The following is a 57,671-nucleotide window of genomic DNA, read 5'->3' on the forward strand; positions in this document are numbered from 1 at the left end:
TTCAGTTTCGCCCATGAGGTATTTTGCAAGTAATCTTGCTTGCAGTTCAAAGGATTCTTGATAGGTGTATTGCTTTTGCATGACGGGATGTTTAAATTTTGTTTGTTTCTTTTCTTGATAGAGACGCAAAAATTTATGTAAGCCTTCTTTGGTGAGAGAAACAGCGTTACTGACTGGTTCGGTAATAAAGTCTGTAGGTACGAGAATCCGACGATTGATTGCTGTTAAGACTACTGCATCGACAATGATAGGACGAAATTCTTCCATTAAATCTAGTGCTAATGATGGTCTGCCATAACGCTCTGTATGTAAATATCCTAAATAGGGATCGAAGCCAACAATATTAATTGCACCCTGCACATCATGACGTAATAATGCATAACCCAAACTCAACAAAGAGTTGACTGGATCAGTCGGGGGACGACGGTTGCGAGTGTGGAATTGAAAGTTATCAACGCGAATCAGTTGATTAAAACAACTAAAATACGCGGCACTACCTGCACCTTCTAAACCTCGGATAGAATCAATAGATGTGGCTTGATCAAGATTTGCGATCGCGCTTCCTAACTGAGAAATACCAGCGCTCAAATTCAGTTCTGTATATCGGCGTTGTGCTTGTAATAAACTTTGGCGATAGTTTTTTAACTTTCCTCTCACAAAACCTTTGCTAGCATGAATCGCTTGTGGTGATTCTCCCCTAGCTTTCCACTGGGCAGAACGTAAGAAAATATTCTTACTCATTTCTGGTTCTAACCGCGCAATATATTTACCGTTATTTGTCAAGAAAGTTAGAGGAATTTTTTGATTAACTAATTCGGCAATTATAGCAGGGGAAATACTAGCTCTCCCCATAACTACCAAACCATCAATTTTGATTAAAGGCACATCCAAAATAGTTTTTTTCTCATATTTAACGTTGAGCCTTTCATCAACTTTACCGATAAAAGCATCTTCTTGTGTAATGTATACTGTACCCATGATTGATTTTGAAATTATGTGAAGGAATTAGAATTGGATCGATGGGGAGGTGGGGAGAAGAAAATAACAACTAACTACTAACCAATGTAGAGACGTGCCATGGCACGTCTCTACAACCACTAACTACTAACTTAAATTTCTTCTTGATACCGCCTGACTTTTTCCGATACTTGCGGTAAACATTGGTTGTAAAAACTGCATCCTTGGCAACGTTTGCTATAGGTTGCTATTGGCATGATGCCAGTTTCCAGGAGATTTTTTACTAATTTAATTGTGGCGATCGCACTGTGTCTTAATTCCTCGGAAATCTCGACTAATTGACGTTGATGAGATTGAGCATAATAGATATATCCTGTAGTGACTGGTTTTCCTGTCATCTCTTCTAAACACAATGCTTGGGCGCATACTTGCAACTCATCGTTATCCCATTCACCTTTACGTCCTCGCTTATATTCGATGGGATACCATTCACCATTTTCTAATTCAATTAAGTCTGATTTGCCAATCAGTTGATATTTTTCGGATTTCAAATAAATTGCTCGAATTTGCCAAGTGTCTTCCCGATTGCCATCACTCAAAGTATGTACACGTTCATGTAAACTTGTACCCTCAATTGTGTATTGATTATCAATAAATTCATCTGCACAAAACATGCGCCAGCAGCGATGCGGACAGTAGGAATATTGGTTTAATGCCGCAATCGGTATATATTCTGTATTATTCATAGTGGTGATAAAGCACTTAGACTTAGCGATTAGAAATCGCAGCTATACAAACCTAGTCCGCGTCAGCGGACTAATAACCAACAACAATCAACCATCAACCAATAACTAAACTCTACGTGTCATACCCATACCCATCGTTGTTTTTCGTCCAACTCCGGCATATAAAGCAAAGTCAGCTAAAGTATTAATTTGTTTAATTTGGATAGGTTCAGCTTCTCCCAAAATCCGATAATCAACTTCCCCAACAATGCCAATAAATTTACTGCGAGAGTCTGCTAAGATTTCTGTATGAATGTTGATGAAACTGGGAAAGATAGCATCAAGAAAAAGATTTTCAAACTCAATACCACTATATTTATTCCAACGCGCTAGTAAAGAATTAAATACGCATTCTCTAGTCGGGAGAGTGGTATCATACTTTCCTTGGCGGAAGGCAGTGGGTGTAGTGAAGGTAAGGGAAATTGTGCGATCGCTTTCACTTGCTTGCTCATATAATTGCTTATAGGTACAAGCATTAGCCCAAGGTTGAGTGGATTGGGGAGTACCAAGAATACTTGTGATGTACAAATCCGCGGAACCCAAATGCCAAGGACGTTCGGGATTAATATTCAGCCAAAGCGGTGTAAGTTGGCTAAAAAGAGTGTCATCTAGTAGGGAGATACGCCACCAACAGGGAGTACCTGGGGGAATGGGTTTATCTTGTTGCCATTGCAGGGTGTAACTTTTTTGGTTTACGTATCCTCGCTTGCCACTACCATTACCTGTATAACTTGACTTTACTTGTAAAGGGGAAAGAGTAAAAGCTTTGTCGGCGGTGGAATCATGGAGTAAGTCACCCAAAGTTCTATCTACCGAACTGACAAGATTTAAAAACAGGGCGTGGTAATGTCTGCCAGTCAGATAATTAGGGTAAATGGGGGACTGAGGAATGAGATTGAGAACAAGACTATGTGGCATGAGATGCTTTTAGATTAGGAAAAATCATTCAAGGAGAAGATAAAATCCCCTTGCTGCTGAAGTGCAGAGATACCAACGCCAGCGTACCCGCAAACTAATGCTGGAACATCAAGGAGGTTTTAGTGCAGAGTTGCTGGCGCAAGCATCAGCCAAGAAAAGAAAACGTACTTCTGGTTTTGGGAGGTGATTAACCTCGAAAACGGTATGTCATCCGCACAGGAATTTTTAGTTCTTTGATATCCTCAAAGTAGTAATACTGTCCCCGCATCTGTACATTTTGAATTAGACTAACGGGAGGCATATTTACCACATCGTAACTAATCACTTGATTAGTAAACATGACATCCAAGGGATTTAAAGGATGAGTGCAAATGAATACACCTTCAGTAACTTTGGGTTCTGCTAATTGTTTAACTGTCACCTCAGCTTTACTCATCCATTTCCCCAAGCGAATCCATTTTGGTAATTTGAGTTCTTTTTGAGAAATTACAAAAAACTCAAATTGACTTTCTGGTGCAATTTCCTTTGCTCTCCCAAAACTGGGAATATTCTTTTGGGTTTTTTCCATCTCCACATGGTAGTTATTATTGGCATATTTCCATGTATTGAGAATAGAGGTATGATGAATAGAAGCAGCAGGAGTTACATAAATTCCCTGTTGATTGAGCGGAGTTAAATGCTGCTCATATTTGGGAACTTGTTCGGGACAAAAATAACGGTAGGAATCCTCTTCGGAAACCGTGGTTGCATATTTTTCACTATCTACTAATCCCAGTGCGTAGCAGAGTGCGTAGTTGTGAATTATTGGTTCGGTTTCGTAGAGTCTGCCGATTTCGCGGGTGGCATGATACATACTATCATGCAATTCGATGTGACAACGGTAAATAAAACTCATGATTTTTACTCCGTTGCAGCACCTGCTTTTTTGCCTCTTTTATTTTTCTCGGAATTCTTAATTTCAGAATTCTTAGAAATATATTTCTGTGCATAAGCGGAAGATTCTAGATTGGCTTGAGTCAATAATTTTTGCAGTTCATTTTCGTTACTAGTGATTGATTTGACTTCATCTAATAAAGGGGTAAATTTATCCCCAATATAATCAGTATGGGTGACACATTCTTGAGTCATTAATTCATTAATTGCTTTAATTGCAGCTTTATGAACATCATCTTCGTTGAGTGGATCGGGTGGGTTAATTTTCCCATCAAAATTTAACAAGTCATATATTTTCTGTGTCCAGCGCAGGTTACTGACAATCTCTCCGTCAGCAAAGATAATACCAATTAGCTCATTTCTCAGCCTTCCAGTGCGTGTTGTTTGTGCTCCATAATGACGGGTTCTAATGATATTATTGAATACGTACAAAAATCCTGCTTCTGTTGGATCTTTAAGTGTGACAATACTAGGGAAGAAAACTTGGGGTAAGATATGATCTTGGCTATTAATTCTGCTGGTAACTTCCCCATTTCTACTCATTGTCCCATTCTCAAATGGTGCATTGAGGGTAAAGTTCAAGTGAGAATCTTCAAAGGGAGTGATTGAATAAGCAGTATCTACAACAACTTTAGATTTTTCCGAACCAGCATCCCCAATTGCAAAACCATAGAGAATACAATCAGGAGTTGTTTTGCTGAAATCTACGTTGTAGTCGCATTTTTCCCAATCACCAATTTTGTAATTACGCAGCAATTCTCGTCCGGTTAAACGTTCTGGTGTGGATTGTTTACGTTTAAACATTGCTAAACGACTAATTGCTTCTTGATGTTCAATTCCCGCACGCACTTTGGCTTTATTTAATTCTCCGTCAGTCTGAAACAATGGGTAAGATTCAGTGATGCGAATAGTAATAAAATGTGCGTACTTACCCATTGGTTTTGCAGGGATTTCGTTGTGGAAGAATTTAGCGTCAACGGTTTTTAGAAAGTTCATATTTTTCTCCAAGGTTAAGTTGCAAAAAAGATAGATTTTGTAGAGACTAAATATATCGCGTCTCTACATATTTAGGCTGCATCATCAACATCCAAATCAGGAATATCTTCGGGTTCTGCTTGCGGGAGATTCTTGCGTTCTTCATCGTCTGCGAGGCGATAGAGGTATTCACAGGTATCTCGAATTAAGTTGAGTTGAGTACCTGCTAAACGTGCGCGATCGCATTTGAAACTTACCTCAAAAATCTCTTTGACAAAATAATTGGCGAAGTCATATACTGCTTGACGTTCCTCTTCAGAAGTAAGTGCAGGTTTCCACTTTCCATCAACGAAAGCAAGGGTTGGTTTTCCTTCAGCAGCCCTGCGTCTGACGTTATTCATTAATTTAGCTAAACGTGCAGCCACAACATCTGTTAATGATTCAGTGTCAGCAGCTAATGCTTTATCAATTTTTAAAATCACATCCGCAGCTTCGTCAATAGGTTTAAGGATTGCATTGGCTTTAGCATAAGAACTTTTCGCACGATAAAAACGGCGATAGAGTTCTGTTAATTGACGCAGTTGATTCATTGTTTCTTCTCCTGGTTCAAAGTATTTATACAAATCCATGTAAAGACGAATTTTTGCTACTGGTACAGCATCCAGAGTTTTCTGTTTATCGTCTTTATCTTTCTTGGGTTTACGTAGCCATTTAGTGAGATAATGAAAAACATATAAGGGACTTGTTTCCAAATCTCTGGCTAAATCTGACAATTTACCCCAATCTGGATCACCATCCTTTTTCCGATTAACTTCTAGGTGAATACAGTAAGCAGCAGTTAGTGCATTTAATGGTGAAAATTCACGTTTTTCTGAACTGCTCGGAAGAATACTATCTAAACGATAAGTATCTTTTTTGATCAAAGAACGAATTGCTTGATGCTCTCCATCTAATAACACAGTTTCTTCAAAATCTGCACCACTAATAAATGGTGGTACAGGAGATTCCGATGCGACTACTTTCACATCGAGAACAAGTGGTAAAGTTAATGCTAGCCATGCAGGTGTTACCCAAGATTCGGTGTCTGTTGGTTCTCTTCCTGGGGGTAATCCTAAGAAGAAAAATGTGAGAGTTTCCTTTTCAGGAAAGCTGATTTTAAAAGTGCGATCGTCATCTGGTTGTAAATTCTCTTTAATCAGTAGCGTATCGACTTGCTGATAATTTTGAATGCTGAATTTTGCAATTTGTTTATCAGTGATGAAATGCTTTCGCAACTCAGCATCAAATCTTGTTCTCGCAAATTGATAGTAGGCTAATTGCAAGAATTTGTTAGTTTCAGGAGTAAAGAAGTAGGTAGGATAAAGATAGAGATAGCGATATTTACGACTTTCAAAATCTCCACCCACAGCATTAGTTTGATTCATTAAAATCTGTCTCAACATGATTTCAATTGACCATATTGAGCAGATTTGCCGTTTTGCAGCCTGCGCGTTAAATAAAATCTGACGGTTGCTGTAAACTTGTGGTGCAAATAAAGTTGCTGACTCCATCTGTTCCGTGACAGTGTAAGCAGAACTCGACATTGCACAAACGCTTTCTCTTCCTCTTCCCGTTACTTTTGCGGCGTTGTAACGTTTTAATTCCAGTAAAAATGGTTCGGTTTCTGGTATTACAACTGCTCCTGTTGGTAATGAAATAACTCGTTTGACATAGGTTTTTAAATCCTCCCAACCATCAGGAATATCTTGAAAATCTTTGAGAATTGGCTGAATTATATTTGCTGCATAACTTACCATTCCTCGCATAACTTCCAAGATTTGAGCAAAATCTTTACCGGGATACTTGCGGAAATACTGTGCTGCAAGATAGTACCAATCTAAAGGAACACCACCAGTTTTCTTCAGGGATTGAATTTGCTTAACTGCTGCTATTTCATCAGATAATTCCAAATATTCCGCCAACTTTTGAGTTAAATCCAATTCGGGGGGTATTTTTCTTTTCGCTTTTGGTATATCTTTCTGTGCTGCTTTTACCCTTTCACACCAGCTATCCCAAATTCCCCGACACAAAATATCACCAAATTCAGCTAATCTATCAATACGAATTTCACTGGGAAATTGCAAGTTGAGATTTGGTGGTAACTCACCCTGGGTTTGATAGCTTTGTAAACTTTCACCCCGTTTGCCACTAGAGGCGGTTTTACTATCAGGAAGTAATCGACAAGCTGCATCGATACTGACTTCCATTAATCCGATTGCATCAAAGAATAACCAATAGTAATCTGCAAATTTGAATCCTTTTCCATCCCGATTAAATCCAGTTTGTCTTTCCCTTAATTTGTCAGCACAAAGAGATTTCACCTTATCAACTACTCTTTCAGGAATGCGATCGGTGCTAATTTCCGTTGCATCTTGACTAGCTAAGTAAACAACACCATCAGGTAAGTATAGAAGTGGGGTATAAAATTCTTCGGGGTGCGCTTCAATGATGGCATTATTGAGGATATTCGTGAGAACACCACGATTTTCGCAAAGGGAATGGTATGTGAGTTTTAATTGATGGTTGCTGAGTCTGCTAATTAGATTCTGTAAGCGACCAGTTTCTACATCTCTAGGATGTTTGACGACAGAAGCAAATAAATCAGATAGTGAAACTAAGTCGATTAAAACCTGTCGAATTCTACTATCTATCCTTTCATCATCTAAGGTTTCTAATCCACGAGTAGCAAGACCTAAATCGGAGTCGTGTTTAACACCAGAATTATTACTAACTTCGATGATATCGTCAATAAAATCTTGCCAATCATCACCTAATAAATAATGCAAGCCAAAGTCTCGTATTTTCTTGGTGATGTATTCACGTCCTAAATTGGGTGCATCTTCTTTTTTAGGTGTGTCTAATTCCCAATCCCTTTCAGCTATGTTATTCTCAATCAACCATGCTTTATAATCAGGAAACTTTTCATAATCATGCAGTAGATAGGAAGCAATGAAAATACAAGCTTGTAAATCTTCACAATTTCGCTTGACTGGATTTGTTTCTTTTGCTGTTTGCAGTTTCCTTAAAATCCGATAGGTGGGAAACAAGCCATTGAGTAAATGTGCAACTATCGATTGATCGCCTGCATTTCTGATGCTATCTACAGGAGGTTTACCTTCAGAAGCACGCTTGGCGTTAATTTTGGGAATTGTGACATCAAAAAACTTACCACCCTTAGCAGTTGCACCTGCTAACTGTTGAATGAGATTAGGTAAGACATATTCTGCAAACTTTTCTAAAATTGCATCCCCTTGATTACCTCTCGATTTTTTCACTGCTTCTTTGAACAAGCGTATTGTTAGCAGTTCTTTTTTTATCGGCGATTCATCATCATCTGTGCAATCAAAATCTGGAACTTCTTCCGGTAAATCATCAAAATTATCTTCAAAATCTGTCATGGATCTTTTTCCTCTAATGCAAGTGGTTGATATTCTTGAACTTTTCCTTGCTGGATAATCCACAATTTTCCTGTGACATCTGCTGCTTCTAATCCAGCAATTAATGTCTCAATCGTTTCACGCCAGTCTGCAAACGTGTAACGTGGGGGTAGGCGAATAATTACAATTCCTGAATAGTCTGATGGATTGTATCTCAAACGATTACCAAATCCTCTGTCGCACGTAACTAAACATCTACCCTCACTGCGACAAACTTCAATCAATTCCTCATCCGGTGCTGAACTTAAACCTTGTCCTGGTACTGTTGCAACATCGTGTCCTGCTAACCGCAACAAAGTTACAACACGTATGTCGATATTTTCATCTAGCTTTAACTTCATGCACTCGCTTCTTTTTTTTTGTCTAGAGGAAGTTCTACAAAAGCACCTCGCGCCATTTCTGAACCATAAGCGATACAAGCAAGCACATCTTCGCGTTCGATGCTTGGGTATGCTTCAAGAACTTCCTCAATTGTTGTACCGCTTGCAAGATAATCAAGAATCAGAGAAACCCAAATCCGATGTCCGCGAATGCAAGGTTTACCAAAACAGATATTTGGATCAATGGAAATGCGAGAGAGTAAATCATTTCTTGTCATTTGTGCTTCTCCAAATTTGTCGTAATTCTTCTAAACGAATCCATTGGTCGTTTTTCTTTACTTCGATGTATTCCCACCCATTAGCTGCACCACCAACCTTTGCTGCTAAGGGACTTGGTTTATCAAACTCTTCACCTTTATAGAAAATAGTTCCTTTGGCGGAAATTTCTAGACCATATAGGTAGAAATACTGCGTAATACCTCTTAGGGATTGAAATTCTATTGCCTTCTGATTTCGGGCAAAACCCTTTCTCCACAATCTTCCTAACATATCCATCCTTCATCGTCCTTGGGTTTCCAATCCCAAGTTAGGGTTTCTAACAACAACGCATCCTGTCCAAAGGCTATGGAATACCAGGAACCTCGATTTTCTGGTTCATTGGTGAGGGGGTAAAGTTGAAAGTGCATTGGTAGTCTGAGGGTAGCGCGTAAATAATTTCTGTCTCTGTCCGAAATAAAGCACACTAATTTACGCCGACTGACAGCATCACTTATTTGTTGGATACCGTAACCGTGGGGTTGGCAAATCTCCAAATCTTTAAGAACTTGCACCTTACCGGTTTTCGCCAATTCGCGGATATTTGGTGGATAGTAAAAATGCCAATCTTCCCGCACTTCTCGAAAATCTTTTAACTTCAAATAACACAAAGCTTTTTCAAATCTTTTGGTTGTTACCCTTGTTTTTTTCGCTTTTTCCATAAAGCTTTTCTCATCCCACAACTCAAAAATAAAGTTGCTGAGAATACCAGGAAGGTTATACATTTTAAACCTATCCACTTCTGGATCATCAGGATTAGTTAAATCGTAAATTGCACAATCTAATTGACTACTTCCTCTAAAACTCCTCGCCTCATCAATAATTTCTGTTTTCTCTTCATTTTGACAGCGATAAAACTGTCCGTTCATTTGTTTAATACTAATTCCTAATGCTTTTTGAATATCAGCACCAAACTTTTTCGCCACATCGGGGTATTTGTCTTTCATGTGCGAATTACCTTGCAGCTTAGAGTAAATGTAAGCTGACTGTATCCCACCCCATCGCTTTGGATATCTTTCAAATTCGTTTCTGTCTACCCACGAACTACGAATAGCGTTCGTAAAAGTTATCCGATCATAAGTTTCACTCTGCTGTAATGGATGGGATTGCTCTTCAAATAACCTCGCAACTAAAAAATTCGGAATTAATGCATAAGCTTGATAGGTTTCAAAACCTTCATGTCTGCCAAGTCTACCAAAACGCTGAATAAAATTACCCGCATCCGCAGCTTCAAAAACTAAAAAATTAATCTTAAAATCAACTCCCACATCAATTGTTGAGGTTCCAAGGAGTAAATCAGCTTCTGCAACTGAATCTCTTTTTTCAGTTTCTCCTGTTAACCCCGTATTTTCTCTCACCTGCCATCGCGGTTCAAAAATAGCCTTAAATTTAGGCAATAGTTTTTTCACTGCTGCGATCGAATTGAGAATAATTGCACCTTTACTGTTGGGATAGTTCTGGAAAAATTTCAAAATAACTTTTTCAGCATTTTCTTCTAGCCATTTATAAGTTGAATGCAAATTCGGTTCCAAACCTTGGGGAAAAGTTAAATTTATTGGCTGACTAATCTGTCGCCAACCTTGATTTTCAGCATCAGCATCAAATTTATATGCACCAACATCTACTGGGTTAATAATTTTTGGTGTTATTCCGGCGTTTTCTAGAAAGCCTTGTAATAATTTATTCGGTGTAGCAGACAGAAATAGAAATTTCTTTGGATGGTTCGCTGTATTTTTAATTAGCAGGATAGTATTAATTACACTCGCAATCTGTGGAGAGGAAAAGATGTGAAACTCATCGTAAATAAACAGTTTGTATTTCTCATCAATCCGACGAAATAACCTATCTGGGTTATCTATCTTAGCTCGCAGATAGTAGAAATTATGAATGTAGTGAAATAGATCTGGGTTAGTTAAGAGTATTTCATACAAAGTCGAAATATTATCAAGTCCTTCCAGTTTAGAAGGTAACTTCCCCGTATTCACATAGTCCTCTAAAATCGCTGCTGTCAGGCGGTGTATCTGCGGATCATACTTTGGCTGAAACTGCGCCTTATACCCTTGCACCTGTTTTTCTTGATCGCGCACCAGTTCATTTGTTGGGTACATTGCCAAAGTGTACGTACGATGATTCATTGCTGACAGAAAAGCCGCCAAACTTTTACCATCGCCAGTCATTGCTGTATTGAAGATGACCTCAATATTTGGGTCTTGTAATGCTTTATAAGTTTCGACTTGATGCCAAGAAAGCGACCAATTCTCAGGTAATTTCAAACCTTCAGGCGTTGACACAGTCTGGGAATATACAGGCTTAAGCAAAATGCTGTAATTTGACATATCCTTAAATAGTGTCCGTAACTGGTTGTTAAATCCTATATTGGCACGCAAAATAGAGATTGACAAGATATGTCTTTATAATAAAAGTGTCCGTATAAAATGAGTCGCAAAGGTCAGTCGATAACACTGTCAGTTTCAGAACGCGATAAAGCCGAATTAGAAAACCTGGCGCGGGAATTCGGGATGATGTGGGGCGATCGCCCAAACATCTCTAAACTAGTAGAAGCGATCGCTCGTCATCACCTAACCATCGGTAAAAATCACGATTGGTCACAAACACGCATTAGAGCCTTAGACACAGCGATGCGTGCATTAACCGACATCGGACAAAATGAGCAAGCACAAGAAATTGCTAAACTACTTCTCGAACGCAGCGAACTATCAATACCACTGCGAACTGAAATAGAGCGTTTTTTAGAAAATTTACCTCCACCTTGGCGTTTAGAGATTGACCGCTTTATCCTAGGCGAACAACCCTTTCAGCTTTGCTATCAAGACGCAGCACAGCGAGTATGGAACTTCACTGTCCGTTACGCCAAAGTTACACTCCACGAAAAGCGCCAATATCTTGATTGCTGGTGTGAGGAAATCCAAGGAAATCTGGATATAGAAGAGTTACGCAATAACTGGAGTTTGCGTTTAGATAGAATCCAAGACGCTGCTGTGATCGCAATTGCTGGTGAGTGGCGATCGCACTTAGCACAAATAGAGGTAGAAATGCACTTATTTAATGGTTTAGCCTTTGCTTACCAAACCAAACCAGAAGATATATTCAATGAATGGCTACCAGATACTCCACCAGTGCGGCGAGTTGTTAGGCGTGTATCCAGTACCTTTTGGTTTATGCGAGAAGTCATGCAGTATGCGCCAGATTGCGTAATTGTATCACCAGAAAACGTGCGATCGCTCGTCCGTGAGAAACTCCAAACCCTTTGTCAGCGTTATGATTTGAACCTTAATTCCTAAGAATACAAGCGTAGAACAGTTATCAGTTTTTAACTGTTAACTGTTCACTGTTCACTGATTTGAGAGTATAGGGTTTTTATTCCTCTTTACTCTTGCATTGTTGGCTGAAAACTCAGTAATAATACTGAAAATCACTACTCTAAAATTGTTTTCATTAACTCAAATCCCCAATTATCTGCTCAGTTCAAAACTACCTATGCAATTCTTCTCTTCTTTGCGTTCTTTGCGGTTCGTCATATACTTTCTGGACAAAAAGAGAATAATAAATTCTGAACAGTTGGATTTGGTATTTGTATTATCACCAAATATACTGAAAGATTAAGGTGTCAATAATTTGACAAACAAATGCTACAATAGTTAACAAATGCTGCGGATGTGTAATTTAGGTTAACTATTGAATAGAAATTCTCTCAGAATGAGTAGAATGACAGAACAGTTACAATTACTCAAGGGCTATTCTATGGATTAGCTAACCTAGATATAGACCTTTATTTTAGTCCTCAGATATTTTTAATGTTCCTGAGGCAGATTACACAATACCAAACTCAATTCTTAACAAAGAGCTGCCACAAATCATAATGCCAGTGACTGAGAAAAAAAGAACTCGCGATTTGCCCCAAATTAATGAAAGAATTCGCTTTCCGAAAATTCGGGTCATCGATACCGATGGAGCCCAGTTGGGGATTCTGTCCCCACAGGAAGCGCTGCAACTAGCCGAGGAAAAAGAGCTAGACCTAGTGCTGCTCAGTGACAAGGCCGATCCGCCGGTTTGTCGGATTATGGATTATGGGAAGTACAAATTTGAGCAGGAGAAGAAAGCGCGGGAAGCCAGGAAGAAGCAGCACACAGCTGATGTGAAAGAAGTGAAAATGCGCTACAAAATTGAAGAACACGATTATAACGTCCGTGTGAAGCAGGCAGAACGTTTTCTCAAAGATGGCGATAAAGTCAAAGCCACCGTCATGTTTCGGGGTCGAGAAATACAACACAGCGATCTGGCAGAAGATTTGCTCAAGCGGATGGCGACTGATCTAGAAGCAGTTGCAGAGGTGCAGCAAGCACCCAAAAAAGAAGGACGAAACATGATGATGCTTCTTTCTCCGAAGAAATAATTTAATTTTGTTGTTTGGTGTTTGTTGTTTGATGTTTGGAATCAGTCAACAACCAACGAGCAACAACTAACAAATTCACATAAAATTGATAGTCCTGAGTTCTGAGTGGGAAAAATAATACTCGGTTACTCAGGACTTTTGCTATGTACTCATTTTGAGGTTCCATGGCAAAAAGAACTCATACCTGTCTGGAAAATAAGTGTGGGAGTGTACACCAATTTAATATGAAGACGCATAGAAAGAACCCCACCCGCCTGACGGCGCCCTCCTCTTACTAAGGAGAGAGTTGGGGAGGGGTCGAAATTTATGCAGCTTAGCAAAAAATTGGTGTGAGGGTGTGGGGTGTAGGAGGAGTCAAATTTTCATTCCTTCATTAGTGAGTAACTGTTGTCTGATGTTTGGAATACCAACAATCAACAACTAACCACCAACCATCAACAACCAACTATTTGAAAACTACATGGAACTGAAAAATCACGGGACTGCTGCTAAAAAAGGCATTGTGTCGCAATTACTTAAGTGGGTAAATCTCCGACCAGAGGAAAGCGATCGCACTTGGTTGATGCTCGCTTTTTACACCAGCACATCAATAGGATTACGGTGGTCAGAAGACTCTACAGTAGCACTGTTTCTGGATCAGTACGGGGCTAAATCCTTACCTTGGATTTATATCGCCAGTGCCATTATGGGTGCAGTTTTAGTCATGTTATATTCCTGGTTGCAAAAGATTTTTCCTTTGCGGCGGGTAATTATAGCGATCGCCCCTTGCATGTTCTTACCACTAGTTCTATTTCGTATCGGTTTACACGTTTCCTATGTTTCAGTCTGTATCATATTTCTCCTACGGTTATGGGTGGACGCATTCTACGTCATCAACGATCTCAACACCTCAATTGCAGCTAACCAACTATTTAATATTCGGGAAATTAAACGCGCCTTTCCCCTGATCAGTAGCGGTATTTTAGTAGCTGATGTGATCAGTGGCTTTAGTTTGCCATTTCTATTGCTATTTGTAGGACTAGATAACGTAATTATGCCGATAGCTGGTGTATTCATCGGCTTAGGGGCCTTTATTCTTTTTTATCTCAGTAAAAATTATCCCCAGGCTTTTCCTGATACTCCCCAAATCGAAATAGAAGCAGCACAATACTCTCAAAAACGCCGTCTGTTCGGACCGATAAAGCGTTACGCCTGGTTACTATTTGCATTTTTCGCTCTTTTGCAAGCAATGGGAGTATTGATTGATTTTCAATATCTTACTCAGTTGAATTCAAATTTTCAGGGTAAAGATATTGCTAGCTTTTTGGGTTTGTTGGGTGGAATTACAGGATTATGTGAGTTGGGAATGCAGTTATTTATTTCCAGTCGCGCCCTCGAACGTTTTGGAGTATTTTATACAGCTGCAACTTTGCCAATTACCGTAGGCTTGTTAATGCCTTTAACTATACCCTTGTTAGGTTTATTGCCCCAGGGTAATTCTTATAATCTTTTATGGGGTCTAGTAATTCTGAAATTCCTAGACGAACTTCTGCGTTACACCTTTGTTGTCAGTAGTGGACCTCTACTTTTCCAACCAATCCCAGATAAAATTCGTAGCCATGTTCAGTCATTAGCAGGAGGCGTTGCTGATGCTTTCGGTGCGGGAACAGCAGGTTTTGTAATTTTATTTACCCTGTGGTTAGGCAGAAAACTGCTACCCATACACGCTTCAATTTTGGTCGTAGAAACTGTGCTTGTAGCTTTGTGCTGCTTGGTAGTGATTTGGTTTTTGCGATCGCGTTACGTTAACCTGTTAGTCTTAAGTGCAGGACAAGGACAACTCAGCGCTACGAATGCAGACTTACGTGCATTCAAACAAGCTGTCGTTAAAGCCTTGGGAGAAAAAGGTACTGAAACAGATAAACGCTCTTGTATTGAACTTTTATCTCAAATTGACCCCAAAGGTGTAGGTGAAGTCTTAGCTCCTCTACTAGTTAAGTTACCTCCTAACTTGCAGAAAACCAGTTTGGAAGTCATGCTTGCAGCAGGTGTAAACCCTGCTTATTTACCAGAAATTCGTGCTTTACTGGAACTACCTCAAAATAGTGTTAGTCCCGAAGTATTTGCTCTTTCCCTACGCTACCTTTGGTTGGCTGAGTCAGATCCAGACGTCAATAGACTAGAAAAGTATCTCACAGAAGAACATTCTATCATCCGTGCTACAGCTGCTGCCCTATTGCTGCGCGAGGGAACACCCATACAAAAATTAGCCGCTACCAAGACTTTACGACGGATGCTGACTCATCACCAAGAAAAAGAACGGGTGAATGCAGTCAAAGCCTTGAGAGAAGCAGTTCATTTGCAGGCGCTGCGAATTTATATTCCCAATTTATTGCAAGATGATTCTCTGCGAGTACGTTGTGCAGTCATAGAAATGATAGCTGCAACTCATTTAGAGGAGTACTATCCAGCCTTATTGGGAGGACTTTATTACAAATCAACCCGCAATGCAGCAATGCAGGCTTTGGTAAAACTGGAAAATGAAGCTTTACCAATCTTGGTTGAATTAGCTACTAATATCTATAAGCCAGAAATAGTACGAATTTACGCTTGGCGCACCATTAGTCAAATCCCCAGCTTAGAAGCGATAGATACTTTATGGCAGTTTTTAGAAACCTCACGGGGTAATAGCAGAGATCATATTCTCCGTGCTTTACTCAAAAGGTTACAAAAAGAGGGAATTCTTGGTTCAGTCGAACAGTTTTATCAAACCAAAGTCAAAACATTAATTGAGCAAGAATTATATTTTATTGGCCAACTTTATGCTGCTTACATAGACTTTGAAAATCAATTGGAAATTTATAATCAATATATAGATTTAAAAACCCAAGAAACTATAGATACTTATCATTCTGGTATCAGAATCATTGCTGTCATATCCCTGTTAAATCGTGCCATATTAGACTTAGAAAGTGATATTAAAGAAAGATTACTATTATTACTACAACTACTATATCCCATCGACAAAATCCAAGCAGCAGCTTTTAATTTACGTTCAGCATCAGCAGTAAACTTAGCACGAGGATTAGAAATTTTAGAACATACTATAAATTTGCCGAATAAATCCTTGCTACTTAATATTTTGGATAAGCGATCGCCCGCCGAAAAACTGCAATATCTCATAGCAGCAGAGATGGCAGAATATCAACAAATGGCAGTTAATGAACGTATTCGTAATTTATTAGTGCATAAACAATTACTTTCTGACTGGTGCTTGGCTTGTTGTTTCCATTTTTCTCAAATTGCCCACATCCGTCTCACCACAGAACAAGTTTTAGAAAGCTTAAATCATCCCACAGGTTTTGTTAGAGAAGCAGCGATCGCTTATTTAAGCGTAGTATCACCCCGCATTTTAATCAAAATATTACCCCAGCTACAAAAAGATCCCCATCCGCTTGTCGCTAACCAAGTCAAAGAGTTGATGAAGTTAATAGTTAGTAGTTAGTGGTTAGTGGTTAGTAGTGAAGAGATAAAAATGCAAAAATCGAGTTTTGAGGATTTACAGGTTTTACAATTAGCTGAAAAGCTAGCAGATATGATTTGGGATATTGTTATCAGTTGGAGTTACTTTGAAAAAGATACACTTGGCAAGCAAATTATCCATTCTGTCGATAGTATAGGTGCAAATATCGCAGAAGGAGCAGGACGTCATAATTATCAAAATAATCAACGTTTTGTCAAAATTGCTAGAGGTTCTTTACATGAAACCAAATATTGGTTAAAACGAGCATACTCTCATAAATTAATGACAAATGAGCAATTAAATAGGCTTGAACCTATTATTAATGATCTATCACCAAAGCTAAACGCATATCTAAATTATCTTGATAAAGCTGCAAAAACCCAAAGAAAAAATGACCACTAACCACTAACCACTATCAATTATGCTAACTACCGTTGAACGTTTATTATTTGTCCGCAGAGTACCCATTTTTAAAGAACTACGCGATGATTTCATCGTTCGATTGGCTTCTGTCATGGATGAATTGTCCTTTCCAGCAAATTACACCATTTTTAACGAAGGAGACGAAGGGCGATCGCTTTACATTATCGTCTCCGGTAAAGTCAAAGTTCATATTGGTAAACAACAACTAGCTATTTTTCCCAAAGGTGAATCTTTTGGGGAAATGGCAGTATTTGATGCTCAACCACGCTCCGCTTCCGCCACAACATTAGAAGCTTGTGAATGCTTAGAACTAACCCAAGAACAGCTTTACGAAGCAATTGATGAAACTCCTGAAATCGCCGTCAATATTATTGGTATTCTTTCCCGCCGAATTCGAGAACTTAACGACAAAATGAATACAATATGAATTTCTTTTCTCTCTCTATCATAAAATGCCCTCTTTGCGTACTTTGCGTCTTTGTGGTTCATTACTTCATCCCCATATTGTGCAACACCCAAAGCTGGATTAGCGATCGCAAATAAGTGCTATTTTAACTAAGACAAGAATGAGAGAATAAATAAACTCGTTTGCAATGAATAAGGTGCATTCACAAAGTATGCAATACTCTCCTGAGGTAGAAAATAATAAGAACAATAAAACTTCCTCTGAAGAAAAAAGCTTTATGAAACTAGCCCAAGATCATTATCTTTCGGCAGAAGCCGCTTTGGCAAAAAACAATTGGTATGATGCCAAAAGTCTAGCTGAAACAGCATTAGAATTCTTATATAGTCACCAGAACAGAGAACATTGGCAGCAAAACTCTCTCCCTACTCCTTCTACTCTGACAGGTTACTTATTTCTTAAAATTTCTTGTCTATTTATTCTGGCGCAAGCCCAAGAGCAATTAAACGAAATTCCAGCAGCTATCAGGAATTTAGAAGCTGCTAAACAAATTGGTATTACTGACAATAATCCATATCTTTACATTAGTATTTTAAATAGTTTACAAAGACTATACAAACAGCAAAAACAATATCTGGAAGCATTTTCTACCAAGCTAGAACAGCGTTCTGTTGAACAAAAATATGGCTTGCGGGCGTTTATTGGTGCAGGTAGCTTAGCAGCTACAGAGCAAGCAAACTTTATCACAATAGGCACACAACCTACCCCATCCCCAAAAGAAAATATAGCACCAGAAATTACTGCCTCTAGTCGCCAAAAGGATGTGGAACAGTTACTTGAGCGCATTAGTAGTGAGGGCTACAAATTAATAATTATTTACGGAAAAACTAGAGTTGGTAAAAGTTCGCTATTAAATGCAGGATTAATCCCGGCTTTGAAAAAGAAAGCGATCGCTACTCAAGATAACTTAGTTGTGTCGATACAAGTTTATGATCACTGGATAGAAGAGTTGGCACAGCACTTAGAACAGAAAGTAGGAGAATTAGAAATAACAGAAGACACACACACCCAAGAATTTACAGATACGGAAAATACAGACAATAGAAAAAATAACAATTTGAGTTCAGAACTCGAAACTTCTACTTTAGAATTTGAAATCTCAGCCCTAGAACTTGAAACTTCCACCTCAAAACTCGACACTTCGACTTTAGAGGTTGACACTTTAGCCTTAGAACTTACAACTTTGACTTCTGAACTCGAAATATTGACTTCTGAGTTTGAAACTTTAACCTCAGAACTAGAAATTATTCCAGAACCTCAAACTTTCTGTTTCTCTTCCTCCCCCACTCTGCCAAAATTCCACTTCCTACTAGAGCAACTACACTATAATCACCAGCAAAATCTGCGTACAGTGCTGATTTTTGATCAGTTTGAAGAATTTTTTCTGATTCACACACAGCCAGAGGAAAGGCAACAATTTTTTGAGTTTCTGGGAGAATGCCTAAATATTTCGTCCGTAAAAGTAATTCTGTCGCTGCGGGAAAATTACTTACATCATTTACTGACGTATAATGATTTACCCTGCATGGAGATCATCAACAATGATATTCTGAGTAAAAATATTCTTTATAAATTGGGCAACCTCACACCTGCTGATGCCAAAACTCTGATGGAAAGTTTAACCGCAGGTACTCCTTTTCAACTTGAGCCTGCGTTGATAGAAAAATTGGTACAAGACTTAGCAGGAAAACTGGGTGAGGTGCGCCCAATAGACTTGCAAATAGTCGGCGCACAATTACAAACAGAGAATATTAAAACTTTGGCTGAATATCACCAGTATGGTGAAAAGGCAAAAGAAAAACTGATTCAGAATTATTTAAATGAAGTAATAGAAGACTGCGGCAGAGAAAACCAACAAGTAGCAGAACTTGTACTGTATTTGCTCACAGATACAGAAGGTAATTGTCCCCTCAAAACTCATGTAGAATTAGAACGGGATTTACAGCAACACTTGATCACAGGTGGAGAAAGACAACAATTCTCACTTGATTTAGTCTTGCAGATATTAGTCACATCTGGCATCGTAGTCTTATGGCGAGAAAATCCTGCTGATCGCTATCAACTAGCCTATGATCATTTAGTTCCCTGTATTCGTCAACAACAATCAAAGTTAACACAGCGAATCACACAATTACAAAGAAGAACAGACTTAAAAAAACCTAGTAAAACCGAATTCAATCGTTTTTTCAAACACATACTTGTTGGTTCACTTGCAGCAGGATTTGTGTTAGCTGTCATGGGAGTTGTGGGTTTTAAGGGAATCCGATATCAAAAAAATGTCGAACTGAGCGAAATCTATCTGATGCAAGGTGAAAAGTTAGCCAGAGAAGGCGATTTTGAGAATGCTATTACCAGCTTCCACAAAGCCCAGCAGTGGAATGCTGACTTAAAGTTTGATTCTAAGGCAAAAGCACAAGAATTTGTTAACAAAGGCAAAGCTGAACGCTTGCTTGTGGAAGGACAACAGCGCCTACAAACACGTGAATTAGAAAGGGCAGTCGCTAAGTTCCAAGAAGCATTGAAACTGGATACTCAAATTGGGCAGTTGGCAGCTCCAGTGTTAATGTATGAAGGAAACAAATATATGAAAGAGGGCAAGATTAAGCAAGCAGTGATAGCTTATATCAATGCCCAAAATCTAGAACCGAAAGTAGATATTTCTGCTGATGGGTGGAGAGAACTTTGCTTACAAGGTAGCCTGAAAAAACAAGCAGCAGATGTCATCCCAGCCTGTGAAAAGGCTGTACAACTTGCTGCTAATAATCAAAAGATTCGAGTGGTACGTGGTGTTGCTAGAGCATTAACTCGGAATAAGCAAGGAGCGATTGAAGACTTTGAAGCATACATCGCCGCAACCGACAGTAAAACAGGAAAATCAAAAGTACGACGTTGGATCAAAGATTTACGCACTGGTAGAAATCCGTTTACAGATAAAAAGTTGAAGAGGTTACTGGGGGAAAATTAAAGGCTAGTGATTTATCACAACAAATTGAAGAGTTACATCTAATGTTAATTGAGCAAGCAACATAAGGTTTTTGGCAATTTTTATTTGTTTTTAATTGACTCATATGTTGTGCCTATCCGATTTCCCACCAAAGACTAAATTCTCACCTCTCATAGTGTAAGTCCGTTAAAACGGACTCAAATATTGTTTTAGTCAGATTTATCTGAGTTTAGTTATCAGCTAAGAAATTTATTTCTTGGCGGGATGAAAAGCTGGCGCAGGATATACTAAGTTAACGAACACAGATGCACACCGATAAACACAGATAGATTCTCAGTGTGTATTAAACACAGATAGATTCTCAGTGTGTATCTGTGTCTATCTGTTGACCCTGTACCGTAAGCGTGATAAAAATGAACTCAAACATTAGGGATGCTCCCCTCCAAACAGCGTTTTAAAAACCTCTCGGGAATGTCTGTACACGCCCCCCAGTGCATGTGAATATAAGAGGCGTGAAGGTTGAGATATGGTGAATTATTTCCCCACCCTTCATACCCTGTAGATTCTTCAGTATCAAAGCGGTAAGTTTGAAATAGTGGCTGCTGAAAATTGGACGTTAAATAGGAACGATGGAACTCATGTCCACAAACTGTTGTCCCTGCACTTACTAATAAACTATCTTCTAAAACAACAGCGCGACGATATCCTAAAGTTAAACGCCCACTCATAACTGCGGTTGTGGGTAAAACTCCTACCATCGACCAAGATTTACCTGCAAAGTCGACAATTTGTTCACATAAATACATTAACCCGCCACACTCAGCAATTGTAGGCATTCCTGCCAAAATGGCTGTCTTAATTGCTGCTTTAGTTTTAGTATTTTGCGCAAGTTGTTGAGCAAATACCTCTGGAAACCCGCCACCGAAATACATACCCTGTATTCCTTCTGGTAGCCCGGTATCTTCTAAAGGACTCCAGAAAACCAACTCTGCACCTAGTTGTTGTAACAAATCTAGATTGTCTTGGTAATAGAAATTAAAAGCGCGATCGCGTGCCACAGCAACTCTCACCCTACCCCAACCCCTACCTTTTGTAAGGGGAGGAACAAGGGGTGGCGTTTCCCTAGAGACTTGTAATAAAGGTAACAACCTTTCCCAGTCAAAGCAAAGATCACCCAAATCAGCAAGTCGGTCAATCAAAGCATTGATTTGAGGAATTTCGGCTGTGGGTACTAAGCCAAGATGGCGGTCAGGAATGGTAATGTTATCCTGACGATGCAATACACCAAGAATCGGTAATTTTAGCGATGCGAGAGCATCCTTGAGTAATTGCAAATGGCGATCGCTACCCACACGATTGAAGATTACCCCAGCTATTTTGATTCTGGGGTCAAAGGAACTATAACCGTGAGCGATCGCAGCAACGGAACCAGACAAGCGACTGCAATCAATCACCAATACGACAGGAAGATCCAATAGCCTTGCTATATGAGCAGTGCTGGCATAATCATTTACCCTTTGTAAGGGGAGGGAAGGGGTTACACCATCAAACAATCCCATCACACCTTCCACTAAGGCATATTGCATCCCTTGGCTGTGACGAGCAAAACACTGCTGTACGTAGCTTGGTGAAGTTAATATCGGGTCTAAATTTCGACAAGCACGCCCGGTTACATGCTCATGAAACATGGGATCTATATAATCCGGCCCGACCTTAAAAGATTGTACGTGTTGCGATCGCCGACATAAAGAGGCCAGCAGGGTGAGTGTGACTGTTGTCTTACCCACCCCGCTACGTTCTCCTGCGATAATTAATGACATTGGTAATTGGTAATTGCTAATTGGTAATTGGTAACTGATTTTCTATCCTATTACCTATTACCTATTACCTATTACCCTTTCCCTAATTTGAGAATTTGTGCTATCATTGCTAGGCTTTCTTCAAACAGTGCCTCATGGCCCCAGCGTTGTACCTGTTGACTCAGCAGCACTTCTGCTTTTTGTTCTGAAAGGGAAGTTACCTGCTCGAATAACCCAGTTGACTGAGCGCCACCTTGAGTTTCCATCCGCATACAACCGCCAGTTTCCGTACAGATCAAAGTACCGCAGTTAGCCTGGGGATTGGTAGAACTTAAGCGTAAAGCGATCAAGTCACCTGGAACTTCACCTACATCAGCAACAGGGACTCCTGCTAACTCAGCTTCTATTTGCCGTTGGTTATCAGCGGTAAAACTAACGCGGGTAATATCGTAATCTCCGCTTTCTACTTGATAAGAAACCGGATGCCAACTCAAGCGACTCGCCAACCAACCCAAAAACAGTAAGGCTTGGGCAGAGTTGCCTTTTTCATAATCAATATTAACTCTGTCAATTTCTACAAGAGCAGCACGACGCTGTGGTGGATCGTAAGCTTCTGCTGTTAATTCTTGCCATGCAGACAGGCGACGCCAGTTCAAGTCGGCCAAAGGTAGACCACTTTCCACCAATGCTTGTAAGCTGAGCAAATCTGTTTCTGGCTTGTTGAAATTACAAGAATCTACAATCACATTGTCACACACTGCCGCCAGTCGCTTAAAGAGACTATTGTTGGGGTCTGGTGTTGCTTTCCACCACAGAAACTTAGGTAAACCACCAATTGTTAATGCTGGCACCATACCACCAATTCGTTCTAAGGCAGCGGGGGTTCCGGTAAGAGTTATATATTCACAACAAACCAGAGTACTTGATGAACCTTTTTGGATCGGGCAATAGGCGGAGACTTGTGCCTTCACGCCTTCGTCTTCTCCCACCACTGGTAAGAGAGTAATAATGCGACAGGGGTTACGTAGAGCAATCTCATCAGCAATTCTGGGGCTTGTTGCATCTAAACCATGGGATGCAGTTGCACTATTTTCTGTCGCCCCACCCTTGTGACGTTTGGCAACTTCTTCTCGTAAGAGAGTTAAGGTTTCCTTTGTAGCTGTTCCAGTCTCTGTTAATCCATATTTTTTCTGTACTTCCCGCAGTGCTGCTTGTGTTTGCGGGCCAGGAATACCATCAATTGGGCCGTTGTAAAATCCCAAAGCTGCTAATAGATATTGAGTTTCCTCTGGTTCATAAACCACCAAAGTAAATGTAGCTGCCCGTGTCGCCGCCGGCAATGTACCATCCTCGCCGACGATACCGTAACTTTGCCAAATTTGACTTAGTTCCGCTTCAATATCTGTTAGGGAAACATCTTTGGGAGCCTGTAGTGAAAAAATAGTAGGAGCTTGGGGAGTCATAGAGGTTGAATGATGAATTATGAAGTATGAATAATGAAGTAGGGTAAGGGTTCAAGGGTAAAGGGTAAAGGTGTTTTTCCTTTCCCCATTCTCCTTTAACCTTTTCACTTCCTTTACAGTCTGCGCCAACGGCGACCATCTCTGTTGATTAATAATTCCGCTTCCACGGGTTCCCAGGTTCCGGCTTCATACTGGGGAATGGTTGTTGGATCTGTAGGTGCATCCCAAACAGAAAGGGCTGGTGTTACCACCTGCCAAGCTGCTTCTACTTCGTCTCCCCGTGTGAACAATGTTTGATCACCCATCATGCAATCCAAAAATAGGCGATCGTAAGCATCAGAAGTTGCTTCAATGCCAAAGGAACCATAACTAAAGTCCATATCAACCGAACGAGTACGGAAATCTGCCCCAGGCATTTTGACTTCAAACCGCAGAGAAATACCTTCGTTTGGTTGAATCCGCATTGCCAAAATATTAGCATTCATCTGTTGGGCTGCGGATTGAAACATCCGAGAAGGAACTTCGCGGAAGTGGATAGAAATTTCACTAACTTTTTTCGGCATTCGTTTACCAGTACGCAGGTAGAAGGGAACTCCTTGCCAGCGCCAGTTGTCCACAAGAAATTTCATCGCAACATAAGTAGGCGTGGTCGAGTTAGGATTGACTCCTGGTTCTTGTCGATACCCAGGCACTGGCTTTCCTTTCATCCAACCAGCGCTGTATTGTCCACGTACTGCTGAAAGGCTTAAATTGTTGATATCTGCTAAACGTGTAGCCTGAAGCACTTTTACTTTTTCAGTACGGACACTGTCGGCATCCATCGAGTTAGGAGGCTCCATTGCTGTCAGACAGAAAAGTTGCATTAGGTGGTTTTGCAACATATCCCGCAGTGCGCCTGAGGTTTCATAATAGCCAGCCCTGTCTTCTACTCCTACGGTTTCGGCGACAGTGATTTGGACGTGGTCAACAAAACGGCGATTCCACAACGGTTCAAAAATCGCATTAGCAAAGCGAAATACTAGCAAATTTTGAACTGTGTCTTTGCCTAAGTAGTGGTCAATACGGTATACCTGCTGCTCTTTGCAATATTTCTGCACTACTAAGTTAAGGCTCTTAGCAGAAGCTAAATCGCGACCAAAGGGTTTTTCGATGACCAGACGATGTTTGTAGGGATCATCCAGCATTCCCCCGGTTCCGAGTTGTTTGATTGCTTCTGCAAAGAAGTTGGGTGCAACCGAAAGGTAGAACATCCGATTTCCTCGGGTTCCTCGTTTTTCATCCAACTCCTGCAAAAAAGTCTTCAGCTTTTGGTAACTTTCAGGATTGTCTATATTACCTGAGCAGTAGAATAATCCTTGAGAAAAGTTCTGCCAGAGTTCCTCTGGACCAACACCGCCATGAACCTGTTCCATACCTTTTCGCATTTGTTCACGGAAGTATTCATGGGTCCAGTCTCGACGTGCTACGCCAACGATGGTTGTCTCTGGTGGAATGCGTCTCTCGCGTCTTAATTTATATAGTGATGGCACAAGTTTGCGCCAAGTAAGGTCTCCAGAAGCACCAAAGATGACTATAATCTGGGGTTCGGCCATCCCTTGTTGTTGCAGACCGACCCGCAAAGGATTTTCTAGCAGACTGACCATATGAATTTTAGATTTTAGGTTTGAGATGTTGGGATTTGTTAGTTGTTAGTAGTTAGTAGTTAGTGGTTGATTATTGACTACTAACCAATAACCACTAACTATTTCTTACACTGGTGACAACTGCTTGACTTTTTTTTCTAAAGAATTCATTAAGGATTGGAAGGGCTTGACAAATTTGTCAATTCCTTCTGTCAGCAGTTCATCCATCACTGTGTTGATGTCGATGTTCACGTCTGGATCTTTGAGGCTTTCCATCAGGTTGTAAGCCTCCTCTAGATTGGTTTCCAGCCGATTAGCAACATTGCAGTGATCGGCACAAGCCTCGATGGTTGCTGGTGGTAGGGTGTTAACGGTGTCCGGGCCAATTAACTCATCAACATACATGACGTCGCTGTAGTTGGGGTCTTTGGTGCTGGTACTAGCCCACAGCAGGCGCTGTACTTTTGCACCTTTGACCACCAAAGCTTGCCAACGATCGCTTTGCACAATCTTTTTATATTCTTGATAAGCAATCTTTGCGTTAGCGATCGCTACTTTTCCTTTAATTGCTTTTAGCTTGGCTTCAACATTGGGATCATCAACGCCTTTGGCTAGTTTGGCATCAATTTTACCGTCAATGTTGCTGTCAATTCGGCTCAGGAAGAAGCTAGCTACAGAAGCAATTTTGCTGATATCCTGGCCTTGGGCTGCCCGTTTTTCTAAGCCGCGAATATAAGCCCAAGCAGTGTTGATATAGCTTTGTACGGAGAACAGCAGCGTAATATTAACATTGATTCCCTCGGATATTACTTGCTCAACTGCTGGTAAACCTGGTTCTGTACCAGGTATTTTAATCATGACATTTTCCCGACCAATTTCTTGGAAGTAGCGGCGAGCCTCAACAATTGTGGCTTCTGTATCGTGAGCAATTGTTGGTGGTACTTCGATGCTGACGTAACCATCCAACCCATTCGAGGCTTCATAAACTGGGCGCAAAATATCACAGGCATCGCGGATATCTTTGAAAACCAGTGATTCGTAGATTTTGTAAGTTGGCAATCCAGCCCGAACTCCGGCTTCGATATCGCGATCATACATGGCATTATTAGCGATCGCTTTTTCAAAAATAGTAGGATTAGAAGTAATCCCACAAATACCTTTATTTTCCACCAAGTCTTTCAATTCACCAGACTTAATAATGTCACGGCTCAAATTATCCATCCAGATACTCTGACCGTAATTTTTTATCTCTAATAAATGATTTGTCGTCATTATTTTTCCCTCCTGCTTGTTCTCTTTTTTAGAGAAATTTGTCATACCGAGTTAGTTCTTGGTTGTTAGTTGTTAGTTGTTCGGTTGTACTTGCCAAACAACAAACATCAAACAACAACCAACAATTACTAATGCCCGTTCTGAATAAAAGACTCTACTTTCGCAACATCCTCTCTACTACCAATAATCAGAGGTGTACGTTGATGCAGTTTCTTTGGTATTACGTCCAAAATGTTCTCATGTCCGGTTGTTGCTCGACCACCTGCTTGCTCAATCACATAAGCAAGGGGAGCTGTTTCATAAAGTAAGCGTAGTTTACCTTCTGGTTTTTGAACAGTTCCAGGATAAAGAAATACACCACCTTGGATTAGCACCCTGTGGATATCGCTAACCATTGCTCCGCTGTAACGAGCCGTATATCCTTCTGTACGATGAACGTAGCGGATATATTCGCGAATCGATTCATCCCATTGCCAGAAGTTCCCCTCGTTGACGCTATATACTGGGCCGTGGCTAGGAATTTGGATATTCTCTTCTGTGAGAATAAACTCTCCTAAACTAGGGTCAAGGGTAAAAGAATGAACGCCTCTTCCTATAGTATAGACCAGCATTGTACTGGGGCCATACAGGATGTATCCAGCAGCAATTTGCTTACGTCCTGATGCTAGTAAATCTTTTGCCGAACCATCAAGATCTTCCCCTTCCTGTTGACGAATCGAGAAGATAGAACCCAAACTTAAATTTATGTCAGTATTGGATGAGCCATCAATGGGGTCATACAAAAGAGTGTAGCGACCAATCGGACAGTTTTCGGGGATATAGTATGGATTTTCCATTTCTTCGGAAGCCAAGCGGCATACTAACCCGCTTTGCTTGAATACCGCGATAAACACATTATTAGCGTAGACATCCATTTTTTTCACGGATTCACCTTGGACATTAGTCTCACCTGTAAATCCGAGAACGCCTTCCATTAAACCAGCGCGACTGAGGTGACGGGCAATGAGTTTGCCAGCCAAGGCAATCCGATTCATCAACGCACTTAAATCCTGAGCCTGTGGCGAAAAAGTCTGGAGTTGTTGCAGGACGTGACGGGATAAAGTAGTACAATCACGATCTAAGCTGCGCTCTGCTGTAGCGTCTTTGATAGACTGCTCTAAAGATTCTGCCGCTTTAGTCATTATTTTTATCCTCCATAGCAAATAGCTATTTATTGGGTTGCTCCCGTGCCTTGCAACTTGTGGTTGCTGCCTCTATCTTAGAAAGGTAATTTGACAATTCAGATGTGACTTTAGACAAACTAAAGAAATCAACATTTTATGGCTCTCAACTAAGGTTATTTGCTTATTTGAAATGATGTTGCCAGGAAAAATTACCTAGTCTTACAAGTAATCTAAATTTATTGACAATACACCAGTCATTAGTCATTCTGACTAATGACTATTCACAAAAAATAAAATAACTGACTGGTCGCGATCTTTATCAGAAGTCACAACTAGTCAGCTATTTTGCTACTATTGGCTTTGAGTCGATTTATTGCTTTTTAGTTACTTGCCGTAACTTATACCTTGCCTAAAAAGTAAGCAATTTGCTATTATGATTTCTCATCGATTTAAAAAAATTACCTTTTTGCCCAACTGCTACCTCGTCGGTTATCCTCCCTTGGTCTTGCTTTGTTGACTTTGAGTTGACGACCCATCCACTCAGCGCCATCCAATTCTGTAATCGCTGCTTCTTCTTGGGCGTCTTCATTCATTTCCACAAACGCAAACCCGCGCAGTCTACCTGTATCGCGGTCAGTTGGTAACACAACTCTTTTAACCTGGCCGTATTCGGCAAAAACAGCTTTCAAGTCTTCTTCGGTAGCGCTGTAGGAGAGATTGCCAACGTAAATAGTCATTTGGATCACGTAAGTCTCAATCGGAGGCGGCAAATTCAGCTCAAAAGATAGTTAATAGGGACGAAAAGAATTTCGTTGGGTCTGATTAACAATGGCGGATACCATTGCTGGTAACCAGCCAATCATTCAGGCTAAACTTTCGCGTACGCTCATATGATAACCGATCTTGACATTTTTTAAAGTATGGGATTTTACAAACCCCTTTAATTTCAAATCAGTCTCTCTTATATGTGGAGTTTGGCTTATGGAAAAGTGGGTTTAGTTTGATAATTATTCATGCTTATTGAATTAAATATACCTATTTGTGTAGATGCGGGATTTGCCTATTTCTGAATGAGCTAAAATGCGAAAAAATAACACCTGTGGGCTAATTGTTGTCTAGACTACAATTTATCTGAGATCGCACTTAGCCTACAAAGTATATTTAGATATTAACTATCATTAGTTATTTGTCATTTGTCGTGATGCAAAACTTTAGAGTAGAATGACCAATAACTAATGACTGTTTTTTTATTCAATCGCGATCGATTGAGGGCCACTAGGCTTACCGTTGTTTTGTTCAACTGTAGAAGTTGTATGAATATTTGAGCCAGTCTGTTGATTCAGCCAGCTTTTAACAGGATCATCAGCAAGATTGAGTCGCAGCACCCCTGAGAAGAAGCCTCCCATAAATGATATTGGATGCTGGGCTAATTGTTGAAAAATAGGTGTCAGTTCATCAACAAACATATTTATAGTCTCCTAAATTGCCTGAATTATTCTCATACAATGTGACTTTTACTTAATCGTAGCGCGTAAGATCAAACTTGTTAGGAAGGAGAAAAAAGTATAAATGCTGACCTTTATTATTATAGTAAATTTGACTTGATAGAAATGCGATCGCATTCATACCAATTTTAATTTGAGATTGAAAGCATTTGCTGAAAGACTGTTCCTTTGAAAACCAAGTAAAATTAATAATCTCTCAAAATTACAAAAATAGGAAGAAGGCAAGCAATCTAAATTCTTCCTTCTTCCTAGTAACCAGGTGAACTAATTAATTAGGATTTTCCTCAGGCAACATACACTTATCAGAATCACAGCCAGCGGGTCCAACTTCCATTAATTCACCAAAATCATAACGACTCAATGCGGTGTGAAAATCATGCGTTTGACGACGCATTTTTACTTCTTGCATTAGCTCCTCATACCGCTCTTTTGTAATTGGTTCAAAAGGCAAACGTGGAAAAGTTTGATGATCGTCAAACCGTGCTAAAAGAGCAGCACTGATGTATCCTTCATCGTCACGAATAGTTTCGTATATACGAGTTCCCAAAGCTTCTATTTCTTGCTCTCGCAACTCAATCGTAGCAGAGGTGTTATGTGTCACATAAAATTTCTGCACTTGCATGTAGAAATCCATTTGAGATAAGGCGCTAAATTTACTAATGTCAACTTCATCAGCACCTGGTAAATCCGCCCAAGGTACGGCGACAGGAATTTCCACCAACCATTCACTTACCCTAGAATCAAAGGGATCATTTAACAAATTACCCTGTTCATCCTTATCAGATTGAGAAGGTATGACATTATAACCATAGTCAATACATGCTAAGGCTACAGGGTCATTTTTGCGGAAAGTGATTCTACGAATAAATCTTTGGGCTTTGGGAGGATGCCATCCTGGAGAAGCACCAGTCAACAAAGATTTAGTGCCACTAGGTTGGACTGTGGTGCAACGATTTGGACGCTTAAGATTGTGCTTTGCACAATAATCCCAAACAACTCGATGCACAATATCTTTCCACGTACTCAAATATTTTTCTTCTTGACGCTTAAATGCCAATCCTTGAGCAGTATTTGGTCTTCCTTGGGCCCACCAATGTAACCAATCAACCCCAAAAGCATGAACAAAGAAATCAAATAAACCAGTGAAAGAAACGCCGACAATCGGGTCAAGTTCACGGGCTTCTTGATAGCGTGGTTCTTGGAATTTGTGATGCAAAAGAGCAGCTACAAATAATGCACCCGCAGTAAAAGCTTCTTCCTGTTCTTTATAGTTATGTGGGTCAATTTGATTGAGATGTACCTCTGACAAATTACAGTGGAAGTTACTACCAATAATTTCACCACACGGATTCAAACCAAATCTAGCCAAACGATGTTCCAGTTCACGCTCATCAAGGTTAGGATAGTGTTCCTGCAACCACTGTTTGGCAGTACCTTGTTGATAAGCTTGTAAAAATTCAGTTTTCAAGCTGGGGGTAGACAGTAAATCACAGTTAGCTCTGGCTACAGCTTCACCAGCCCATTGAATTGCACCTTCACCACTGTAGTACTGTTTACGAACAGCATCAACACATTCTTCTAATGTTGGTTTGGAGTGAAAAACTCTGGTATGGTTCGCCATGCGCAGTGAATCCCGTTCTGGATCAATACGCCAGTTACCGTTTTCATCCTGCTGCCAGAGGTTTGCTTTGGCATCGGCAAACAAATTATCATCACTGTTGCCTTGACGCATCCCAGCGCTGTTATGTGTCAGATAACCATCACAGTAGAAACAATGAGCTTCTTCGACTTCAATGTCGTAAGTTTGGACATAATCGTAACTGCCTAGTCCTTTGACTGTAACGGGAATATCTAGTGAAGTATCCGCCTCAGCAACGTAGCGTTCATAGTTGGCATCAACAGAACAAGAACCCTGAAATCCCATTTCCCGCATTTCACTGTAAGTGTCAGCTTCCCGCATAATTGTTCCTGGCACGGTGCAGCCATACATTTTCAGTCCTTGTTTGATTTCTCCTTTGACGCTGTGGGGAGCTATCAAAGCGTTGTAACGCTCTTTTAATGCTGGAATTGTGAGGTTGTATTTAGCCTGCCATCTCTTTTGTTGAGGATAAACAATGTTAATTCTACCGGCAATTCCTAGACTGGATAAAACTGCTGCAACTTGCCTAATAAATGAGCGGTAAACTGTAGTGATGAGGTGAGGTGGGCGGTTATTAACAGCACCGTCACTATCCATCAATCCTGCTAGGTAGGCAGATCTAATATCTACTGAACCCTGCAAGATAAAATTAGGGACTTGCAAAGGAATATTAGGCTGCTTAATGTAGCGATAAAAATATTCTGCGAAGCGAATAGAGGAACAGACAGATTTAGCAGTATTTTCGCCTTTGACACAGGTGTGAGTTGCACTTAGTCCAAATAAAGCCAATGCTGCATCTATTTTTGTTTGAATTCTAGGTAGAAGTTCCCCATACTCGCCGTTCATTGCCCATTCTACGCGACCATAGGGCTTTCCATACTTGTTACGACCAAGAGCAATATAGCCCTGGGCGTGGGTAAATCCAATCAACCAAGCGATTTCCGGTGTTAGATCAGGAATAATAAATGATTTGACATTTCGACTTTGAGTTGGTCTTTCTTGTGTAAAGTCAGGGGGTAGGTGAGTTACTGTACCAGGTAAGACTTGTGTATTGTGTAATAGGCGATCGCCTTCTACAAGACTTGCTATTGGCTTCCAAGTAATTCCCCCTTTAGCATCTGTAAGAACTGCTTGTCTGTGGTTTAAAGTCCCTCTGGGATAAGTGGCATTGGTTTCTATCTCATAAACTTCCTGAAAGCCTTGGTCAAATTTATCAACCACTCGTCTGAATCCCAAGGGGGTTTGTACTAAGTCACCTACTTGGATATCACGTATGGGAACCAGACCTTGGAAAGTATGAACCAAGGCATCTTCAGGTAAACAGCGTCTGATATTACCTGCAACAATTGTTACAGCAGCTTCGTCAATTAACAGACAACACTCTACAGAATTTAATTGACGCCCTACTGCTTTATTGAGGATAGAAGCGCAGCGCTGATACAGTCCAGGTAATTTTACGGGATTAGCAACTCCTCCAAAGCCATTGAGAACTTCTCCAGCTTGGCGTACATCGCTGATATCAACAATTACTTGTACTTCTTGTGTAAATCTTTCATCAGTGGAGAGTTCCAGTAAACTCTGATATGATTGCACCCAGCCTTGGCGGCTGTCTCCTACATAGATGGTAACGCGGTGAGAATCTGTATCTATTTTGACTTCTGTAAATTCACGCCGTTCTAAACGGGGAGTAAAACCAATTTCTCCCTGTATAGTTACATTTAAACGATTACGAATAGGGGGCAATTGGTTGATGTATTTTGGTTCTAAAACTGCTCCAGTACCGCAGCCCATCATCGCCAAGTCCATAATTAAACCGAAAGCACTCCAGTTCTGGAGGTTGGTAGAAGTGCAGTTGTAAGCACCAGAAAAATTCTGTGGCTTGGCTATCCAGTCTGTGCCACCAACCCACAACCAGCGCCCACTGGGTAAAGCTTTCAAGTTACGCTGCATCCGCTCGAGAATTTCAACCTCTTGTGGTTGCAGTTTTCCTAAGTTAATTAAACCCCCTAAAGTGCGATCGCATACCTGCTCCCATGTCTCCCTTGTTTGTGCCTCTCTACGGCGGCTGTAAGTTCTAAAAAACACTGGGTAGGCCGCTGGGGCTGTTTCTGGAAAGTTTGCCAAAAGGCGTTTTCGTTCAAGCTCTCGAACCATAAATCAAGCCTTGTTGCTCTCTAGTCAGATTAAGACTATACGTCAACTAGTCGCGGGGGTCAAAGGTTGAAAAAAGGATCAATTTGCGCTAAGTTTATCTCCACGAGTAATTCTCAATCTTGATAAGCTTAATTGTGTGTAATATCCCCAATATAAAATAATTAATATTTTCAATTTTAACAGCAAATTTAAGTCTTTAGACATATTTTTTTCTGCTTGTAAAAGCTAGAATAGACGCGGTTTTCATCCTTCTGTTGTTCGCAGTCAATTACAACAGCCTGAAACCGTAACATGAAATATTTTAAGTTTATTGACAAATTATAAAATAATTGTTTTCAAAGTAAAAACCTTTGTTTTCTTAAAAAAGATTTTTTAAGATATTGAGGACTTACGCAAAAACCCTCTGAAAGCCTCTTTCCTTTGCGTTCTTTGCGTCCTTTGCGGTTCATTTTACCGTGACCACTGCATAAGTCCTAATATTAATATTTGGAAATTTTAGATCTTTCAAAAAATATTAAAAAAATAAGAGAATTGATTGCCAAAATATGTTAATTGAAATATATTCATTTTTTATTAGATTTTCAATACAAAATCTGAAATAACCCGAGAAGTAATAATACTGAGTAACTAAAATTAAATATCTACTGTAGTATAGATATGTTCAAGATGAATGATAGATGTAGCAGTATTTTGCCTACTTTCAGCAAAAATTCGGTTTTCCTCAAAATATTTTTTTTATAAATTGAAATTAATTATATGTAATTCTAGTCTATGAATAATGGAACATATAGAAAAGGAGATTATGTAATTTTTCTTCTGCCACGAGTGAGAAAACAAAGTGTGTACAGACTCTGACAATAGGTGTTTGTCAGATGCCATTGGTTAGACATATACTTATGATTGAAAATACTTTACTATCTTATAGCACTAGTATTTTTGCACTTGCATAAATCAGAGTGCGATCGCAAACAGTTTGTGAAACAAATATATTTTCGCAACTTGTTTAGTGAGATAATTAGATTGTGAGGAAAAGAGCGGAAATACGTTAATTGTAAAGGGGGAAATATGAAAACCAAAATTTTGGCTGCTCTAACTTTAGTAGCTCCCCTGTTCTTCACTGGCGCAGTTAGTGCCAATAATCCGCAGCACATACAAAAGCTGTTATCAACTGGGGAATGTCAAGGGTGTAATCTATCAGGAGCAGACCTCAGGGGCGCTCACCTAATTGGTGCTGATCTCAGAGGCGCAAATCTCCAAGGTGCTAACCTGGAAGGAGCAAATCTTGAGGGTGCTGACCTGACGGGTGCAAATTTGGCAGGTGCTAACTTAAAGTCAGCTTTTGCGACCAATGTTAATTTCAAAAATGCCAATCTCAACGGTGTCAACTTTACTAGTGCCACAATTTTAGATTCCAATGTACATGGCGCTTCAATGAATGACCTTAATATCACCAATGCTGAAATCTACAATACTGGAATAGGTATTGGTGGTGACAGTTCTCATATTCCTGATTGGGACTAAATTAGGTGTATATCCATGCACATCAGGTAAGAAAGTTTTAACCGATAATTAATGCGGCGCAAGTCCCTGAGTTCAGGCATGGGGCTTGCGCCGCGTTTGCGTTTTAATCAATACTTATTACTAACGGAAATGCGATCGCCAAATTCTTCGTTATAACCTTCTTCACCGTGTTCGCTGATATCCATACCTTGCATTTCTGCTACTTCTTTCACACGTAGACCAACTGTAGCATCAATCAGCTTCAGAATGACGAAGGTTCCCACACCAGCAACAACATAGGCGATCGCAATTGCTGCTAGTTCAACTAGTAGTTCTCCTGGATTACCGTAAAGTAAACCATTTTTTCCGGCCGAGTTCACTGCCGTGGTAGCAAAAACTGCTGTCAAAATTGCACCTACCGTTCCACCCACGCCATGTACAGGATAAGTATCTAGGGCGTCATCAATTTGTATTTTGTGCTTAAAGCTAACAGCATAAAAGCAAACAAAAGTCGTGATACTGCCAATTAAAATTGCTGCAACTGGTGTGACAAAGCCAGCGGCGGGAGTAATACCTACTAAACCAGCAACTGCTCCTGTAGCTGCACCAACTGCGGTTGGTTTACCACGTAGAACTTTTTCTAAAATCAACCAAGTTAATGCTGCTGCTGCTGCCGAAGTATTAGTGTTAACAAAGGCTATTGTCGCTAAGCTACCTGAAGCAAGAGCGCTACCAGCATTAAAGCCAAACCAGCCAAACCATAACAACCCAGCACCTAACAAAATGAAGGGAACATTGTGAGGAGGGCTGAGACGATCAGGAAAGGTTTTGCGAGGGCCAAGAACGATCGCAGCCACTAGGGCAGAAACTCCAGAACTAATGTGAACAACTGTACCACCTGCAAAGTCGAGGGCGCCTAAGCCGCCTGCTAAGCCAATTAATCCACCTTTCCCCCACACCATATGGGCCAGAGGAGAATAAACGAAAGTAGACCACAGCAGTACAAATAAACTATAAGCAGTGAAACTCATTCGTTCAGCGATCGCCCCAGAGATCAACGCTGGGGTGATAATGGCAAACATGGCTTGGTAAATCATGAATGCCAGGTGTGGAATTGTTGGTGCATAAGAAACGAAATCAGCGGGATTCGACCCTTTGAGATAATCTGTGATTTCTGTGCCAACACCATTTAAACCCAGCCACTGTAAACCACCAATAAACGGATTTCCAGGCGCAAAGGCAAGGCTATAGCCCCATAAAATCCAAGTTACTCCCACAATTCCCATAAGTACGAAGCTCATCATCAACGTATTGAGAACGTTGCGAGAACGTACGAACCCACCATAAAAAAAGGCAAGTCCAGGAGTCATTAGCAACACTAAAGCTGCCGATATCAGCATAAATGCTGTGTCCGCAGCAGTTTGAGCATTAGAAATTGCTGTATTCACATCTATGGGTGCAGCTAAAGCGTTGCCTATAAGCGGTCCTGCTAGAAGCACTAGAGCGATCGCCCCAATCATCACAACTTTCTTCAACACTTGTTTTTTGTCCCTTTCCGCCAATATTTTGAGACTATTACGTACATTCATTTGAGTAATTTTTAATACGATTTTCTGTATTAAAATTGACTCAAATTTAGTAAGTTTTAAGACATTCCTCAAAATATACTTCTTTTAGTAGTTGGCAGGGCTTCAAATTTTATGCATTTATGCATTTTTTGCATAGTTTTTATATAAGACGAAAAAAACTCTGACTTTTCGCTGTTTCAATACTACGATATGGCGCGTAGGTTCCTTCTTCCTCTACTCTCTAGCTTCTAGCTTGAAAATAAAAGTTTGGTAAAAACGCAAAATGACGAGTATGTGGCTGAAGTCTTTCAATGGCGACAGTCTAAAGTTGAAAGTTGATGGATATTCTAAACAGCGATCATAACAGCCTCGACAGGAACTTGATAACCAAGCTTCTCCTAATGTTTAATCAAGCCTTTTTTGACACTTTCAGGTCGTTGTTTGTCAAAATAGTCAGCGCCTAAATCTTTGTTTATATCCACTTTTAAACAGCTAGTTTTAAATATGTGGCAATTTTAAAATGGTAAAAAAGGAATCAATTTCTTCTTCTTCGACAACTTGATATCAGAATAAATTCGACTTACAGTTCTAGAATCGGGAGGATTGGGTTGTTTAAAATCACTGCCAAGCATTTCGTACAAAGCTTGGGAAGCATTAACCTTTGGATTGAGAGAAAATAATACTTGAGCGCTATAATGACTGCAACCAATACCCCTGCGTTCCACAGCACAAATTACAGGTTGAGCATTTAATTTGTCATTGGTTAAGTAATTAGCACGACCATCCGTATAAAGTTTTTGCAAAGTTTTAGCAGCATTTTCACAGTTTTTTAAAGCTTCTTGGGATGAGAAATACTGAGACGGAAAACTTAGAATTGTCAAATCTCTTGCATTTGCTTGATCAGCAAAATTAACAATGACTGCTGGTACACTAGTATTTGTTCGACAAGTGATGTTCGTATTAGACGTGACTTGATTGGGTTGAGCAACAGCTTCTACAACTGGAGATGAAAAGACAGAAGCCATCCCTAACATAGTGACCCAACGTAGGGTTTTGTTCATAAAGTTACTTCCTTTAGTTGACTAAATTTTAAGTCTTAATATACTACTTTTTAGTTAAATTTACTTAAGCTTTACATAAAAAGAGAGCTTAAGTAAGTTTCAATAAAGTTCATCTGTATAATTTTATTTATTTTTCAAGATGAAACAGATTGCTCAGCAAATTTTTGTTATTAGCAGTACTGTTATTTGCTGTATTTTTGCAAGCAGTATTAGTCAGGCACAAATTTCCCCGGATGGAACGCTGCCAACAAATGTAAATCAAATTAATAATGTTTTTGAAATTACTGGAGGAACACAAGCTGGTAGTAATTTATTCCATAGCTTTAGACAATTTTCTGTTCCTAATGGCAGTGAAGCTTTTTTTAAAAATAGCGGGAACATAAATATTGTCAATATTATCAATCGCGTTACTGGTGGCTCAGTTTCTAAGATTGATGGATTAATTAAAGAAAATTACGGTGCAAATTTAATTTTGATTAATCCGAGTGGGATTAATTTTGGTTCTAATGCTCAATTGAGTATAGGCGGCTCTTTTTTAGGAAGTACAGCTAGTAGCCTTAAGTTTGCTGATGGCACAGAATTTAGTGCTACGGATATTCAAAATTCTCCCTTATTAACAATTAGTGTTCCAGTTGGTTTGCAATTTGGACAAAATCCAGCAGCAATCAATGTCCAAGGGCAAGGTCATAATTTATCTGTTGAAAGTCAAATTTTCTCACCTTTTACGAGGGGGAAAACTGCTGGTTTGCAAGTACAGCCTGGTCAAACTTTAGCGTTAGTAGGGGGGGATATCGTCTTAGATGGCGGTGTTCTCACAGCCGAAGGAGGACGTCTAGAGTTAGGCAGTGTGGGTGGGAATTCTTTAGTTAGTCTGCTTGCTAATCCTGGTCAGGCTTGGAGTTTGGGCTATCAAGGAGTGCCTAGTTTTAAAGATATTGAAATGCGATCGCGCGCAATCTTAGATACGAGTGGTACTGGTAGCGGTTCCATCCAATTACAAGGCAGAAACATCACGCTTCAAGATGGATCAGCTGTATTAATTCAAACCCAGGGAACAGAATCAGCAGGAAACATCGACATCAATGCATCCGAGTCTTTGCAACTGGTTGGTACCACAGCAGATGGGCAGATTTCTACTAACATCTTCGCCGAAACAATTGGGGGCGGCAAAAGTGGGAATATTAACATAACCACTCCACGCTTAGTTGTTCGAGATGGAGCTGTTATATCTGCTGCTACCTACACTTCTGCACCAAGTGGTAATGTCACCATCAATGCTCCTGAATTTGTAGAAGTCAATGGATTTTCCCCTGTAAACCCAAATCGTTTTAGTACTATTTCTGCTGCCACCTACAGTATTGGGAATGCGGGAACACTCACAGTTTCAACCAAACGCCTCACAGCAACAGATGGAGGAAACATTGCATCGATCACGGCCGGAACTGGTTCTGGTGGAAATGTAGTTGTGAATGCATCTGAATTGGTGGAACTAATCGGAGTAGCACCGTTAGTCTTTGCACCCAGTCAAATCACAGCGGGAACAGGAGGCCCAGGCCCAGCAGGTAATGTCACAATTAATACTCAGCGCTTAGTTGTCAAAGATGGAGGTAGAGTAGATGCTTCTACCTTGGCTAGTGGCCCTGCCGGAAGTATTACAATCAACGCCAAGGATTCTGTAGAAGTTAGTGGCACAGTACCAGGTTCAGTCAATCCCAGTCTGATTATCTCCTCGGCAAACATCGTCGATCCCGCCTTGCAGCTTATATTACGACTGCCTCCCATACCTTCTGGAGCCTCTGGCAGCGTAACAATTAATACAGGGAAATTAAGTGTGACAGATGGTGCTCTCGTGACAGCAAGCAATCAAGGATCAGGAATCTCCGGTAGGATCAAAATTAATGCTCAGTCTGTTTTTCTTGATGGTGGGGGCATTACATCAGAATTGGGAGGAACTTTTACAGCAGGACAGGTTAAGTTATTTTCTCCTTTCACCATTGGCGGTAACATGGGTGGAGATATTGATATTTCAGCCCAGCAGTTAACTGTTCAGGGAGGGGCTGGTATTTCCACTGCTAGCTTTACGAATGCAGCAGGTGGTAATGTCAATATAGATGTCTCAGGCTTAGTGCAAGTAGACGGGTTTGCAGCTTTTAATCCGAGCGCCCTTAGTTTTATTGGTAGTTCTACCTTTAGTTCCGGAAAGTCAGGAAATGTCAACATTTCCACTGGGCAGTTAAGGGTTCTCAATGGGGCTAGGATAGGTGCTGGTACTTTTGGAACTGGTTCTGGCGGAGACATGACCATTAATGCTACACAATCTGTAGAAGTCATCGGCAAAGAACCAAGCCAATCAGTAGGTAGCTTAATTGGTGTTTCGACTCTGAATAGTGGTAAAGGTGGCAACTTAACTCTCAACACACCAAAACTGATCGTTCAAGATGGAGGCAGAGTTGATTCTTCCACTGTTGCCAGTGGTTCAGCAGGGAGTGTGACAATTAATGCCTCTGAATTTGTAGAGGTAGATGGTGTTTCCAGTTTGATCAGTGCTGGTGCAAATGTTGAAAGTGAGATTACTCGACAAATTTTTAGACTACCTCCTGTACCTAGTGGCTCTTCGGGAGACTTGATAATTAATACACCACAGTTAAAAGTCACAAACTATGGAGAAGTGACAGCTAATAATGAGGGAACCGGCAATGCGGGCAGTGTGAAGATTAATGCTCGTTCTACCTTTTTGGATCAGGGAGGTAAGATCACGGCTGCAACCGCATCTGGTGAGGGTGGTAACATTTTCTTACAAACAGAGTCTTTAGAAATGCGCCACAGTAGCCAGATTTCTGCGGAAGCAGGCGGCAGTGGTAACGGTGGTAACATAACGATTACTGGCTTCAGTCCTGCTGATTTTGTTGTGCTGCTAGAAGGTAGCAAAATTACTGCTAACGCATTTCAGGGTAGAGGAGGAAATATCAGCATTAATACACAAGCTCTGTTTGTGTGTCCAGAATGCCAGATTACTGCCAGTTCTCAGTTGGGAGTAGATGGCGAAATAGAAATACTGACACCGGATACTAGTACAAATCAAGAAGTTCTTGACTTACCACAACAGATTACTAAACCCGAAGAAGTGGTAGCACAAGTCTGTCCGGCAGAAAGAAAACAGGGACAGAGCGAGTTTATCATTACTGGGCGTGGAGGTTTACCACCCCGGCCAAGCGAACCACTCAGCAGTGAAGCATTGCTGAGTTTTGAATCTTCCCCCAGCCAAGCAACAAAAATTTCTGGTGCAGAAATCACTACTAACCCCAACCAAACTCAACAGTTACCAGCAATGGCTAGAGGTTGGTATGTTAACTCCAAAGGTGCAGTCATCCTCACAGCAGCTACCCCCACACCTATCCCCTACGGTTCTGGATTAAGTTCATTGTCATGTTAATCAAAAAGAAGTCACTGAGATCTAAACAGGTGGGGATATGGGAACGCAAAGACATAAAAATACTAAAAATACAGGGACAAAAATTCTCTTCATCTACCATCCTTTCCCTACTTTCCCTACTACCTCTAATCCCCCTACTCTCCAATACATCTTCCGCCTGGGGACAACCAATTAATCCGGTGACACCAACACCAGAACAACCTAGTCCTACTACTCCCCTACCTCCTTTAGAAAAACCACTCCAGGTTCCACCGACAACACCACCAACCCCTGAGGAACTGCAAAATGTACCAGGGACAATTGTTGTGCAAAAGTTTGAGTTTATTGGTAGTACAGTTTTTAGTCAACAGGAGTTAGAGCAGGTGACGGCTGATTTTGTCGGGAAGCCGATCACTTTTGCAGAACTATTGCAAGCTGCGAACCAAGTCACGCAACTTTATCTTCAACAAGGGTATATCACCTCTGGAGCCTACATTCCCAGCCAAGAGATCCAATTGGGAATCGTCAAAATTCAGGTATTGGAAGGTAGTGTAGAAGACATCAAAGTCAACATTGTCAAAGGGCGGTTGCATCCTAATTACGTCCGCGATCGCATTGCTGTTGCTGGTTATAAACCACTAAATATTAATCGCCTGCAAGAAGCACTGCAATTGTTACAACTCAACCCGCGGATTGAAAGATTAAATGCCGAACTGACTGCTGGCACTAAACCTGGTACTAATTCCCTAGAAGTAACAGTTGTCAGTGCAGACACCTTTAACACCCGTCTGATTCTAGATAATCATCGCAATCCCAGCATTGGCAGTTTTGAGCGGGGTATAGACATGTCAGAAGCCAGTCTTTTGGGATTAGGAGATGAATTTACTTTTGGTTATCGCAACACCGATGGGAGCAACAGATTTGAGGGTAGTTATACTTTCCCAGTCAATCCCCGTAATGGCACTGTCGGTTTCAACTACCGCATCACCAACAACAAAATCATCGAGGCACCTTTTGATCCATTAGATATTAAAGTCAACTCTCGCGAGTACGAATTCACCTTTCGTCAACCAGTTATTCAAAAAGCAACCCCCAAACTCAGTCAAGAACTTGCCCTTGGTTTTGGGTTTGCCAGACGGGAAACCAACTCCTCGATTCTGGGAGTAGACTTTCCTGTCTTCCCAGGCGCAGACAACGAAGGAGAAACCCGCATTTCAGAATTATCCTTCACTCAAGAATGGTTGCAGCGTGGCAATCAAGCCGTCCTTGCTGCCAATTCAGAAATTAGCTTGGGTATCGGTGCTTTTAATGCCACTGTTGCTGACGACGAGCCGGATAGTCAATTTTTAGTCTGGCGCGGACAAATGCTATACTTGCGCCGCCTGGCACAAGCAACACCCCCATCACCAATCAGTCCTACCCTGCTGGTGCGTTCCAGCGTGCAATTAGCCAGCGATTCTCTAGTTCCCATTGAGCAGTTTAGTGTCGGCGGACCCACAACCGTACGAGGCTACCGTCAAGATGCTTTAGTTACAGATAATGGCATTCTTGCCTCCATAGAAACACGTATACCAGTCTTCCAGCTACCAGAAGCCAAGGGAACTTTACAAATCGCACCATTTATTGATTTTGGCATTGGTTGGAACACAGGTAGAGACACTCCAGATTCAAATACCTTGGTGGGTTTAGGATTTGGTTTACTTTGGCAGATGGGAGAAAAATTTTCCGCTCGCTTGGACTGGGGTATTCCCTTAATCGATATTCCCAATTCGCGGGGAGACACCTGGCAAGAAAACGGCATGTATTTTCAATTAGAATACAAACCATTTTAAAGAGAAGGCAGAAGTCAATCCCCATAAATTTACGAGACGTGAAGTGTAAAGCCCCCGTCATTCATGCGGGGGAGAGGGCGTGAACAGGATGAATTTATTCATCCGCGACTGCTTGAGTTGAGTGATCTAGTCCTAAGGGATTTACGAAGGGATAACCAACAATGACAAACGTGTGATTTTTTATGTATCTATTTGCGTAGAAAGGGTTTTGGGCTTGCAGATTTTTTCAGCCTGTTTTCTCGCGTTTCACCTGTGCTGATATAAGTGTCATTCTGCTGTAGGATGCTTTAGCGAACTGCGGTAATTTTAGGAATTGTATGGCTAAACTTTCCAACGAGTTACAACACTTTTTTTTTGAGACACAACAACCTTCTCAAGTGAAGTTAGCAGATATTTTGCTACTGGCAAAGGAACGAGTTTTTGGGTTTTTACTCGTAATTCTATCTTTGCCTTCAGCTTTGCCAATACCAGCACCTGGTTACTCTGTTCCTTTCGGTATTCTCATTTTTATACTAGCGATACAACTTCTCGCAGGTTCCAAAACTCCGTGGCTACCACAGAAGATGGTAAATCATCCCATTAAACTAGAAACAGTCCAAGGAGTTTTGCAAAAAGGGATTCCGTGGTTGCGAAGAATTGAAGCGATCGCTCGTCCGCGTCTTGTCTATATTTGTGTGACTTTACCAGGGAGAGTGATCATTGGTAGTGCGATCGCCCTGATGGCAATTTCGATGATGATTCCCATTCCCGGGACTAACACCTTGCCAGCAATGGGAATTTTCGTTACTAGTTTTGGCTTGCTGGAAGATGATGGCGCAATTAGTCTGGGTGGTTTAGTCCTTTGTTTGATGGGAGGTATTCTCACTACCTCGATTCTAATTGGAGTAATTTGGGGTGGTTCTAGTCTACTTGATTACATTAAGCTTTGGTTAGGTCGTTAGCAGCTATTTGGCAGTCCTGTTTCAGGTGTGGTTTAAATCCCCACTTGAAACATAATTGTTGACTACGATTAAACATGAAACTTAAATCAGTGTTGACACCTATAATATTTCGATTATTCTAGAAATATGCCTAACGAAGAAACGGCTCGGTATGCAGATATCTTTGCTGCATTAGGGTCGGAACCACGCCTGGAAATAATGCGGTTGCTGTTTGCAGCTTATCCAAATGGGATGACTGTAGGGGAGATTCAGGAAAAACTCAAAATTCCCAACTCGACCTTATCGCATCATTTGGAGAAACTGCGGATTGAGGGTTTAGTTAATAGTCGTAAAGAGAAACAATTTCTGTGGTACTCAGCAAATGCTGAGACTATGGGGGATTTATTGACTTTTTTGTCAACAGGAAGAACAAGAAGTGAATTTATTTGTAGCGATCGCACTCCTCATACAGCCAACAACACATCAATGCAGGAAGGATTTATGTTGGAAAGATTTTTTGAATCTATATTGGAAAAAATCTTCGGGTTGATGTCTGGTAGATTTTACCTTAAAGGTTTTGAAAGATTCACCCAAAAAGCGATTATAGCGATCAGAATTGCTCAAGGCGAAGCGCGTCGCTTAGGGCATAATTTCGTTGGTACAGAACAGATTTTACTAGGATTAATTGGTGAAGGTAGTGGTATTGCATCTCAGTTTCTCACCTCCGTAGGCGTGAACTTAGAAAATACCCAAATAGAGGTTGAAAAAATAACTGGTAGAGGTTTAGGAAACACACCTATAGATGTTCCTTTTACACCCAGAGCCAAGCGAGTATTAGAACTAGCAGTGGAAGAAGCACAACAGCTTGGTGTAAATTACATTGGTACAGAACATTTACTCTTAGGTATTTTCCGTGAAGGAGGGGGAGTAGCAATTAAGGTACTGCAAAATCTGGGAGTAGATTTATTTTCTCTAGAACAACGTTTAAGAAGAACTTTGACATAGTTGCTGGAAATAGGTAACTGGTAATAGTAAAAATACCAATTACCACCTAGTCACCAACGGAAAATTTATCTACTTACATCGGTGTACATCGCCTTGCACGGTGTTCGTTTTCCAAAACATAAATTTTGTTGTGGCTTCAACTCACATCAGACATATCACTCCCCCGTAATAGAAAGTTCATCAACCCAAATTCGTGGACAAACCCCACCGGGAGTCAACTCTAGTTCTTTTTCCACAAAAATAATTGACTTGAGAACTTGCAAAAAATCACCAGCAACCGTTGCAGATTCAATACTTGTTTTGACACCCTTGTTAACAATCCAACCGTCAAAAGGTAGAGAAAAAGAACCTTGCAGCGATTTTACACCTGCATGGAGAGCTTGTAAATCATCGATAAAAATTACATTTTCAGCAGTTTCCAAACTCAACTCTTGGTCAGCAGGCGAGTTGCCAAAAACATGATAAAAGTTAGGGCTAACAGTAACTTTTGCCCCAATATTAGCATTACCCGTAGGTTTAGCATTCATCCGTTTGGCAGTACCAGCACTGTGTAGAAAGCCAGTTAAAATACCATTTTCAATTAATACAACTCGACGAGTTGGAGTTCCTTCACCATCAAAAGTCTCTGCCCCAACATTAGCAGGATGCAATGCGTCATCGTACACTGAAAGTAAAGGAGATGCTATTTGCTTACCTAGATCATCAGGAGTAGATAAACTCTGTTTATCTAGAATATTTTGGGCATTAAACAAATTAGAAAAAGCACCCAAAAGACTTAAAAAAGCATCAGGTGAAAAAACCACTCTATACTTACCAGACTTGACCTTTTCATAGTTCAAGTGGCTGATAGTTTTCTCTGTTGTTTCTTGAATACAACCATTAACATCTAAAGTTTCTAAACTACGGTTGATTCTAAAAGCACCAGCACTGCGGGGTTTTTTACCATCTTCCTCTGTTTTGCTATAAAGATAAATTGAGGTCAAAGAGTGAGACTCAGTTCTCATCGCACCATCGCTATTAAGATAGAATCTATCAACATCTCTTTGGGCTAAATTGTTATAAGGTACTCCTTGAATTGCCGGATGAGCTGCCAAAACTTCTTTTTCAGCCCTAAGCAAAGTTTCTATCAATTGAGAAACTGGCGCTTGTGGTAATTTTTCGTGTTTTTGAATAGCAAGATCAACAGTAGCCTCTGGACTAAAATCTGGCACATTTTCTTTGACACCAAAGAAACTAGCTTCATAAGCAGTTTTCAAAGCTAATTCTAGTCCTTTGGGGTCTACATCTGTAGTGCTGGTGACACCCATTGTATTCTCGTCATTCCAAACCCGGACAGTGACACCAGAAAGGTTCGAGGCTTTGACTTGCTTAGGCTCACCTTGATCAACTTGCACACTAGTTGCATCTACACTTGAGCCATAGATATCGAATTTTTTAATGCCAAGTTTTTTTGCACTATCCTGGGCATAATTTGCAATTTCGCTGATATTCGGCATACTCGATTTTGATTTGATTGCTTTTATGTTTTGCTTAGTGTCTTAGCGTCTTGGTGGTTAAGAAAAAGATGTATGAACCACAAAGACACAAAGACACAAAGAATTCTTTAGCGTCCACCAACGGTAATTGAATCTACTTTGATATGGGGTTGTCCAACTGTGGTGTAAATGCTGCCACTCACTGAGCCACAAAAACCGGGTGCTAAGGATAAATCTTGAGAACACATGGAAATTTTGTTCATAATTTCTTTGGCTTCGCCAATCAAAATTGCTCCTTTGAGGGGTTTGGTAATTTTGCCGTTTTCTATGAGATAAGCTTCGTCTACACCAAAGTTAAATTGACCTGTTGCGCCAACACTACCGCCACCCATTTTTTTACAATAAATGCCTTTATCAACGGAGGCAAATAAATCTTCGGTGGTGTATTCGCCGGGTGCGATGTATGTATTACGCATCCGGCTAGCAGCTGCAAAGGTGAAGTTTTGACGGCGTCCGCTACCTGTTCTGGGATGTCCGGTACGCCAGGAACCTGCTCGATCTGCTAAGAAGTTTTTGAGAATGCCTTTTTCAATTAATAATGTTTTTTGGGCTGGCATACCCTCATCGTCCATGTCAATTGTACCGAAGGCTTGCTCGGTACGCCCTTCATCTAAAGCGGTGAGGCTTTCGTGGGCAATTTTTTCGCCTTTTTTGTCGGCGAAGGGGGAGGTTTTGCGTTCAATTTGGGTGGTTTCTAGTAGGTGTCCGCAGGCTTCGTGGAAGATCACCCCACCAAAGTGGTTAGCCATGATAATGGGATAGGTGCCTGATTCTACGTAATCTGCGTAGAGCATTTTGCCTGCGGATTCAGAGATATTTTCTGCTGCTTCTTGATAATCCCAGGTTTTGAGGAAGTTGGGATCACTGGTGTTACCAGCACGTTCACCAATGGAAGCACGATGAACTCCATCTGCACACAGGAGATTAAATCCTACAGATTGGGTGAGGCGAATATCACGAGCAAAAGTGCCATCGCTAGCAGCAATTAGGACTTCTTGCCAATCTCGGAAATAGGTAGCACGACGGGATTGGATATGACTAGCTTTGCGTTGGAGTTGGGCAGTACCATCAAGGAGGATTTCTCCCATTTCGCGGATGGAACTACATAGAGGTAGCCAGCTATCTTTACCTCTTTTAGTAGCGTAATCTCTTAGTAGTTCGAGGTTGATTTCGGGGATGAGAGCGTTCGGTGCAGGTAGCTGCAATCCTAGAATGGAAAGTCCTTTTTCTAAGGCTGCTTTCAAACCGGCAAAAGATAAGTCATTGGTGCTGACGTAGCAATCTGCTAGTCCTTTAAAGACTCTGACTCCCGCACCAGTGGAAAGACGCGGTGTGATGCTGGTGATGGTATCTTCTTCAGCAAGACAACTAATGTAGTTGACACGCTCTAAGAAAAATTCGATGAAATCAGCGCCAGCAGCGCGTCCTAGTCCCAGAAGGGTAGCTAGGGGGGCTTCCCAGGTTTCATCGAATCGTTCTGGCGTGAAGGAGTATTGCAGGGTGGGGAGTTGTTGAGAGAGAAGTAGCGTATTTGTGAGCATGAATATTCTCTTTGTGCTGGCTGGTTTGGAGATTTGACTGAAATATCCTGGTGTGTTCTCAGTTTAACAAATCCGTAAATGCCGCACTTGGAGATGAGGTTTCGCGATCGCCCTACAATTGATCGGGGTTAATGCCCAATTCTCGCAGTTTTGCTGCTAAACGTTCTGCTCTTTGGCGTTCTTGTTCTGCTGAGGTTGGAATCCAGTTACCGTTGACATCATACCAGCGCAGCCACAAGCGATCGATTCCTTGGTAATTACCCTGCCAAAGTCCCAAGCCTAATTCTAATGTTGGCATCCACAGACGCGGTTGTGCTAAATTTACTTCTGTGTAGCGGTCTGCTTGCAGAATAAAGGCTCTGAGTGTATCTGTGTAGCGATCGAAAACTATGTAATAGGGAACACGTAGTATATGTTCATAAACCTGCCATTTTGTTGGTGGTTGATCTACTACCCTGAGATTCTGTCCTAAATCTTCTTTTTCTGTACCAGGGGAAAGCAATTCTACCACAACGAAGGGGTTGACTCCTTCTTGCCAAACTACGTAACTTAAACGTAGGTCTTTCCCTTCGTATAACTTGGAGACGCCAACGACTGCATACCAATCAGATCGTTTGTACCACAGAGGATGGCGAGAGTCGTAGTAAAGATTTAAATCGCTGGCGACAAAAACTTCATCTGGAGAATAAGTTGGCGGACGAAAGGTTTCCCGTAAAAGTTGGGGTTGATATATATGAAATTCGTCTGGCAAACCAGGCTCCTCTGGATCTTCGCTCTTGAGATCATACATGGTTGGTAGAACTTGTTTGGGAGGAAGAGGAGGATCTATTTGGTACATGATATGGATTTTTGACCAACTAGATTTGGGTTAGCTAATGGCTGATTTTTTTGCTAGCCTCTGATTCAGAGCAAGGCTTATAGCGCTGGAGTTGAGATACTTTTACTAACAAACAATTCTAAATCAGAGTGTATTAATTATCAGTCACATGTCTCCATTTTAGATGCCAGAGCGGAGAATCCAACAACACAACTGAATGAACCGATCGCCCAGCCTCTCCACTGTGTTAGAAGGTGAATTACGCCTGCTGCGGGGAAGTGACCTTTAGGAGCATCTGAGGTGAAAGTTAGGTCAGAATAAAATAACCAGTTGTTATTGACGCGCCAGCCAACATGGTCACAAAATTTACACCAAATTTCATAATCATTATCACCTTGAGCGCCGACACTTTCCCAAATACCCTTTTGCACACTTAAGCCAAAGCGTTCATTGCTGTACTTTAGCCACAACTGGTCTATGGTACAAAGATCAATGCAGGGAAGTTGATTGATAGATTGGATATTTAGCCAGCCTTCTTTTTCTCTACCTGCTGCCTTTAGTAGCAAAGTCAGGGTTTCTCGATCTGCTTGTTTCCATTTGCCAGCTGCTAGGAGATCCTCTAATGGCTGATAGTTTATTTCTAGTGCAGAGTAGAGATTAGTATCCTGCTCTTTAATATTATGTATATTATTACTTTTATTGTTTTTCAAGTCTGGATTGAAGACTGAAATATTGTTGCGTTTGAGAAGTTTTTCTATTGTTTTATTTACTTGCTTTTGATAATTATTAGTGTTTGTTACTTCTAATGTTGGAAGTGGTAAATTTAACCTGATGTTTTCTTCTGGAGAAGAGGTTGGGAGTACAATATTGGTCTGAGAATATAAAAATTCAGCCTGCAACCGAGCAACTCTTTGCATTGCTGCGATCGCATCTATATCTGGAGTAGAAGCCATAATATTTGCCTGCATCCATAGTTGCTCTGCTAGTTCCAGATTTTTGTCGGCTTCAGCCTGAAAAGCGCTGATTTTGAGCTGAGAAATATCGTCTAAGGTGGCATGTTTTGGTAGAAGAATCAGGTGTGACTTTGCTTTTGGTTCAACAACTATGTGGGGTGTCTGTCGAGGATGTTTATATTGATGAACCAGTTGTGGCACTCGAAACCTGAGATATTGGTTCAAGCGTTCTAGTGTGGCACATTGTCCCTGATTTCCTAAACCTTCCAGTAATGCATAGGTAAACACTCCTTGTTGTAGTGCATCAATTTCATAGGAGTATTCATCGCAACTACAGGCAAAAATGCTAATAAATCCATTTTGATGCGCTAATTGTTGAGTCTGTCGCCCAAATTTTTCCCCAAATGTTTTGTTTTGATCACGACAAGCATCAAAGATGAAAATAATATTACCAGCTCCACAACTACGTAACTTTTCAATCATGTAATTAACTGGCAAAGCAGTATTTTCTACATCTTGTGGATTACCGTCACAGAGCATGATGTAGTCTTGATTAGAGTGTTCTATGCCATGACCACTAAAGAAAAACCAAAAGTTATCTCCTGGTTCCAAGCAGGGTTGCTCAAGAAAATCCTGTAAAAATTGCAACAAATTATTTCGGTAAGGGTGAGTTGAAGCCTCCAACTCTTTGGGTGAGCGATCGCAGAACAAGAAAACCTGCTCAAAACCAATTTCATTGCAGAGAAAATTCTGCATTAACTGTGCATCTTGCTTTGCATACTTGAGCGGTTCTAGGAACTCGTAGTGGTTAATACCGATTACCAATGCCCAGTTTTTTGTCATTTTTAGTTGTGTACCACTTGAACTTTAGTGTAATTGCTCCTTTTTGTGTTGTTAATAGACGGGAAAGTAGCTTAACCGCCAATAATAACCAAACAGGAGCATAGGTATAAAAGAGACTTTGTATAGAAAGTCTCTACACTAATTACGTTAGGTATCAGAGTTCTTCAGGACATATGCAAAAAAGTTATAGGAATCCCATTTGATTACTGAATATACTTGTGCAAGAAGGCAACAGGCACTCTTACAACAGACAACAAGGAAGTTAGAGGTGTACTGATTTTTTTCAAAAATCAAATATGAGTCCTAATAGATGCGATCAAGTACAAGTTATGATGCCACTCAATTTATGATTTAATATCACTGCGTTCTACATAATAAGAACCCAAGACCAAAGCATCCATGTTAGTTCTTAAAAAACATTGAATTGCTTCCGTGGGAGTCCGAACAATGGGTTCATTTTCGTTGAGAGAAGTATTGAGAACAATGGGAATACCTGTGCGTTGAGCAAAAGTATTAATTAAGTCCCAATAGAGAGGATTTGTTTGACGACTGACAGTTTGTAAACGTCCTGTAGCATCAACATGAGTAACAGCAGGAATTAACTCTCTTTTTTCTGGGCGAATTTTAAAGACTTTTTCCATGAACGGTGCAGGTTCATCAAGTTCAAAATATTCACCAACTTTTTCTTCAAGAATACTGGGAGCAAAGGGACGGAACTTTTCTCGGAATTTGATTTTGAGGTTGATGATATCACGCATATCGACGCGACGTGGATCAGCAAGTAAAGAACGATTACCCAAAGCCCTAGCAGCAAATTCCATTCTGCCTTGGAACCAACCGACTACTTTACCTTCACACAAAAAGTCAACAACTTGGTGTATTAGTGCTTCTCTTTCTAGATGTTTGGGTTGCAAGTCATGAGACTGTAATGCTAGCAAGCATTCTTCATCAGTAAATTCCGAACCCCAATAGGCATGATTTAAAACAAAGTTCCGGGGTTGTTTGAGCATTTGATTCCAAACAAAGAAGGCTGCTCCAATACATGTACCATTGTCAGCAGCGCCCACCGGAATATATACGTTTTGAAATGGAGTATTTTGAGTAATCTTGCCATTGGCAACAGAATTCATTGCTACACCACCCGCTAAACAGAGATTTTCGCTTTTGTAGCGATCGCTCAAGCGGTTAATTAAATGAAATATGATTTCCTCGGTTACTGCTTGCAGGGATGCAGCAATGTTTTGATGCTTGGGGGTAACTTCTAATTTAGGTTGTCGCGCCGGACCGAATAATTTTTCTAGTTCTGGGCTATGGAATGGTGCAATGCTGGGTGCGCCATTGTCCCACTTCATGGCGATACCCTGCTCATGGTGAGTGAAATAATCTAGGTTCAACTCAAAACTATCGCCCTTAGGGTAAATGATTCGCCGGAAGGCTTCTAGATATTCTGGTTCCCCGTAAGGTGCTAAACCCATAACTTTATATTCATCGCCATAGGCAGGAAAACCTAAGTAGAGAGTGATGGCATTATAAAGATAACCAATGGAATGAGGATAATAAGTACGGGAGAAATACTCCAGGTGGTTGCCTTCACCTGCCCCTGAGAGAGTACTCACAAAGTCACCCATGCCATCAATAGATAAAATAGCAGCTTTTTCAAAGGGAGAAACAAAGAAAGTACTGGCTAGGTGGGTTGTGTGATGCTCTAGTGTGTGGATAGGAGCGCTAATATCTTCTGATTGACAGTAGCAAGCCTCTGCTAACTGTTCCTTGAGGCTGGCAGATTTACTTTGTTTGCTGAATCTATCTAACAATGATGAAAGAGAAGGACGTTGTTGTAGAGTAAAAAGTAGTTTGCGGTTGAGGTTGGCTTTAGGGTTGAAAGAGACAGCGACATGATCCAAATCTGCGGCGCTGATACCACCCACTTGCAGACAATAACGAATAGATTGAGCAGGGAACCCAGCCCAGTGTTTAATGCGGGTGAAGCGTTCTTCTTCCACTACAGCAACGAGTTGACCGTTTTGGACTAGGCAAGCTGAAGCATCACCGTGATAGGCGTTAATTCCGAGAATGTTCATTTAAGTTCGACTCTTTTTATCGGTTTGTGAGAAAAGCTTGAATAAAGCACGAATACAATCACGCAGGATAGTTAGTGGCGATCGCTTGTATGAATGCCAAATCTTAAGGAATTGAACAATGTGATGCAAGTACTAACTCCAAGGTCTTTTGCCAGTGCGGCAAAGTGATTCCAAATGTATGAGACAATTTCTGACTATTTAACAGGGAATAAGCTGGTCTGGTTGCAGCTGTCGGATACTCCGATGAAGCGATCGCTGTCAATTTTTTCAGCTTCTGCTGGGAGCGTTTAGGATCGTGTGCAAAAATTGACTCAGCAAAGCCGTACCAGCTAGTTTGTCCACTTGCACTTAAATGATATATCCCACTCTTGCTAGCTAGAAAACTAGACACATTCCCTGAAGCCTGAGCCAGTATTTGTGCGGTAACTTCAGCAATCATTCGGCTCCAAGTAGGTGCGCCAATTTGGTCATCAACAACCCTGATTTCTTCTCGCTCCCGAGCTAGCTTCAGCATTGTCAGTAAAAAGTTTTTACCTCGCCCTCCGTAAACCCAACTAGTACGTAAAACTAAATGCGGTACGTCGACCGCAGCGATCGCCTGCTCACCTGCTAGTTTTGTTTTCCCATAGATATTTTGCGGGTCGGGTTTATCTGACTCAGTATATGGCATTGCATAAGTGCCATCAAATACATAATCTGTGGAATAGTGAATGATGGCTGCATCTAATCGTTTTGCCTCCTCTGCCATGACACCAGGGGCAATACCGTTAATCGCCATTGCCAAATCTGGTTCTGATTCTGCCTTATCTACCGCTGTATAAGCAGCAGGATTGACAATCAAATCGGGTCTTACCTCTCTAATGATGTGGCGAATAGAGTCTGGCTGAGCTAGATCCATGTACCAATTTGTGTTATTGGGGTTGCGTCCGACAGCAATAACTTCACCCAAAGTCATCAGGGTTCGCTGTAGTTCCCAACCAACCTGTCCAGTTACACCCGTCAGTAGGATTTTCATACAAACACCTCTGACTCTTGCAATAATTTACCTGCTTTATCTTTAGCAGAAAGAATTGCTTCCTCTTGAAGTGGCCAGGCGATCGCCAAATCAGGATCATTCCACAGGATAGTGCGCTCATGCTGCGGTGCATAGTAGTCTGTAGTCTTGTATAAAAAATCAGCATATTCAGACAGCACCACAAAACCGTGAGCAAAACCAGGTGGTATCCAAAGCTGCCGTTTATTTTCTGCTGTCAGGTAAGTACCAATCCATTGGCCAAAGGTGTTGGAGCTTTTCCGCAAATCCACAGCCACATCAAATACTGAACCTGCTACTACTCTCACAAGCTTTCCCTGCGGTTGCTGAATTTGATAGTGCAAGCCACGCAAGACGTTTTTGGCAGAACGAGAATGATTGTCTTGTACGAAATGCTCAGCAATACCTGCCTTTTCTAGTAAAATCTTTTCGTTATAACTCTCATAAAAGAAACCACGCTCGTCACCAAAAACCTGTGGCTCAATCAAAAGCACATCAGGAATTTCTGTCTGGATGATTTTCATAAAAATAGCCTAGTTAACTACAAAATTTTTGGCCATCGGGATGCATCCCATACCATAAAAACAACTACTATACGGATTTAGATATAGTCTGAGTGGGCTTGTAGCTTTGTTTGTGGAGCTAGTGTATTCAACTCTAAAAGTGATTTGTCATACCGAGTTGCATTCATAGATATTACCTCACCCCCTGCCCCTCTCCTTACTAAGGAGAGGGGTGCCAAAGGCGGGGTGAGGTTTTTAAAGACAATTTGGTATCAGCATTGAATATTTCTTTGCCATTATTGTTGGCGATGCTTTCAGATTTTTGCTCATTCTCTAAAATTGTGAGCAAGTAACGACCATAGCTACTCTTAGCCATAGATTCGGCTAAGCGACTAAGCTGAGATAAATCTATATACCCTTGGTTGTAGGCAATTTCTTCAATACAAGCTATTTTCAGCCCCTGTCGTTCTTCTAAAGTTTGAATAAAGTTACTTGCCTGATGTAATGATTCATGAGTACCAGTATCTAACCAAGCATATCCTCGACCCAAAAGTTCTACTCGCAATTGACCTCGGTTTAAATAAACTTGATTCACCTCAGTTATTTCTAGTTCATTACGAGCAGAAGGCTTAAGACTAGAAGCAATTTCTACGACTTGGGAATCATAAAAGTAGATTCCAGGCACAGCATAATTAGATTTGGGAATTAGAGGTTTTTCTTCTATACTAATTGCTTGTCCGTGTGCATCAAATTCTATGACTCCATACTGTTGAGGCTCTTTCACTTGATAACCGAATACTAATCCGCCTTCTTTGAGAGTTGCAGCACGAGCCAGCACTTCTGTTAAACCGTGTCCATAAAAAATATTGTCACCCAAAATCAAGCACACTGGCTCGTGAGCAATAAAATCTTTGCCTAAAATAAAGGCTTGTGCTAAACCCTCTGGCTGAGGCTGTTCAATATAACTAAATTTCAAACCCCACTGACTACCATCCTTTAAGAGTCGCTGAAACAATGGCAAATCATTCGGGGTAGAAATAATTAATATCTCACGAATGCCTGCCAGCATTAATACAGACAAGGGATAGTAGATCATCGGCTTGTCGTAAACAGGCATTAGTTGTTTACTGATTACCTGAGTTATGGGGTAAAGACGTGTACCAGAGCCACCAGCCAGAATAATACCCTTCATTTTGAACTCCTTTTCTAGTAATTTACAAGAAATTTCATAATTGAGTATCGATACGAGTGTTTTTGAGTTCTGCTCCGGTGTAACCAGTAAATACCCAAATCACGCCACGAACACAATCACGCAGGATGTGAAGCTGGCTTTCGGGTGAGCTTCTGGATGGGACAGACACAGGAGTGAAGGCTATGCCTTGGCTACCTAGAATAATGGTGGCGATCGCCTGAGCTCGTGGCATGTGAAAATCCGAAGTAATCAGGTATAGATGTTTAATATGATTTTGTTTGAAGTCACTCACTAGAGAAGTAAAATTAGTAACGGTATCGACAGCACCCCGATCAATATGTAGCCGTGTTAGAGAAATACCTGCTGTTTGAAAAATCACGCGTGTTTCTTTTGGGCTTAAACCAGAAGATACCCAAATTTCTAGAGATGGATACCAGCGAGCTAGTTCAGCAGTTAATATTTCCCGCTCTGGTTCACCGCCTAAAGTTAAAAATGCTTGCGGTAGAGGTGCTTGAGTTTTGGCTATTGCTAAACGTACAGGAATGATTAGTAGCAAAGCCAGGAGAAATCCTGTGAGAGCTAACATCCAATATTTGGAGATGAGATAATAAAAATTTTTCACCTACTAACTCAAGAATTTACTAATGCTTTACAAAGCAGTTGCTCGAATAATATTGAAAATTATAGATAGTTAAGTTTAAAACTTTAATTAATAGAATTACAAGAATTAGCGTAGTTTTTCATTTTCAATCAGGTGAATTGATAATAGAACTTCGGCAAGTAGCCGTTGAAAAGTGTAATACCAGCCATGCCAACCGTCTAAGACGCAACCTTTTACAATCAGGCAGTAGACTAAAATGATGAAGGGGGCTAAAACTTTTTGTTTACGGATGCGATCGCTCAAACTCAACTCACTGATTGGAGTTTCTAGTAATTTTTTTGCCTCAATTACCATGTAGCGATCCTGCGCCCACAGCCAACGGTTGAGAGGTTTGCGATCATCATGATAGATATAGGCAGAAAGCATTGCTGATTTGCCTTCTACCCAGACTCGATGGGCATGTCCATCATCTTTGTAAATCGCTTTTTCTCGTCTGTAGAGTACTTTCCGAGGTGGGAGTAAAGTACCGCGTAAGGGTTTACCAAAAACACAGTATTTAAATCTGACACTATAGACATCTATTTCAGTTTCTGCTGTCAGCGCTTTGATTTCATTAACTAACTCATCAGTCAGAACATAATCAGCATCTAATGAAAGCACCCATTCAGATGTAATTTTTTCTAGCCCATAGTTACACTGATTGGCAAAAGAATCAAATTGTTTTTGGAAAACTTGGATTTGGGGATATGAGTGTAATATCTCTAGTGTTTCATCTGTGCTGTAACTGTCAATCACGACAATTTGCTTTGCCCAATTTAATTTTTTGAGAGTGCGATCAATGTTTGGAGCTTCGTTAAAAGTTAGGATGAGGGGTGTAATTTTTTCCGCTATTGATGGAAAACTCATGAGCAAAATGACCTTAATTTTTGGCTAGATCAGCGTAAACCTGTTGCATTTTCAAAGTGATTTGTTTCCAGGTATATTGATCAGATACAAGTTGACGACCACTATTACCCATATCTTGGGCTTGTTGAGGATTGCAAAGATATTTTTCCAAGGTGGATGCGATCGCATCTACATCAAGTGGTGTCACGTAACCAAGTTGGTGTTGTTCAACAATATCAGCTAGAGCAACACCAGGAGTCACAACAACAGGAATACCCACGGCTAATGCTTCCAAAATCACTACAGCAAAGTTTTCTGAGTGGGATGTCAAGACAAATAAATCCGAACCCTGCATAAACAGGTTTTTAATTTCTCCTTCTAGAAATCCAGCAAAATAGGTGCGATCGCGAATTCCACTGGTGATGATAAGAGATTTTATTTCTGCTTCATACTCTTTTGAACCACTACCTGCAATTACAAAAGTGAAACGATGGTGAATAAGTTTAGCCAAGGCTGGAATTAAATAATCTAACCCTTTTTTAGGGTGTAGACGGGACATAAATAAAATCACAGGTTCATTAACAGGAACTTTCAGGTATTCACGCAGGTGAGAATGAGCATGAGAAATCAACTTGGGTAGTGAAGTACCAAGTGGTAAGACAAAACTAGGTACATTAAGTCCTAACTTCTCAAATTCCTGCTGTTCCTTTAGAGAGGTAAAGTGGATTGCGTGGCTATTTTCTAGGTTTGCTTGTTCTATTAGTTTCAAATAAATTTGTTTTCTTTGAGTTTTTTGTTGTAAAGACCACTCGCATAGTAAACCATGGGGGATAACAATATAGGGAATGTTTTTTTGGCGGGCGATCGCCATTGCAATTGTGGATGCATAACAAAAGATGGTATGGACATGTAAAAGGTCATATTGAGAAATATTTTTCCAAAGCCAGACTGTTAACTGCCAAGAAAAAGAATACTCTCTGATATCTTTTAAATTTGATGAATAACGAGAAAAAAACCAAACTGGAACTTGTTCATACTCTACGCGCCGATTTAAAGGAACGTCCAATAAACTATCACCATTGTCATTAGTTGTGGCAATTTCTGCATCAACATTATTTTTTCGTAATGCCTTGACCATATCAATAACAACTTGGCTAGTACCACCACGCACCTTTATAATAGATGGAATGACGTGGAGAACTCTCATATTAATTTATATCCGAAATATTTCAGTGTTTCATAATAGAGCTTTATATCATTTTTGGATAAAATTTCTCTCGATATTTAGCTGTAATTAATTTATTTAATGGAAGTAAAATGAATTTAGACAATTTTGACTTTATTTTT

General features: G+C 40.6%; 41 protein-coding genes and 2 pseudogenes. 12 read left to right on the top strand and 31 right to left on the bottom strand.

Annotated elements, in window-relative coordinates; translation table 11 throughout:
• The 10 genes from cas1d to cas3 all read right to left on the bottom strand — a co-directional run.
• Positions 1-978: type I-D CRISPR-associated endonuclease Cas1d (cas1d, locus tag NIES592_RS22150; protein ID WP_073556910.1), on the bottom strand; the 978-nt coding region annotated here is incomplete at its 3' end.
• A gap of 131 nt (positions 979-1,109) precedes the next feature.
• The gene (cas4, locus tag NIES592_RS22155; protein WP_073556911.1) at positions 1,110-1,703 is read right to left on the bottom strand and encodes a CRISPR-associated protein Cas4; all 594 of its coding nucleotides are present in this window, start codon (positions 1,701-1,703) and stop codon (positions 1,110-1,112) included.
• A 105-nt stretch (positions 1,704-1,808) separates the two neighbouring features.
• Positions 1,809-2,660: a CRISPR-associated endoribonuclease Cas6 gene (gene cas6, locus NIES592_RS22160; RefSeq protein ID WP_073556912.1), complete on the bottom strand. Its 852-nt coding sequence runs from the start codon at positions 2,658-2,660 to the stop codon at positions 1,809-1,811.
• Positions 2,661-2,847: 187 nt separating this feature from the next.
• Positions 2,848-3,555, bottom strand: a complete 708-nt coding sequence (gene cas5d, locus NIES592_RS22165; protein ID WP_073556913.1) for a type I-D CRISPR-associated protein Cas5/Csc1 — start codon at positions 3,553-3,555, stop codon at positions 2,848-2,850.
• 5 nt (positions 3,556-3,560) lie between these two features.
• Positions 3,561-4,589 carry a type I-D CRISPR-associated protein Cas7/Csc2 gene (cas7d, locus tag NIES592_RS22170; protein WP_073556914.1) on the bottom strand — a complete coding sequence of 343 codons (1,029 nt, stop codon included), beginning with the start codon at positions 4,587-4,589 and terminating at the stop codon, positions 3,561-3,563.
• A 71-nt stretch (positions 4,590-4,660) separates the two neighbouring features.
• On the bottom strand, positions 4,661-8,005 hold the full coding sequence (cas10d, locus tag NIES592_RS22175) for a type I-D CRISPR-associated protein Cas10d/Csc3 (protein WP_073556915.1): 3,345 nt from the start codon (positions 8,003-8,005) through the stop codon (positions 4,661-4,663).
• Positions 8,002-8,385 carry a DUF5615 family PIN-like protein gene (locus NIES592_RS22180; RefSeq protein WP_062244600.1) on the bottom strand — a complete coding sequence of 128 codons (384 nt, stop codon included), beginning with the start codon at positions 8,383-8,385 and terminating at the stop codon, positions 8,002-8,004. The genes cas10d and NIES592_RS22180 overlap by 4 nt, the downstream gene beginning before the upstream one ends.
• Entirely contained in the window at positions 8,382-8,642 is a 261-nt protein-coding gene (locus NIES592_RS22185; protein ID WP_062244603.1) for a DUF433 domain-containing protein, read from the bottom strand. The genes NIES592_RS22180 and NIES592_RS22185 overlap by 4 nt, the downstream gene beginning before the upstream one ends.
• A complete protein-coding gene (locus NIES592_RS22190) occupies positions 8,629-8,913 on the bottom strand; it encodes a hypothetical protein (protein WP_256678199.1) in 285 nt (94 codons plus the stop codon). Before NIES592_RS22190 ends, NIES592_RS22185 begins: the two co-directional genes overlap by 14 nt.
• Entirely contained in the window at positions 8,907-11,015 is a 2,109-nt protein-coding gene (cas3, locus tag NIES592_RS22195; RefSeq protein WP_073556916.1) for a type I-D CRISPR-associated helicase Cas3', read from the bottom strand. Before cas3 ends, NIES592_RS22190 begins: the two co-directional genes overlap by 7 nt.
• A 99-nt stretch (positions 11,016-11,114) precedes the next feature.
• On the opposite strand from cas3, the gene NIES592_RS22200 reads away from it, so the two are divergent.
• From NIES592_RS22200 to NIES592_RS22225, 6 genes are all read left to right on the top strand, one after another.
• Positions 11,115-11,981: a helix-turn-helix transcriptional regulator gene (locus NIES592_RS22200; RefSeq protein ID WP_073556917.1), complete on the top strand. Its 867-nt coding sequence runs from the start codon at positions 11,115-11,117 to the stop codon at positions 11,979-11,981.
• A gap of 578 nt (positions 11,982-12,559) precedes the next feature.
• Positions 12,560-13,093, top strand: coding sequence for a translation initiation factor IF-3 (infC, locus tag NIES592_RS22205; RefSeq protein WP_009458803.1), 534 nt, complete (start codon positions 12,560-12,562; stop codon positions 13,091-13,093).
• Between the two features lie 460 nt (positions 13,094-13,553).
• On the top strand, positions 13,554-16,577 hold the full coding sequence (locus NIES592_RS22210; RefSeq protein WP_073556918.1) for an MFS transporter: 3,024 nt from the start codon (positions 13,554-13,556) through the stop codon (positions 16,575-16,577).
• Positions 16,578-16,607: 30 nt separating this feature from the next.
• Positions 16,608-16,997 (top strand): four helix bundle protein, encoded by a 390-nt coding sequence (locus tag NIES592_RS22215; RefSeq protein WP_073556919.1) that lies wholly within the window; start codon positions 16,608-16,610, stop codon positions 16,995-16,997.
• A 19-nt stretch (positions 16,998-17,016) separates the two neighbouring features.
• Positions 17,017-17,445: a Crp/Fnr family transcriptional regulator gene (locus NIES592_RS22220; RefSeq protein WP_062244617.1), complete on the top strand. Its 429-nt coding sequence runs from the start codon at positions 17,017-17,019 to the stop codon at positions 17,443-17,445.
• 256 nt (positions 17,446-17,701) lie between these two features.
• Entirely contained in the window at positions 17,702-20,446 is a 2,745-nt protein-coding gene (locus tag NIES592_RS22225) for an nSTAND1 domain-containing NTPase (protein WP_256678200.1), read from the top strand.
• Positions 20,447-20,844: 398 nt separating this feature from the next.
• Here NIES592_RS22225 and NIES592_RS22230 read toward each other — a convergent pair whose 3' ends face one another.
• From NIES592_RS22230 to nrdJ, 8 genes are all read right to left on the bottom strand, one after another.
• A complete protein-coding gene (locus NIES592_RS22230; protein ID WP_073556921.1) occupies positions 20,845-22,245 on the bottom strand; it encodes a cobyrinate a,c-diamide synthase in 1,401 nt (466 codons plus the stop codon).
• 71 nt (positions 22,246-22,316) lie between these two features.
• Positions 22,317-23,687: a glucose-6-phosphate dehydrogenase assembly protein OpcA gene (gene opcA, locus NIES592_RS22235; protein WP_073556922.1), complete on the bottom strand. Its 1,371-nt coding sequence runs from the start codon at positions 23,685-23,687 to the stop codon at positions 22,317-22,319.
• Between the two features lie 113 nt (positions 23,688-23,800).
• Positions 23,801-25,330: a glucose-6-phosphate dehydrogenase gene (zwf, locus tag NIES592_RS22240; protein ID WP_073556923.1), complete on the bottom strand. Its 1,530-nt coding sequence runs from the start codon at positions 25,328-25,330 to the stop codon at positions 23,801-23,803.
• 105 nt (positions 25,331-25,435) lie between these two features.
• Complete coding sequence (gene tal / locus NIES592_RS22245) at positions 25,436-26,581, bottom strand: transaldolase (RefSeq protein ID WP_062244633.1); 1,146 nt, start codon at positions 26,579-26,581, stop codon at positions 25,436-25,438.
• Between the two features lie 128 nt (positions 26,582-26,709).
• On the bottom strand, positions 26,710-27,762 hold the full coding sequence (gene fbp, locus NIES592_RS22250) for a class 1 fructose-bisphosphatase (RefSeq protein WP_062244636.1): 1,053 nt from the start codon (positions 27,760-27,762) through the stop codon (positions 26,710-26,712).
• Positions 27,763-28,202: 440 nt separating this feature from the next.
• Positions 28,203-28,481, bottom strand: coding sequence for an RNA recognition motif domain-containing protein (locus NIES592_RS22255; protein WP_062244638.1), 279 nt, complete (start codon positions 28,479-28,481; stop codon positions 28,203-28,205).
• A gap of 510 nt (positions 28,482-28,991) precedes the next feature.
• The gene (locus NIES592_RS22260; protein WP_062244642.1) at positions 28,992-29,210 is read right to left on the bottom strand and encodes a hypothetical protein; all 219 of its coding nucleotides are present in this window, start codon (positions 29,208-29,210) and stop codon (positions 28,992-28,994) included.
• 307 nt (positions 29,211-29,517) lie between these two features.
• Positions 29,518-33,042, bottom strand: coding sequence for a ribonucleoside-triphosphate reductase, adenosylcobalamin-dependent (nrdJ, locus tag NIES592_RS22265; RefSeq protein WP_073556924.1), 3,525 nt, complete (start codon positions 33,040-33,042; stop codon positions 29,518-29,520).
• Between the two features lie 1,065 nt (positions 33,043-34,107).
• Here nrdJ and NIES592_RS22270 point away from each other — a divergent pair.
• Positions 34,108-34,563, top strand: a complete 456-nt coding sequence (locus NIES592_RS22270; protein ID WP_062244648.1) for a pentapeptide repeat-containing protein — start codon at positions 34,108-34,110, stop codon at positions 34,561-34,563.
• 107 nt (positions 34,564-34,670) lie between these two features.
• Here the strand turns inward: NIES592_RS22270 and NIES592_RS22275 are convergent, their stop codons facing one another.
• On the bottom strand, positions 34,671-36,062 hold the full coding sequence (locus NIES592_RS22275) for an ammonium transporter (RefSeq protein WP_178379608.1): 1,392 nt from the start codon (positions 36,060-36,062) through the stop codon (positions 34,671-34,673).
• A 563-nt stretch (positions 36,063-36,625) separates the two neighbouring features.
• Positions 36,626-37,171, bottom strand: a complete 546-nt coding sequence (locus NIES592_RS22280) for a COP23 domain-containing protein (RefSeq protein ID WP_062244651.1) — start codon at positions 37,169-37,171, stop codon at positions 36,626-36,628.
• A gap of 139 nt (positions 37,172-37,310) precedes the next feature.
• Here NIES592_RS22280 and NIES592_RS22285 point away from each other — a divergent pair, with 139 nt between their 5' ends.
• From NIES592_RS22285 to NIES592_RS26055, 5 genes and pseudogenes are all read left to right on the top strand, one after another.
• Positions 37,311-40,604, top strand: a complete 3,294-nt coding sequence (locus NIES592_RS22285; protein ID WP_073556925.1) for a two-partner secretion domain-containing protein — start codon at positions 37,311-37,313, stop codon at positions 40,602-40,604.
• Positions 40,598-42,415 carry a ShlB/FhaC/HecB family hemolysin secretion/activation protein gene (locus NIES592_RS22290; protein ID WP_073556926.1) on the top strand — a complete coding sequence of 606 codons (1,818 nt, stop codon included), beginning with the start codon at positions 40,598-40,600 and terminating at the stop codon, positions 42,413-42,415. Before NIES592_RS22285 ends, NIES592_RS22290 begins: the two co-directional genes overlap by 7 nt.
• A 317-nt stretch (positions 42,416-42,732) precedes the next feature.
• Positions 42,733-43,356, top strand: a complete 624-nt coding sequence (locus tag NIES592_RS22295) for an exopolysaccharide biosynthesis protein (RefSeq protein ID WP_062244657.1) — start codon at positions 42,733-42,735, stop codon at positions 43,354-43,356.
• A 126-nt stretch (positions 43,357-43,482) separates the two neighbouring features.
• Positions 43,483-43,728 (top strand): annotated as a pseudogene (locus NIES592_RS26050) (ArsR/SmtB family transcription factor); the annotation flags it as partial.
• 156 nt (positions 43,729-43,884) lie between these two features.
• A pseudogene (locus NIES592_RS26055) lies at positions 43,885-44,334 on the top strand (Clp protease N-terminal domain-containing protein); the annotation flags it as partial.
• A 161-nt stretch (positions 44,335-44,495) separates the two neighbouring features.
• Here the strand turns inward: NIES592_RS26055 and NIES592_RS22305 are convergent.
• The 11 genes from NIES592_RS22305 to NIES592_RS22355 form a co-directional block, all read right to left on the bottom strand.
• Positions 44,496-45,836 carry a TldD/PmbA family protein gene (locus tag NIES592_RS22305; RefSeq protein ID WP_073556928.1) on the bottom strand — a complete coding sequence of 447 codons (1,341 nt, stop codon included), beginning with the start codon at positions 45,834-45,836 and terminating at the stop codon, positions 44,496-44,498.
• 107 nt (positions 45,837-45,943) lie between these two features.
• Entirely contained in the window at positions 45,944-47,416 is a 1,473-nt protein-coding gene (locus NIES592_RS22310) for a TldD/PmbA family protein (protein ID WP_073556929.1), read from the bottom strand.
• A 112-nt stretch (positions 47,417-47,528) separates the two neighbouring features.
• Positions 47,529-48,254, bottom strand: coding sequence for a Uma2 family endonuclease (locus tag NIES592_RS22315; protein ID WP_073556930.1), 726 nt, complete (start codon positions 48,252-48,254; stop codon positions 47,529-47,531).
• Positions 48,255-48,394: 140 nt separating this feature from the next.
• A complete protein-coding gene (locus tag NIES592_RS22320) occupies positions 48,395-50,029 on the bottom strand; it encodes a GUN4 domain-containing protein (RefSeq protein WP_073556931.1) in 1,635 nt (544 codons plus the stop codon).
• Between the two features lie 344 nt (positions 50,030-50,373).
• A complete protein-coding gene (locus NIES592_RS22325; protein ID WP_073556932.1) occupies positions 50,374-52,110 on the bottom strand; it encodes a carbamoyltransferase family protein in 1,737 nt (578 codons plus the stop codon).
• 103 nt (positions 52,111-52,213) lie between these two features.
• Positions 52,214-53,125: a dTDP-4-dehydrorhamnose reductase gene (rfbD, locus tag NIES592_RS22330; RefSeq protein ID WP_073556933.1), complete on the bottom strand. Its 912-nt coding sequence runs from the start codon at positions 53,123-53,125 to the stop codon at positions 52,214-52,216.
• The gene (gene rfbC / locus NIES592_RS22335; protein WP_073556934.1) at positions 53,122-53,667 is read right to left on the bottom strand and encodes a dTDP-4-dehydrorhamnose 3,5-epimerase; all 546 of its coding nucleotides are present in this window, start codon (positions 53,665-53,667) and stop codon (positions 53,122-53,124) included. The genes rfbD and rfbC overlap by 4 nt, the downstream gene beginning before the upstream one ends.
• 199 nt (positions 53,668-53,866) lie before the next feature.
• A complete protein-coding gene (gene rfbA, locus NIES592_RS22340; RefSeq protein ID WP_073556935.1) occupies positions 53,867-54,838 on the bottom strand; it encodes a glucose-1-phosphate thymidylyltransferase RfbA in 972 nt (323 codons plus the stop codon).
• 34 nt (positions 54,839-54,872) lie between these two features.
• Positions 54,873-55,424, bottom strand: a complete 552-nt coding sequence (locus NIES592_RS22345) for a YdcF family protein (protein ID WP_073556936.1) — start codon at positions 55,422-55,424, stop codon at positions 54,873-54,875.
• A gap of 141 nt (positions 55,425-55,565) precedes the next feature.
• A complete protein-coding gene (locus NIES592_RS22350) occupies positions 55,566-56,345 on the bottom strand; it encodes a glycosyltransferase family 2 protein (RefSeq protein WP_073556937.1) in 780 nt (259 codons plus the stop codon).
• A 13-nt stretch (positions 56,346-56,358) separates the two neighbouring features.
• Complete coding sequence (locus tag NIES592_RS22355) at positions 56,359-57,531, bottom strand: glycosyltransferase (protein ID WP_073556938.1); 1,173 nt, start codon at positions 57,529-57,531, stop codon at positions 56,359-56,361.
• Positions 57,532-57,671 lie beyond the last annotated feature (140 nt).

The organism is Fischerella major NIES-592, assembly GCF_001904645.1.
Taxonomy (GTDB): domain Bacteria; phylum Cyanobacteriota; class Cyanobacteriia; order Cyanobacteriales; family Nostocaceae; genus Fischerella; species Fischerella thermalis.

Coding starts and splice junctions, on each gene's coding strand:
- cas4 (WP_073556911.1), bottom strand. CDS start 1,703: ATGAATAATACAGAATATATACCGATTGCGGCATTAAACCAATATTCC.
- cas6 (WP_073556912.1), bottom strand. CDS start 2,660: ATGCCACATAGTCTTGTTCTCAATCTCATTCCTCAGTCCCCCATTTAC.
- cas5d (WP_073556913.1), bottom strand. CDS start 3,555: ATGAGTTTTATTTACCGTTGTCACATCGAATTGCATGATAGTATGTAT.
- cas7d (WP_073556914.1), bottom strand. CDS start 4,589: ATGAACTTTCTAAAAACCGTTGACGCTAAATTCTTCCACAACGAAATC.
- cas10d (WP_073556915.1), bottom strand. CDS start 8,005: ATGACAGATTTTGAAGATAATTTTGATGATTTACCGGAAGAAGTTCCA.
- NIES592_RS22180 (WP_062244600.1), bottom strand. CDS start 8,385: ATGAAGTTAAAGCTAGATGAAAATATCGACATACGTGTTGTAACTTTG.
- NIES592_RS22185 (WP_062244603.1), bottom strand. CDS start 8,642: ATGACAAGAAATGATTTACTCTCTCGCATTTCCATTGATCCAAATATC.
- NIES592_RS22190 (WP_256678199.1), bottom strand. CDS start 8,913: ATGTTAGGAAGATTGTGGAGAAAGGGTTTTGCCCGAAATCAGAAGGCA.
- cas3 (WP_073556916.1), bottom strand. CDS start 11,015: ATGTCAAATTACAGCATTTTGCTTAAGCCTGTATATTCCCAGACTGTG.
- NIES592_RS22200 (WP_073556917.1), top strand. CDS start 11,115: ATGAGTCGCAAAGGTCAGTCGATAACACTGTCAGTTTCAGAACGCGAT.
- infC (WP_009458803.1), top strand. CDS start 12,560: ATGCCAGTGACTGAGAAAAAAAGAACTCGCGATTTGCCCCAAATTAAT.
- NIES592_RS22210 (WP_073556918.1), top strand. CDS start 13,554: ATGGAACTGAAAAATCACGGGACTGCTGCTAAAAAAGGCATTGTGTCG.
- NIES592_RS22215 (WP_073556919.1), top strand. CDS start 16,608: ATGCAAAAATCGAGTTTTGAGGATTTACAGGTTTTACAATTAGCTGAA.
- NIES592_RS22220 (WP_062244617.1), top strand. CDS start 17,017: ATGCTAACTACCGTTGAACGTTTATTATTTGTCCGCAGAGTACCCATT.
- NIES592_RS22225 (WP_256678200.1), top strand. CDS start 17,702: ATGAAACTAGCCCAAGATCATTATCTTTCGGCAGAAGCCGCTTTGGCA.
- NIES592_RS22230 (WP_073556921.1), bottom strand. CDS start 22,245: ATGTCATTAATTATCGCAGGAGAACGTAGCGGGGTGGGTAAGACAACA.
- opcA (WP_073556922.1), bottom strand. CDS start 23,687: ATGACTCCCCAAGCTCCTACTATTTTTTCACTACAGGCTCCCAAAGAT.
- zwf (WP_073556923.1), bottom strand. CDS start 25,330: ATGGTCAGTCTGCTAGAAAATCCTTTGCGGGTCGGTCTGCAACAACAA.
- tal (WP_062244633.1), bottom strand. CDS start 26,581: ATGACGACAAATCATTTATTAGAGATAAAAAATTACGGTCAGAGTATC.
- fbp (WP_062244636.1), bottom strand. CDS start 27,762: ATGACTAAAGCGGCAGAATCTTTAGAGCAGTCTATCAAAGACGCTACA.
- NIES592_RS22255 (WP_062244638.1), bottom strand. CDS start 28,481: ATGACTATTTACGTTGGCAATCTCTCCTACAGCGCTACCGAAGAAGAC.
- NIES592_RS22260 (WP_062244642.1), bottom strand. CDS start 29,210: ATGTTTGTTGATGAACTGACACCTATTTTTCAACAATTAGCCCAGCAT.
- nrdJ (WP_073556924.1), bottom strand. CDS start 33,042: ATGGTTCGAGAGCTTGAACGAAAACGCCTTTTGGCAAACTTTCCAGAA.
- NIES592_RS22270 (WP_062244648.1), top strand. CDS start 34,108: ATGAAAACCAAAATTTTGGCTGCTCTAACTTTAGTAGCTCCCCTGTTC.
- NIES592_RS22275 (WP_178379608.1), bottom strand. CDS start 36,062: ATGATTGGGGCGATCGCTCTAGTGCTTCTAGCAGGACCGCTTATAGGC.
- NIES592_RS22280 (WP_062244651.1), bottom strand. CDS start 37,171: ATGAACAAAACCCTACGTTGGGTCACTATGTTAGGGATGGCTTCTGTC.
- NIES592_RS22285 (WP_073556925.1), top strand. CDS start 37,311: ATGAAACAGATTGCTCAGCAAATTTTTGTTATTAGCAGTACTGTTATT.
- NIES592_RS22290 (WP_073556926.1), top strand. CDS start 40,598: ATGTTAATCAAAAAGAAGTCACTGAGATCTAAACAGGTGGGGATATGG.
- NIES592_RS22295 (WP_062244657.1), top strand. CDS start 42,733: ATGGCTAAACTTTCCAACGAGTTACAACACTTTTTTTTTGAGACACAA.
- NIES592_RS22305 (WP_073556928.1), bottom strand. CDS start 45,836: ATGCCGAATATCAGCGAAATTGCAAATTATGCCCAGGATAGTGCAAAA.
- NIES592_RS22310 (WP_073556929.1), bottom strand. CDS start 47,416: ATGCTCACAAATACGCTACTTCTCTCTCAACAACTCCCCACCCTGCAA.
- NIES592_RS22315 (WP_073556930.1), bottom strand. CDS start 48,254: ATGTACCAAATAGATCCTCCTCTTCCTCCCAAACAAGTTCTACCAACC.
- NIES592_RS22320 (WP_073556931.1), bottom strand. CDS start 50,029: ATGACAAAAAACTGGGCATTGGTAATCGGTATTAACCACTACGAGTTC.
- NIES592_RS22325 (WP_073556932.1), bottom strand. CDS start 52,110: ATGAACATTCTCGGAATTAACGCCTATCACGGTGATGCTTCAGCTTGC.
- rfbD (WP_073556933.1), bottom strand. CDS start 53,125: ATGAAAATCCTACTGACGGGTGTAACTGGACAGGTTGGTTGGGAACTA.
- rfbC (WP_073556934.1), bottom strand. CDS start 53,667: ATGAAAATCATCCAGACAGAAATTCCTGATGTGCTTTTGATTGAGCCA.
- rfbA (WP_073556935.1), bottom strand. CDS start 54,838: ATGAAGGGTATTATTCTGGCTGGTGGCTCTGGTACACGTCTTTACCCC.
- NIES592_RS22345 (WP_073556936.1), bottom strand. CDS start 55,424: ATGTTAGCTCTCACAGGATTTCTCCTGGCTTTGCTACTAATCATTCCT.
- NIES592_RS22350 (WP_073556937.1), bottom strand. CDS start 56,345: ATGAGTTTTCCATCAATAGCGGAAAAAATTACACCCCTCATCCTAACT.
- NIES592_RS22355 (WP_073556938.1), bottom strand. CDS start 57,531: ATGAGAGTTCTCCACGTCATTCCATCTATTATAAAGGTGCGTGGTGGT.